This window comes from Pseudomonas sp. IT-P74, from assembly GCF_949768175.1.
Classification (GTDB): Bacteria; Pseudomonadota; Gammaproteobacteria; order Pseudomonadales; family Pseudomonadaceae; genus Aquipseudomonas.
In genome coordinates, this window is the sequence record NZ_CATKQD010000088.1 from 55,153 (window position 1) to 112,219 (window position 57,067).

General features: G+C 59.2%; 55 protein-coding genes (2 of these 55 running past the window's edge). 29 read left to right on the forward strand and 26 right to left on the reverse strand.

What is annotated here, in order from left to right:
* Positions 1-580 carry the 5' portion of a carbonic anhydrase gene (locus ACM6J5_RS26270; protein ID WP_008045785.1) on the reverse strand. It extends 152 nt beyond the left edge of the window, so the window shows 580 of its 732 coding nt (coding positions 1-580); the start codon lies at positions 578-580; the stop codon falls past the left edge of the window.
* A gap of 243 nt (positions 581-823) precedes the next feature.
* Positions 824-1,882 carry a PA0069 family radical SAM protein gene (locus ACM6J5_RS26275; RefSeq protein WP_414929624.1) on the reverse strand — a complete coding sequence of 353 codons (1,059 nt, stop codon included), beginning with the start codon at positions 1,880-1,882 and terminating at the stop codon, positions 824-826.
* A gap of 222 nt (positions 1,883-2,104) precedes the next feature.
* On the opposite strand from ACM6J5_RS26275, the gene ACM6J5_RS26280 reads away from it, so the two are divergent.
* From ACM6J5_RS26280 to ACM6J5_RS26290, 3 genes are all read left to right on the forward strand, one after another.
* Positions 2,105-2,407, forward strand: a complete 303-nt coding sequence (locus ACM6J5_RS26280) for a hypothetical protein (protein ID WP_095942994.1) — start codon at positions 2,105-2,107, stop codon at positions 2,405-2,407.
* Positions 2,408-2,494: 87 nt separating this feature from the next.
* Entirely contained in the window at positions 2,495-3,043 is a 549-nt protein-coding gene (locus tag ACM6J5_RS26285; protein ID WP_414929625.1) for a hypothetical protein, read from the forward strand.
* Between the two features lie 109 nt (positions 3,044-3,152).
* On the forward strand, positions 3,153-3,797 hold the full coding sequence (locus ACM6J5_RS26290) for a dual specificity protein phosphatase family protein (RefSeq protein WP_414929626.1): 645 nt from the start codon (positions 3,153-3,155) through the stop codon (positions 3,795-3,797).
* A gap of 41 nt (positions 3,798-3,838) precedes the next feature.
* Here ACM6J5_RS26290 and ACM6J5_RS26295 read toward each other — a convergent pair whose 3' ends face one another.
* Complete coding sequence (locus ACM6J5_RS26295; RefSeq protein ID WP_414929627.1) at positions 3,839-4,126, reverse strand: YheV family putative zinc ribbon protein; 288 nt, start codon at positions 4,124-4,126, stop codon at positions 3,839-3,841.
* Positions 4,123-6,174: an oligopeptidase A gene (prlC, locus tag ACM6J5_RS26300; protein WP_414929628.1), complete on the reverse strand. Its 2,052-nt coding sequence runs from the start codon at positions 6,172-6,174 to the stop codon at positions 4,123-4,125. Before prlC ends, ACM6J5_RS26295 begins: the two co-directional genes overlap by 4 nt.
* 88 nt (positions 6,175-6,262) lie before the next feature.
* Here prlC and ACM6J5_RS26305 point away from each other — a divergent pair, with 88 nt between their 5' ends.
* Together ACM6J5_RS26305 and ACM6J5_RS26310 are read left to right on the forward strand one after the other, a co-directional pair.
* Positions 6,263-6,808, forward strand: coding sequence for a gamma carbonic anhydrase family protein (locus ACM6J5_RS26305; RefSeq protein WP_095942998.1), 546 nt, complete (start codon positions 6,263-6,265; stop codon positions 6,806-6,808).
* A 26-nt stretch (positions 6,809-6,834) separates the two neighbouring features.
* Positions 6,835-7,485, forward strand: a complete 651-nt coding sequence (locus ACM6J5_RS26310; RefSeq protein ID WP_095942999.1) for an HAD family hydrolase — start codon at positions 6,835-6,837, stop codon at positions 7,483-7,485.
* A 121-nt stretch (positions 7,486-7,606) separates the two neighbouring features.
* Here the strand turns inward: ACM6J5_RS26310 and ACM6J5_RS26315 are convergent, their stop codons facing one another.
* From ACM6J5_RS26315 to ACM6J5_RS26355, 9 genes are all read right to left on the reverse strand, one after another.
* Positions 7,607-8,230 (reverse strand): ABC-type transport auxiliary lipoprotein family protein, encoded by a 624-nt coding sequence (locus tag ACM6J5_RS26315; RefSeq protein ID WP_414929629.1) that lies wholly within the window; start codon positions 8,228-8,230, stop codon positions 7,607-7,609.
* Positions 8,227-9,165, reverse strand: coding sequence for an MlaD family protein (locus tag ACM6J5_RS26320; RefSeq protein WP_095943001.1), 939 nt, complete (start codon positions 9,163-9,165; stop codon positions 8,227-8,229). The genes ACM6J5_RS26315 and ACM6J5_RS26320 overlap by 4 nt, the downstream gene beginning before the upstream one ends.
* 1 nt (position 9,166) lies before the next feature.
* Positions 9,167-9,970 (reverse strand): ABC transporter ATP-binding protein, encoded by an 804-nt coding sequence (locus ACM6J5_RS26325; protein WP_095943002.1) that lies wholly within the window; start codon positions 9,968-9,970, stop codon positions 9,167-9,169.
* Positions 9,967-11,115 carry an MlaE family ABC transporter permease gene (locus tag ACM6J5_RS26330; RefSeq protein ID WP_150671883.1) on the reverse strand — a complete coding sequence of 383 codons (1,149 nt, stop codon included), beginning with the start codon at positions 11,113-11,115 and terminating at the stop codon, positions 9,967-9,969. The genes ACM6J5_RS26325 and ACM6J5_RS26330 overlap by 4 nt, the downstream gene beginning before the upstream one ends.
* 53 nt (positions 11,116-11,168) lie before the next feature.
* Entirely contained in the window at positions 11,169-12,197 is a 1,029-nt protein-coding gene (locus tag ACM6J5_RS26335; RefSeq protein WP_150671884.1) for a DUF5924 family protein, read from the reverse strand.
* 136 nt (positions 12,198-12,333) lie between these two features.
* The gene (locus ACM6J5_RS26340) at positions 12,334-13,710 is read right to left on the reverse strand and encodes a M16 family metallopeptidase (protein WP_414929630.1); all 1,377 of its coding nucleotides are present in this window, start codon (positions 13,708-13,710) and stop codon (positions 12,334-12,336) included.
* Between the two features lie 55 nt (positions 13,711-13,765).
* Entirely contained in the window at positions 13,766-15,424 is a 1,659-nt protein-coding gene (locus ACM6J5_RS26345) for a Na/Pi cotransporter family protein (protein ID WP_095943006.1), read from the reverse strand.
* Between the two features lie 299 nt (positions 15,425-15,723).
* A complete protein-coding gene (locus ACM6J5_RS26350) occupies positions 15,724-16,491 on the reverse strand; it encodes a TerC family protein (RefSeq protein ID WP_095943007.1) in 768 nt (255 codons plus the stop codon).
* Positions 16,492-16,576: 85 nt separating this feature from the next.
* On the reverse strand, positions 16,577-17,884 hold the full coding sequence (locus ACM6J5_RS26355) for a CitMHS family transporter (RefSeq protein ID WP_095943008.1): 1,308 nt from the start codon (positions 17,882-17,884) through the stop codon (positions 16,577-16,579).
* Between the two features lie 320 nt (positions 17,885-18,204).
* Between ACM6J5_RS26355 and ACM6J5_RS26360 the strand changes: the two genes are divergently transcribed.
* The gene (locus ACM6J5_RS26360; protein WP_095943009.1) at positions 18,205-18,606 is read left to right on the forward strand and encodes a GFA family protein; all 402 of its coding nucleotides are present in this window, start codon (positions 18,205-18,207) and stop codon (positions 18,604-18,606) included.
* On the opposite strand, the gene ACM6J5_RS26365 is transcribed toward ACM6J5_RS26360, so the two are convergent.
* Positions 18,607-18,933, reverse strand: coding sequence for a DOPA 4,5-dioxygenase family protein (locus tag ACM6J5_RS26365; RefSeq protein WP_095943010.1), 327 nt, complete (start codon positions 18,931-18,933; stop codon positions 18,607-18,609).
* An 86-nt stretch (positions 18,934-19,019) separates the two neighbouring features.
* Here ACM6J5_RS26365 and ACM6J5_RS26370 point away from each other — a divergent pair, with 86 nt between their 5' ends.
* Positions 19,020-19,682 (forward strand): NAD(P)-dependent oxidoreductase, encoded by a 663-nt coding sequence (locus ACM6J5_RS26370; protein WP_095943011.1) that lies wholly within the window; start codon positions 19,020-19,022, stop codon positions 19,680-19,682.
* Here ACM6J5_RS26370 and ACM6J5_RS26375 read toward each other — a convergent pair.
* On the reverse strand, positions 19,679-20,629 hold the full coding sequence (locus ACM6J5_RS26375; protein ID WP_095943012.1) for a choline sulfate utilization transcriptional regulator: 951 nt from the start codon (positions 20,627-20,629) through the stop codon (positions 19,679-19,681). The two genes, ACM6J5_RS26370 and ACM6J5_RS26375, sit on opposite strands and share 4 nt — an antisense overlap.
* 114 nt (positions 20,630-20,743) lie before the next feature.
* Here ACM6J5_RS26375 and betC point away from each other — a divergent pair, with 114 nt between their 5' ends.
* From betC to ACM6J5_RS26390, 3 genes are all read left to right on the forward strand, one after another.
* Positions 20,744-22,258 carry a choline-sulfatase gene (betC, locus tag ACM6J5_RS26380; RefSeq protein ID WP_414929631.1) on the forward strand — a complete coding sequence of 505 codons (1,515 nt, stop codon included), beginning with the start codon at positions 20,744-20,746 and terminating at the stop codon, positions 22,256-22,258.
* A gap of 16 nt (positions 22,259-22,274) precedes the next feature.
* The gene (gene choX / locus ACM6J5_RS26385) at positions 22,275-23,195 is read left to right on the forward strand and encodes a choline ABC transporter substrate-binding protein (protein ID WP_414929632.1); all 921 of its coding nucleotides are present in this window, start codon (positions 22,275-22,277) and stop codon (positions 23,193-23,195) included.
* Between the two features lie 151 nt (positions 23,196-23,346).
* The gene (locus ACM6J5_RS26390; protein WP_095943015.1) at positions 23,347-24,915 is read left to right on the forward strand and encodes a SulP family inorganic anion transporter; all 1,569 of its coding nucleotides are present in this window, start codon (positions 23,347-23,349) and stop codon (positions 24,913-24,915) included.
* A gap of 114 nt (positions 24,916-25,029) precedes the next feature.
* Here ACM6J5_RS26390 and aroE read toward each other — a convergent pair whose 3' ends face one another.
* Together aroE and hemF are read right to left on the reverse strand one after the other, a co-directional pair.
* Positions 25,030-25,851 (reverse strand): shikimate dehydrogenase, encoded by an 822-nt coding sequence (gene aroE, locus ACM6J5_RS26395; protein WP_414929633.1) that lies wholly within the window; start codon positions 25,849-25,851, stop codon positions 25,030-25,032.
* A 13-nt stretch (positions 25,852-25,864) separates the two neighbouring features.
* A complete protein-coding gene (gene hemF / locus ACM6J5_RS26400) occupies positions 25,865-26,779 on the reverse strand; it encodes an oxygen-dependent coproporphyrinogen oxidase (RefSeq protein ID WP_057716534.1) in 915 nt (304 codons plus the stop codon).
* A gap of 163 nt (positions 26,780-26,942) precedes the next feature.
* Between hemF and ACM6J5_RS26405 the strand changes: the two genes are divergently transcribed.
* Complete coding sequence (locus ACM6J5_RS26405) at positions 26,943-27,920, forward strand: NADPH:quinone reductase (protein ID WP_150671890.1); 978 nt, start codon at positions 26,943-26,945, stop codon at positions 27,918-27,920.
* Positions 27,921-28,028: 108 nt separating this feature from the next.
* On the opposite strand, the gene ACM6J5_RS26410 is transcribed toward ACM6J5_RS26405, so the two are convergent.
* The 3 genes from ACM6J5_RS26410 to ACM6J5_RS26420 all read right to left on the reverse strand — a co-directional run bounded on the left by ACM6J5_RS26410 (position 28,029) and on the right by ACM6J5_RS26420 (position 30,654).
* The gene (locus ACM6J5_RS26410) at positions 28,029-28,586 is read right to left on the reverse strand and encodes an L-threonylcarbamoyladenylate synthase (RefSeq protein WP_414929634.1); all 558 of its coding nucleotides are present in this window, start codon (positions 28,584-28,586) and stop codon (positions 28,029-28,031) included.
* A 55-nt stretch (positions 28,587-28,641) separates the two neighbouring features.
* Positions 28,642-29,748 carry a DNA-processing protein DprA gene (dprA, locus tag ACM6J5_RS26415; protein WP_150671891.1) on the reverse strand — a complete coding sequence of 369 codons (1,107 nt, stop codon included), beginning with the start codon at positions 29,746-29,748 and terminating at the stop codon, positions 28,642-28,644.
* Positions 29,749-29,829: 81 nt separating this feature from the next.
* Positions 29,830-30,654 (reverse strand): peptidoglycan-binding protein, encoded by an 825-nt coding sequence (locus tag ACM6J5_RS26420; protein ID WP_095943020.1) that lies wholly within the window; start codon positions 30,652-30,654, stop codon positions 29,830-29,832.
* A gap of 184 nt (positions 30,655-30,838) precedes the next feature.
* Here ACM6J5_RS26420 and def point away from each other — a divergent pair, with 184 nt between their 5' ends.
* From def to ACM6J5_RS26445, 5 genes are all read left to right on the forward strand, one after another.
* Positions 30,839-31,345 (forward strand): peptide deformylase, encoded by a 507-nt coding sequence (gene def / locus ACM6J5_RS26425; protein WP_095943021.1) that lies wholly within the window; start codon positions 30,839-30,841, stop codon positions 31,343-31,345.
* Positions 31,346-31,402: 57 nt separating this feature from the next.
* Positions 31,403-32,362: a methionyl-tRNA formyltransferase gene (gene fmt, locus ACM6J5_RS26430; RefSeq protein ID WP_095943022.1), complete on the forward strand. Its 960-nt coding sequence runs from the start codon at positions 31,403-31,405 to the stop codon at positions 32,360-32,362.
* Positions 32,359-33,669, forward strand: a complete 1,311-nt coding sequence (rsmB, locus tag ACM6J5_RS26435) for a 16S rRNA (cytosine(967)-C(5))-methyltransferase RsmB (protein WP_095943023.1) — start codon at positions 32,359-32,361, stop codon at positions 33,667-33,669. The genes fmt and rsmB overlap by 4 nt, the downstream gene beginning before the upstream one ends.
* 22 nt (positions 33,670-33,691) lie before the next feature.
* A complete protein-coding gene (trkA, locus tag ACM6J5_RS26440; protein WP_046042728.1) occupies positions 33,692-35,068 on the forward strand; it encodes a Trk system potassium transporter TrkA in 1,377 nt (458 codons plus the stop codon).
* Between the two features lie 166 nt (positions 35,069-35,234).
* On the forward strand, positions 35,235-35,549 hold the full coding sequence (locus ACM6J5_RS26445; protein ID WP_095943024.1) for a tetratricopeptide repeat protein: 315 nt from the start codon (positions 35,235-35,237) through the stop codon (positions 35,547-35,549).
* A gap of 67 nt (positions 35,550-35,616) precedes the next feature.
* On the opposite strand, the gene ACM6J5_RS26450 is transcribed toward ACM6J5_RS26445, so the two are convergent.
* The gene (locus ACM6J5_RS26450; protein ID WP_095943025.1) at positions 35,617-36,504 is read right to left on the reverse strand and encodes a lysophospholipid acyltransferase; all 888 of its coding nucleotides are present in this window, start codon (positions 36,502-36,504) and stop codon (positions 35,617-35,619) included.
* Positions 36,505-36,544: 40 nt separating this feature from the next.
* Complete coding sequence (locus ACM6J5_RS26455) at positions 36,545-37,102, reverse strand: DNA-3-methyladenine glycosylase I (protein ID WP_095943026.1); 558 nt, start codon at positions 37,100-37,102, stop codon at positions 36,545-36,547.
* 81 nt (positions 37,103-37,183) lie between these two features.
* On the opposite strand from ACM6J5_RS26455, the gene glyQ reads away from it, so the two are divergent.
* The 4 genes from glyQ to ACM6J5_RS26475 all read left to right on the forward strand — a co-directional run bounded on the left by glyQ (position 37,184) and on the right by ACM6J5_RS26475 (position 41,595).
* Positions 37,184-38,137, forward strand: a complete 954-nt coding sequence (gene glyQ / locus ACM6J5_RS26460; RefSeq protein ID WP_003187265.1) for a glycine--tRNA ligase subunit alpha — start codon at positions 37,184-37,186, stop codon at positions 38,135-38,137.
* Positions 38,134-40,188, forward strand: a complete 2,055-nt coding sequence (gene glyS / locus ACM6J5_RS26465) for a glycine--tRNA ligase subunit beta (RefSeq protein WP_095943027.1) — start codon at positions 38,134-38,136, stop codon at positions 40,186-40,188. The genes glyQ and glyS overlap by 4 nt, the downstream gene beginning before the upstream one ends.
* Before the next feature lie 4 nt (positions 40,189-40,192).
* Positions 40,193-40,732, forward strand: coding sequence for a D-glycero-beta-D-manno-heptose 1,7-bisphosphate 7-phosphatase (gmhB, locus tag ACM6J5_RS26470; RefSeq protein ID WP_165798734.1), 540 nt, complete (start codon positions 40,193-40,195; stop codon positions 40,730-40,732).
* An 83-nt stretch (positions 40,733-40,815) separates the two neighbouring features.
* Complete coding sequence (locus ACM6J5_RS26475; RefSeq protein ID WP_032829311.1) at positions 40,816-41,595, forward strand: lysophospholipid acyltransferase family protein; 780 nt, start codon at positions 40,816-40,818, stop codon at positions 41,593-41,595.
* 330 nt (positions 41,596-41,925) lie between these two features.
* On the opposite strand, the gene gyrB is transcribed toward ACM6J5_RS26475, so the two are convergent.
* From gyrB to dnaA, 4 genes are read right to left on the reverse strand one after another with little or no spacing between them, the layout of a single operon-like run.
* Positions 41,926-44,343: a DNA topoisomerase (ATP-hydrolyzing) subunit B gene (gyrB, locus tag ACM6J5_RS26480; RefSeq protein WP_095943029.1), complete on the reverse strand. Its 2,418-nt coding sequence runs from the start codon at positions 44,341-44,343 to the stop codon at positions 41,926-41,928.
* Between the two features lie 5 nt (positions 44,344-44,348).
* Positions 44,349-45,452: a DNA replication/repair protein RecF gene (recF, locus tag ACM6J5_RS26485; protein WP_150671896.1), complete on the reverse strand. Its 1,104-nt coding sequence runs from the start codon at positions 45,450-45,452 to the stop codon at positions 44,349-44,351.
* A 7-nt stretch (positions 45,453-45,459) separates the two neighbouring features.
* Positions 45,460-46,563, reverse strand: coding sequence for a DNA polymerase III subunit beta (gene dnaN / locus ACM6J5_RS26490; RefSeq protein ID WP_007969885.1), 1,104 nt, complete (start codon positions 46,561-46,563; stop codon positions 45,460-45,462).
* Between the two features lie 39 nt (positions 46,564-46,602).
* A complete protein-coding gene (gene dnaA, locus ACM6J5_RS26495) occupies positions 46,603-48,123 on the reverse strand; it encodes a chromosomal replication initiator protein DnaA (protein WP_095943031.1) in 1,521 nt (506 codons plus the stop codon).
* 566 nt (positions 48,124-48,689) lie between these two features.
* On the opposite strand from dnaA, the gene rpmH reads away from it, so the two are divergent.
* The 9 genes from rpmH to ACM6J5_RS26540 all read left to right on the forward strand — a co-directional run.
* Positions 48,690-48,824 carry a 50S ribosomal protein L34 gene (gene rpmH / locus ACM6J5_RS26500; RefSeq protein WP_003213577.1) on the forward strand — a complete coding sequence of 45 codons (135 nt, stop codon included), beginning with the start codon at positions 48,690-48,692 and terminating at the stop codon, positions 48,822-48,824.
* Positions 48,825-48,840: 16 nt separating this feature from the next.
* On the forward strand, positions 48,841-49,242 hold the full coding sequence (rnpA, locus tag ACM6J5_RS26505; RefSeq protein ID WP_218194549.1) for a ribonuclease P protein component: 402 nt from the start codon (positions 48,841-48,843) through the stop codon (positions 49,240-49,242).
* A complete protein-coding gene (yidD, locus tag ACM6J5_RS26510; protein WP_095943033.1) occupies positions 49,235-49,480 on the forward strand; it encodes a membrane protein insertion efficiency factor YidD in 246 nt (81 codons plus the stop codon). Before rnpA ends, yidD begins: the two co-directional genes overlap by 8 nt.
* Before the next feature lie 2 nt (positions 49,481-49,482).
* Complete coding sequence (yidC, locus tag ACM6J5_RS26515; RefSeq protein ID WP_095943034.1) at positions 49,483-51,162, forward strand: membrane protein insertase YidC; 1,680 nt, start codon at positions 49,483-49,485, stop codon at positions 51,160-51,162.
* 79 nt (positions 51,163-51,241) lie between these two features.
* On the forward strand, positions 51,242-52,612 hold the full coding sequence (gene mnmE, locus ACM6J5_RS26520) for a tRNA uridine-5-carboxymethylaminomethyl(34) synthesis GTPase MnmE (protein WP_095943035.1): 1,371 nt from the start codon (positions 51,242-51,244) through the stop codon (positions 52,610-52,612).
* A gap of 550 nt (positions 52,613-53,162) precedes the next feature.
* On the forward strand, positions 53,163-55,061 hold the full coding sequence (gene mnmG, locus ACM6J5_RS26525) for a tRNA uridine-5-carboxymethylaminomethyl(34) synthesis enzyme MnmG (protein ID WP_095943036.1): 1,899 nt from the start codon (positions 53,163-53,165) through the stop codon (positions 55,059-55,061).
* Positions 55,058-55,702, forward strand: coding sequence for a 16S rRNA (guanine(527)-N(7))-methyltransferase RsmG (rsmG, locus tag ACM6J5_RS26530; protein WP_007969895.1), 645 nt, complete (start codon positions 55,058-55,060; stop codon positions 55,700-55,702). Before mnmG ends, rsmG begins: the two co-directional genes overlap by 4 nt.
* 18 nt (positions 55,703-55,720) lie before the next feature.
* A complete protein-coding gene (locus tag ACM6J5_RS26535) occupies positions 55,721-56,518 on the forward strand; it encodes a ParA family protein (RefSeq protein WP_095943037.1) in 798 nt (265 codons plus the stop codon).
* Positions 56,519-56,527: 9 nt separating this feature from the next.
* Positions 56,528-57,067, forward strand: partial view of a ParB/RepB/Spo0J family partition protein gene (locus ACM6J5_RS26540; protein WP_414929635.1) — the 5' portion only. It continues 333 nt past the right edge of the window; only the first 540 of its 873 coding nucleotides appear in the window; it begins with the start codon at positions 56,528-56,530; its stop codon lies off the right edge, out of view.

A 57,067-nucleotide genomic window follows, 5' to 3' on the forward strand; every position in this document is an offset into this window, starting at 1 on the left:
AGGCCACCGACGGATGGGTGCGCAGATGTTGCAATTGAGCGATCACATTCTCTTCGGTGAGGATGTGCATGCTTTCGCTTTCGCTAGAGCAGTTGCAGTTCTCCTGCACCATGGTTTTGGCCACTTCAGCATGACGCAACCAGGCCTTGACCGTGGGCATTTTTTCCAGACTGTCCGGGTTAAGCACAGCGCGCATGGCGCCGCAGTCGGAATGCCCGCAAATGATGATGTGGTGTACCCCCAGAGCCAGTACGGCGTACTCGATGGCCGTGGAAACACCCCCGTTCATTTGCCCGTAAGGCGGCACGACGTTGCCAACGTTACGGGTCACGAACAGGTCGCCGGGGGAGCTCTGGGTAATCAACTCGGGAACGATGCGCGAATCGGCGCAGGCGATGAACATCGCTCGTGGCCGCTGGGCCGTGGCGAGTTTCTTGAAGAGCTCTTCCTGCTGAGGAAAGATCTCATGATGAAAATGCAAAAAGCCGTCAACGATGTGCTGCAACGCTGCATCGGCGGTTTCGGCCTCGGGTTGGGCTGAAGCCGACGCAGCCAACGGCTGTTTATCCTTGTCACTCATCAATTCATCCTCATTGGCGGGCTCAGGGAGTCATCCCGTGTGGTCCGGTGTGAAGCCAGTGGCTGGTGAAAAAACATCCAGGCCAAACATCTCGACCCATCAGTCACTCGATGAACAAGGTAGCGGCCGAATCTTAATTGAAACTGAATAAACCGCTCTAGAATGCGTGTTCCAGGTCACAAAAAACGTGACCAGCCTAAGGCTCGAGCGTGATCTTCAGTACCAACCATAGGCCAATTGTCCTCAAATCAACGACATTTGGCGACCCGGCGGACAAAAGGCATTGCAGTCCAGGTCAAAGCCTTCCCGGTGATTGAGCCCCAGGCGCTTGATGGTTTTGGCAAAGCGCTGTGCCAGCAGGTCGGCGAAGGGGCCTTCACCGCGCATACGAGCACCAAAGCGGCTGTCGTAGAGTTCACCGCCACGACTCTGGCGAATCAGGCTGAGCACATGCGCCGCCCGTTGTGGATAGTGGGCGCCCAGCCATTCTTCGAACAGCGGCGCCACCTCCAACGGCAGGCGCAACATCATGTAAGCAGCACTTTGCGCCCCTGCCGCCCGGGCTTCGGTGAGCAGGCTTTCGAGCTCGCTGTCGTTGATCATCGGAATCATCGGTGAACAAAGCACGCCCACCGGAATGCCCGCCTCGCGCATGACCCTGATCGCCCGCAACCGGGCCTTGGGCGCTGCGGCCCGGGGTTCAAGGATACGCTTGAGCTCGTCGTCCAGTGTGGTCAGGCTGATCATTACCGCCACCAGTCTTTGGCTGGCAAGCTCGGTCAACAGGTCCAGGTCGCGAAGGATCAGCGAGCCCTTGGTGACGATGGTCACGGGGTGTCGGTAACGCAGGAGTACTTCAAGGGTTTGCCGGGTGACCTTGTATTCGCGCTCGATCGGCTGATAGGGATCGGTGTTGGAGCCGAGGTTGATCGGCGCACATTGATACCCACGTTTTGAGAGTTGTTCCTCCAGCACCTGCGCGGCGTTGGTCTTGGCGATGAGTCTGGTTTCGAAATCCAGCCCAGGCGACATGTCCCAATAGGCATGGCTTGGTCTCGCGTAGCAGTAGATGCAGCCATGCTCGCAGCCGCGATAGGGATTGATCGATCGGTCGAAGGGCAAGTCCGGCGACGTGTTGCGGGTAATGATGGTTTTCGCCGTTTCAATGCTCACCTCGGTGCCCTGGGTAAGCGGTACTTCCTGATACCAACCGTCGTCCTCAACCACCGAATGGCGGGGGGCAAAGCGGTTGTGCGGGTTGGTTGCGGTGCCGCGGCCGCGGGGAGGCAGAGAGCTAACCATCGGCGGACTCCTTGATCTGTATATTCATACAGTATACGACCAGCGGCGAATCGACCAGTACCGCTCAGCCATTCATCTGGTGACAAGGCGTCATGAGTTACTTGTTCATCAAAGATGGGAAAACTGAGGAAACATATAGTCAGTGGTTAGATCCAATCCCCCCCCGTATATTCAGCCAGACAAGCAACACCCTCAACAGTCATCAAATAAAAGGATTTATTAATGTCTTTCTTTAATCAGCGCGGCATCTTTCTGCAACTCATGCAACCGAGTCCTTCGGAGCCCAACACACTGGTTTCGCTGCAACTGGCGCGAAAAGAGTTAAGTTGGGATGCGGCAAATAATGTTCAAATTGAAAGCCTGGTCGATTCGGAGTTTTACACTGCTGTTTCCACGGACCGTGGTAACTCGTTCAGCATCAGGGCCGTTGGCAAGGATGTCGATCTCGACGGAAAGATCGGTGCCGAGGACAAAGCCAAGTTACAGGCGCTGGCAAAGGCTTATGCCAGTATCGTCAATCCCTGAGCCCTGACTTTCCAATCACTGGAAAAGCATGATTGCCGAATGCATGCGGGCTCCCGCGTGCATTCCAGACAGCCACGAGAATCAAAAATGTCCAAGCCCATAAAAACCGGTGCTTATCTACAAAAAATAAAAACGCCAGAAAATGTGCAGATAGTTATCAAGCCAATAAGGGCAGACGAGCATCCAAATAAAACAATGGAGCAGTTCGCTGATGTTCTCGCAAGCGCTCCCTCCGTGACACTCCATATAAAAAACGATAGCAAGACTTCAAAGCTCGATTTTGATCCATGGTCCGATGTCAATGTTATTCCAGGCAATAGCATCGACAAAAAGGACATTGCCGCACTTACACAACTTGCACTCGATTTTTATCATCAACAAATAATTGCTCCAGAGGGCATAGCGTACCTTTATTGTCTTCCCGCTAAACCACCCGAGCTTCGAGTAGATGTTGAGATTTTTGACATTGATGAAGATGATCATCAACTGTATAGCCGCGTAGTGTTCGAGACCAAGTCAGCGGATGCCGGCTTGTCTTTTGAAGGTTGGGAGCGCAACCCTCTCACTGGACAAGTGTTTGACTATGGGGTCGAACTGAACGAGATGCTCAAATCATTCATCAAACTGAAACTATAACCTGAGCGTGGACTTCACGATTCTTTGACAGTCAGCTCACAGGCCTTTGACCGTGCATGGCTGATCCTTGCCACCCTCTTCCCGTCCCTTTCTGAACGGTCGCTCAAGCATGCCTTTTCCACGTTTTTTATCTGCAATATGCCTGTCGCTGGTTGCACTCGTTAACCTGACACCGGCACTTGCTGACGACGGTGTGATGCAGCGTCCGGCAGACTGGGCTCAACCGGTCCAGAAGCAATACAACCTCTTCCAGATGTCGCCGACGCTCTATCGCAGTGCCTTGCCGGACAAGGGCGCGGTGCCGCTGCTGGAGAAACTCAAGGTGGGCACAGTGATCAACTTCCTGCCCGAAGCAGACTCCAGTTGGTTGTCCACGCCAGGCATCACGCAAGTACAACTGCCTTATCGCACCAACCATGTCGATGACGCCGATGTGCTCAAGGCCTTGCACGCCATTCAGTCTGCTGAAGCCAAAGGCCCGGTGCTGATGCACTGCAAACACGGTTCCGACCGTACCGGCCTGATGGCAGCCATGTACCGGGTTGTCATCCAGGGCTGGACCAAGGAGGAGGCCCTGAACGAAATGACCCAGGGCGGCTTTGGTGACAGCACCCACTTCAAGGACGGCATTCGCTACATGATGCAGGCCGACGTGGAAAAACTGCGCACCGCCTTGGCCAATGGCGATTGCAGCACCAGCCCGTTCGCCGCGTGTTCAATGAAGAGCTGGTTCAAGTCCGCTCATATCGAATAAAGAAAGCCCCCGTTGCATTGCGCAACGGGGGTTTTTTTCACTCAGTGTTGTTCGTCAGGCTTTTTCTTCAGTTTCGGATTCGGGAAAAACTGGACCGCCTGGACCTTGGTGTCGGCGGGTTTGATTGCGCTGGTATTAACCCGCGTACCCAACTCCTTGGGCACCGACAGCCCTTGCTCATTGAGTGTGTCGGAGTAACCGCAGGCCACGCACTCTCGGTGCGGGACCTGATCTTCGCTCCACATCATCAACTTGTCCGGCTCGCTGCATGCAGGGCAGACCGCCCCGGCGATAAAGCGTTTTTTCGTAATCACAGGCCCCTCACTCATGCTGCCGCGTCCTCACTCAGGCCGCTGTGGCGCAAGAGTGCGTCAATTGATGGCTCACGACCACGGAAGTCGACGAACAGCACCATCGGCTCCTGGGAGCCGCCACGGGCCAGGATTGCTTCGCGGAACGCACGACCGGTGTCGGCGTTGAGCACGCCTTCTTCTTCGAACTTCGAGAACGCATCGGCGGACAACACTTCAGCCCATTTGTAGCTGTAGTAACCCGCGGCGTAACCGCCAGCGAAGATGTGCGCAAAGCTGTTGGGGAAACGGTTGTAGGCGGGTGGACGCATCACCGAAACCTCGTCGCGCACGCCTTCGAGCACTTGCAGCACGCTGCGGCCGTCGCCGTGGGTGGCGTGCAGTTCGAAGTCGAACAGCGAGAACTCCAGTTGGCGAACCATCATCAGGCCGGACTGGAAGTTTTTCGCCGCAAGCATTTTCCCAAGCAGGTCCTGCGGCAGCGGTTCTCCGGATTCATAGTGACCGGAAATCAGCGCCAGGCCTTCAGGCTCCCAGCACCAGTTCTCCATGAACTGGCTCGGCAGCTCGACCGCATCCCAGGCCACGCCGTTGATGCCGGACACGCCAGCATGCTCGACGCGGGTCAGCAGGTGATGCAGGCCGTGACCGAACTCGTGGAACAGGGTGGTGACTTCGTCGTGGGTCAGCAGCGCAGGCTTGCCGCTGTCGGCCGGGGTGAAATTGCACACCAGGTTGGCCACCGGGCTTTGCAATACACCACCAGCGGTGCGACGACGGTCGCGTGCGCCGTCCATCCATGCACCGCCACGCTTGTTGGCGCGGGCGTAGAGGTCGAAGAAGAAGCGGCCGACGTGCTGGCCGTTTTCCTTGATCTCGAACAGGCGGACATCCGGGTGCCAAGTGTCGAAACCTTTCTGCTCGGCAATCTCGATGCCGTACAGACGCTGGACGATGGCGAACAGGCCGCTGAGCACCTTGTCGATCGGGAAGTAGGCGCGCAGGGCTTCCTGGGCCACGCTGTAGCGCTGTTCACGGAGTTTTTCGCCGTAGAAACCGCTGTCCCAGCTTTGCAGATCCGGGCAACCCTGTTCGGCGGCATAAGCCTTGAGCTGTTCCAGATCCTGGACGGCGAACGGCTTGCTGCGCTTGGCCAGGTCGCGCAGGAAGCTCAGCACCTGATCGCTGGACTCGGCCATTTTGGTCGCCAGGCTCAGCTCGGAAAAACTGCTGAAACCCAGCAACTTGGCCAGTTCCTGACGCAGGTCGAGGATTTCTTCCATGACCGGGCCATTGTCGTTCTGGCCGGCATTCGGCCCCTGGTCCGACGCGCGGGTGCAGTAGGCGGCGTAGACTTCTTCACGCAGTGCACGGTCCTGGGCGTAGGTCATCACCGCGTAATAGCTCGGAAATTCCAGGGTGATCAGCCAGCCGTCCAGATCCTTGGCCTGGGCCGCGGCGGCCATTTGCGCCTTGGCCGAGTCGGTCAGGCCGGCGAGGGCGGCTTCATCGGTGATGTGCTTGGTCCACGCCTGAGTGGCATCGAGCAGCTGGTTGGAGAAACGGCTGCCCAGTTCGGACAGCTTGCTCTGCACTTCGGCGTAACGCTTCTGTTCGGCTTCCGGCAGGTCGATACCCGACAGACGGAAGTCACGCAGGGAGTGTTCCAGGATAGTTTTCTGCGCCACGTCGAAACCAGCGGCTTCCGGGCTGCAGGCCAGGGCTTCGAAAGCCTGGAACAGTTCGCGGTTCTGGCCCAATTCGGTGGAGTAGGCGCTCAAGGCTGGCAGGCAAGACTCGTAGGCTTCACGCAGTTCAACGCTGTTGCACACGGCATTGAGGTGGCTGACCGGGCTCCAGGCAGCGCCCAGGCGGTCGTTGAGCTCGTCCATCGCCAGCACCAGGCCAGCCCACGTTGGCTGTTTGACCTGGGTCTTGAGGATCTCGGCGATAGCGGCACGGTTGTCAGCCAGGATCTGTTCAATGGCCGGTTGTACGTGTTCGGCGCGGATGGCGGAGAACGGCGGCAGGTCATAGGACTGCAAAAGAGGGTTGTTCACGCTCACGGTTGATACCTTGGCTGGAGAAACATGCAGCCATCTTAATTACAATCGACGTTCACCGCAGCTATCAGCAACAGAGAGAAACCCTATCGTGAACCTTCGCAAGTATCAGAACCACACGCCGCTGCTGGGTAAGGGCGCTTTTGTCGACGGCTCGGCAGTGGTGATCGGCGACGTTGAAATTGGCGAAGACAGCTCGGTCTGGCCGCTGACAGTGATCCGCGGCGACATGCACCGCATCCGCATTGGCGCGCGCACCAGCGTGCAGGATGGCTGCGTGTTGCACATCACCCACGCCGGGCCGTTCAACCCGGACGGCTATCCGTTGCTGATCGGCGATGATGTGACCATCGCCCACAAGGTCATGCTGCATGGTTGTTCGGTAGGCAACCGGGTATTGATCGGCATGGGCAGCATCGTCATGGACGGCGCGGTGGTCGACGATGATGTGATCATCGGTGCCGGCAGCCTGGTGCCGCCGGGCAAGCATCTGCAAAGCGGCTTCCTGTATGTGGGCAGCCCGGTGAAGCAGATCCGCCCGCTGACTGACAAAGAGCGCGCCTTTTTCACCTACAGCGCGGCGAACTACGTGAAGCTCAAGGACCTGCATCTGGCCGAAGGCTACGACCAGCTTTGACCCGGCCCCCTTATTCAGGATTCGACATGCATTACCAAACCGTTTTGTTCGACCTCGATGGCACCCTGACCGACCCGCGCGAGGGCATCACCCGTTCGATCCAGTTCGCCTTGGGCAAACTGGGTATCGATGAACCGGACCTGACCAAGCTCGAACACTTCATCGGCCCACCGCTGCTGCAGGCGTTCATGCAGTTCTATGGCTTCGATGAAGCCAGGGCCTGGGAGGCGGTGAACTTCTACCGCGAGCGCTTCAAGGTCACCGGCCTCTACGAAAACCGTGTGTTCGATGGCGTCACGCCGCTGCTGGAAACACTGAGCGAACAAGGTCGGCAGCTGTACATCGCCACTTCGAAACCGTGGGTGTTCGCCCGGGAAATCGCCCGGCATTTCGACTTTGCCAAACACTTCAAAGTGATTTACGGCAGCGAACTGGATGGAACCCGAACCAATAAGGTCGAGCTGATCGCTCACCTGATTGCGGAAGAAAACCTGGACCCGGCCAACATCTTGATGATCGGCGACCGCAAGCACGACCTGATCGGCGCGCGTAGCAATGGCCTGGACGCGGCGGCAGTGGGTTACGGGTTCGGCAGCCATGAAGAGTTGAGTGCCGAAGCGCCGGCGTATCATTTTGAAACGCTGGCTGAGCTGCATCAGGCGTTTTTGCAGAGCTGATACAGCTTTACCCCTGTGGGAGCGAGCCTGCTCGCGAAGGCGGCTGCACATTCAAAATCAATGTGTCTGACATACCGCTATCGCGAGCAGGCTCGCTCCCACAGGTGGACTGCGTAAGTATTCAAGGTCTGGGTGGCGGCGCCAATTTCTGCCCTTGCTCAACCGCCCAGTTCACCACCTGCGTGGTCAACTGATCGTTCGCCTGACCGAACCCGACCACCACCGCCGGAACCTGCACATCGCTCAAAGGCTGGCGCACTTCAAAACGGCGGCTGGCAAGGATGCGCTGGTCATAACTGCGCACCAGCAATGCATCCAGACGCACGACCGCGCTGGCGTTCTTACCCTGATATTCAGTCTGGAACGCCAGCAGGCTGCCACCCAATTCAAGATCGGTCTGGAAAATGCTGTCATCGGTGCTCAGCAACGGCACCCGTCCGTCATGCTGGAAACCTTCCAGCAGGCGATTGCGCATTAGCACCGGCGCCGGGTCGCTCCAGCGTGAACCCTTGTAGTGGCTGATCACATCGCCCTGGGGAATCACTGCGATGTTCGGACTGTTCAACGCTTCGCTGGACTGGAATGTGCTCAGGCGCAGCGACCAGCGCTGTGGCGTGCCATGGTTGGCCGATACGCTCTGGGCCGACGGCAATCGATAGACCTCGAAGGGCTCGGGCTTGGGCAGGATCGAGCACGAACTGATCAGCGTGAAGCCAGCGAGGAGGGCAATCCGAATCAGCTTCATGGCGTGAATTCCTTGGTCTTGTCACTGCCCAGCAGGTAACCGCTGGGGTTGGCTTCCAGGCGTGTGGTAATGGTACGCAACGAACTCAAGGTTTCGCGCATCTCGTGCACGGCCGGGCCCAGGCCATTGAGGCCTTGCATGCCGCTGTTGAGCGAGTCCTGATTGGCGGTGATCAGTTTGTTGAGGGTGGCACTGCTCTCCTGCAGCGACTTCATCGCCTGCTCGGCGCTGCCCAGCGCTTCCTTGCCATGCTCGTTGAGCAGCCCGTTGGCATTGCTCATCAGCGCCGTGGTCTGCTCCAGCATGGTGTTGGCCTGCTTGCCCACCGAGGCCAGTTGCTGCATGGCCTGGCGGATATCGCCGCGCTGCTCGGCAATGGTCCCGGTGGTTTGTTCCAGATGCTCCAGGGTATTGCTGATGCGCTCGATGTTTTCCGTGGAGAACATCAGGTTGGCGTTATGCATCAGCGTGGTCACCCCGGCCATCAGGTCTTCGCTGTCATTGAGCAGTCGGGCAATGGGCGAGGGCGAGGCGACTATGGTCGGCAGGTTGCCGTCCTTGCCCTTGAGCGTCGGGCTCTGTGGTGTGCCGCCACTGAGCTGGATGATCGAAGTCCCGGTGACCCCGGTCAGGGCCAACTTGGCATTGGTGTCTTCCTTGACCGGCGTATCGCCGGCCAGGCGAATTCGCGCCAGCACCCGGCGCGGGTCTTTCGGGTCCAGGCGCAGCGAGATCACGTCGCCGACCTTGATCCCGCTGTACTGCACCGAACTGCCCTTGGACAATCCGCTGACCGCCTCGTTGAACACGACCTCGTAGTCCTTGAACTCGGTGTCGACACTGGACTTGGCCAGCCACAGGCCGAACAGCAGCGCGGCCGTCACCACAATCACGGTGAACAGGCCGATCAATACATGATGGGCTCGGGTTTCCATGTCAGACCTCTTTGAGCTGTTGGGCGGCTGTCAATGCCGCGCGGCCGCGAGGGCCATGGAAGTATTCGTGAATCCACGCATCGTTGGTTTCCGATACCTTGTCGATGGCGTCCGCCACCAGCACCTTTTTCTGCGCCAGCACCGCCACCCGGTCGGTGATGGTGTAGAGCGTGTCGAGGTCGTGGGTCACCAGAAAGACACTCAGGCCCAGGGCATCGCGCAGGGTCAGGATCAATTGGTCGAACGCGGCGGCACCAATCGGGTCGAGACCCGCGGTGGGCTCGTCGAGAAACAGGATGTCCGGGTCCAGCGCCAACGCCCTGGCCAGCGCGGCGCGCTTGATCATGCCGCCGGACAGCGACGCGGGGTACTTCTGCGCAGCCGACAGCGGCAACCCGGCCAGGGCCATTTTCACCGCTGCCAGGTGCTCGGCGTCGTTGCGGCTCAAGCCGGCGTGTTCGATCAGCGGCAGGGCAACGTTCTCGGTCACGGTCAGTGAAGAGAACAACGCGCCTTTCTGGAACAGCACGCCGAATCGCCGCTCCACCAGCGAACGCTCATGTTCGGACAAGGTCGGCAGGTTTTTCCCGAAGACTTTCACTACGCCTTCGCTGGGCTGGCGCAACCCGACAATGCTGCGCAGCAGCACCGATTTGCCGCTGCCGGAGCCGCCGACCACGGCGAGGATCTCGCCCTTGTACAAGTCCAGATCAAGGTTTTCGTGCACGCTCTGGCTTCCAAAACGGTTGCACAGCCCACGGACTTCAATCACCGCCTCGCAGGGCGCTCGAGGGATACGACTCACCACCCCATCTCCATGAAAAACATCGCGGCGATCGCATCCATCACGATCACCACGAAAATTGACTGCACCACACTCGACGTGGTGTGCGCGCCCACAGACTCAGCGCTGCCACTGACCTTGAAGCCTTCCAGGCAACCGATGGCGGCGATGAGGAAGGCGAACACCGGCGCTTTGACGATACCCACCAGAAAGTGCTGAACGCCGATGTCCGATTGCAACAGCGACAGGAACATCGCCGGAGAGATATCCAGCGCCACCGCGCAGACCACGGCACCACCGATAATCCCCGACAGCATCGCCAGGAAGGTCAGCATCGGCAGGGAGATCAGCAACGCCAGGACCCGCGGCACCACCAGCAACTCCACAGGGTCGAGGCCCAGGGTGCGGATGGCGTCGATCTCCTCGTTGGCCTTCATCGAACCGATTTGCGCCGTGAACGCACTGGCGGTGCGTCCGGCCATCAGGATCGCGGTCAGCAACACACCGAACTCGCGCAGGAAGGCAAACCCCACCAGGTCCACGGTGAAGACGGTGGCGCCAAACGTGGCCAACACCGTCGACCCGAGAAACGCCACCACGGCGCCCACCAGAAAAGTCAGTAACGCAACGATGGGGGCGGCGTCGAGACCGGTCTGTTCGATATGGGCGATCATCGGCGTGACGCGCCAGCACTTGGGACGGAACAGGCCGCGGACGATGGTTTCGATGATCAGGCCGACGAAACCCAGCAGTTGCAGGGTGTCCTGCCAGACGGTGTCCACCGCGCGGCCTATACGGGTCAGCAACTGAATGGAAACGCTGACTTCCGGTTCCTTGATCGGTACGCAGAAGTCGGTCAACGAGCAGTAGACGGTTTGCAGCAACGCCCGATCGGCAGCGCAGAGTGTGCAATCAGGATGTTCGGCGGAACGACCGAGGCGCTCGGAGCCGAGCAGTTCGACCAACAGCGAAGCGCCGGCGGTGTCGAGGGCGCCGAGGCCATTGAGGTCGAGGGGGGTGTTGGCGTCGTACTGGCCGTGGAGTTTTTCGCTCAACAGCTTGAGGTCCGCGTAATGGGCAAGCGTCCAGTCGCCCGTCACCCGCAACAGCGCAGGGGTAATCGACGTGTCCAATCGGGCGTTGCCGGCCATCGTGCTGCTGATCATAAGCTCCGTGCTTGTTCAGTGATTACGCAGCCTACGTAATAGCACGAACCGGACTACTTTTCTTTGATCGCTGTGCTGTCCGTGACTTTGAAACGCAGCACGCCGATGACCTGGCCATCTTCGGTCAACACCCGAACCTGCCATTTGCCGGCCGGGTTGCCCGGGAAGTTCTGCTTGTGGGTCCAGGCCCGGTAACCTTCCTTGCGTCCGCCACGAATATCCAGGGGGATGCGGTCGACCTCTTTACCGTTGAACTGCCAGACATGATAAATCCGTTCGCCCAGGCCACGTGGAGCGTTGATCGCGGTGTAGGCGTAGAGCCCGCCATTGCGAATCTGCTCGGCACTGACTTCGTCGAGGCTGGCGCCAGGCGTGCGGTCCTGCATTTGCGTGCTGATGGCCACGTCGGTCATCCACAGCGTCGCCGGTGGCACCCACGAACGCAGCGTCCAACCAACGGCGCCGATGCCCAGGGTGATACTCAATATCGCCAGCGCATTGCGCAGGGTACGAATCGGGAAGATCGACGCCAGGCTCGGGAACGACAACAGCACCGAGATACCCAGTGCCCATTTGAAGCTTTGCGCGGTGGTCAGGTGCATGATCACTGGCAACGCGGTGAGCAGCGCGGCGAACAGGGTCAGGGTGTGCAGGGCCAGAAACGCCCAACGCCGTGGAGCCAGCCACTTGTAGTAGAGCGGGTCGATGATCGAAATCAGCGCCGCAACGCCCAGCAGCCCGGTGAAAAACAACTGGCCGCTGTTCCACGTCGTGGTGATGAAGAAGAACGGCAGGACAAAGAACAGGCTTTCCTGATGGATCATCTGCGTTGCGTAACGCAGCAAGGGTTCTGGTATTTCGCGCTTGAATATGCGCGCGAACAGCTTGGTCAGGCTGTTTTCCAGCATCAGCCAGATCCAGCTGATCAGCATGATGGTGGTGATCCAGCTCGCCAGGCCTTGCTGGCGATCGACCAGAATGAAACTGCCCACCCCGGAGATGAAACCACAGAGCGCAATGACCCCAGGGTAGCGCTTCATCAATTCGAGGATGCGCTGTACGAAAAGGGTCAGGTTTTGCATTCGGCGGTTTCACAGTCGTCGTAGGAAAAAACCTCGACAGGGTACCGCTGGTGCGGCGCTGTGGCGAGGGTTCACGGTCAGTTACGCTCCCACAGGTAACCGGCAAGGCCTCTCAGGCCGTTGTCACATGGAATGGTTACTTCCTGCGATGCAAACGCCAGCCCACCAGCATCAACACGATCAAGCCCGCCCCACCGACCACCAACCACATCAACTGGTCATAACTGAACAACGCCCTCTCGATCCGCAAATACCCTGGTTGCAGGAGCAATTCACGCACGGCCTTGTTCGCTTCTTCCAGGGTCACCCCCTGCAGCTCACGGGCCGGGTTGGTAAAGCGGCCGTCCTCGTAGTTGCCGATGGCGCTCCAGTAGTAGTCGGCCAACGCGCTGTTGCCTTGTACGGCCCAGGCCTGGCGGGCAATCGCTGCCTGCTTGAGGCGGTTGAAGGTGTCGGCATTGAGGCCGTCCTTGAGCAATCCGGCCTTCAGGTCCTCGAGTACTTGTTCGGCATCGGCCACGTCGTCGCGTTCAAGGTCGGCATTGAGGCTCATGAAACCCACGCCGCCGAACACTTCACGTTCCGCCCACGGGCCGTAGGACAAACCGTGAGCCAGGCGCAGCTGGCGATAGAGCGCCCAATCCAGGTAGTCCTTGAGCAAATCGAAGGTTTGGTCGTGCCCATCCTCCAGTACCGGCTCCGGCACCAGCCAGTGCAACTTGGCGCCGTTGTCGACCAGCCCGTGGGTCAAGGTGCGCTCATGGGCGGCGCTGGCCTGGATTTGCGGCAGCGGCGGGTGCTCGCCAGGCGTAATCGCTTCCAGCGCACCATACGCCCGCTCCAGATAGGCCGGAAGCAACTTGTCGAGGTCGCCGACCACGATCAGGGTCATGTTGTTCGGCGCATACCAGTCCTTGCGCACCTGCTCCAGTTGTTCACGGGTCAGGTCATCGACTTGCGCACGCTCCGGGCATTTGAGGCCCAATTCCACGGCCAGTTGTTTGCTGGCCGTGTGGCCCAGGTCCTGACGATCGAGCCAGCGTTGCAGGTGCGAGTAGTGGCCGCCGTCTTCACGTTCGACCACTTGCTTGGCCGCGTTGATAGCGTTGTCGTCGAAGCGGGTCTGGGTCAGCAACGCCAGCAGCAGGTCAAGCACCTTGCGCTGGTTTTTCGCCGGGGCTTCGATGACGAAGGTCGTATCGGCATTGCTGGTGAACGCGTTCCACTCGCCGCCAAGAGCCTGCATGCTTTCTTCCAGTCCGCCTTCGCCGCTGGCGTCGATACCGCTGAACAACAGGTGTTCCAGCAGATGCGGCAGCTCCTTTTCCTGGCACTTGAAATCGTCCAGGCCAACGCCGACCACCAGCCGGATCGCCACATGCCCGCGGTCAGTGCCGGGTTTGAGCAGCAACTGCAAACCGTTGCGCAGGGTATAGCCCTCGACCTGGAAACGATCCAGGGCGAATGACGGGAATGAACCAAGCAAAAGGCAGGCGAACAACAAACAACGCATAACAAGCTTCCGTACGGCTAGCTAAGTTCAACAGACTTCAGGTAACCGTGGACGTTCAGGGTGAATGTGTGATGTCGCTCAAATCGTCGACCACCAGCGCACCGGTGTCCGATGTTTCCAGCACCACGTAGGCACTGCTGCAAAACAGCGAATTGAGACGCTTCATGTCGGCGATCAGCTCCAGGTGTAACGAACTGGTTTCGATACTTTGCACGATTTTACGTTGCAGGCGGCTGACATGAGCGTGAGCCAGACGCCGTTCCTGTGCGCGGAAACGACGTTTTTCACGCACCAGCTGGCGGGCACTCTCCGGGTCGCCACTGAGAAACACCGACATCCCGAGCCGCAGGTTGGAAATCAACTGAGTTTGCAGCCCGGTCAACTCGTCCAGCCCGACTTCGGAAAAAGACCGGCGCTGCGAAGTTTTCTGCTGCTGGACCTTGCGCAGCATGCGTTCGATCAAGTCGCTGGCCAGTTTCAGGTTGATCGCCAGCTCGATGATTTCCGCCCAGCGCCGGCTGTCCTGATCGCTGAGATCTTCCCGGGGCATTTGCGCCAGATACAACTTGATCGCGCTGTAGAGCGCTTCGACATCGTCGGTCAGGCGACGGATTTCCTGAGTGACGGCAGTCTGCTTGCCGCGCAATACGTCGACCATCGCTTCGAGCATGTTGTCGATCAGGTCGCCCATGCGCAGGGTTTCCCGGGCCGCGTTGGCCAGCGCCAGACCGGGGGTGACCAATGCCGTGGGGTCAAGGTGCCGGGGTTTGGCCGTACCGTTGGCCAGCGGACGCTCCGGCAGCACCCAGGCACAAAACCTGGCCATCGGCCCGACGCTGGGCAGCAGGATCAGGCAACGCGCGGTGTTGTAGAGCAGGTGAAAGCCAATGACCATTTCCTGAGGGCTGAAATCCAGGCTATCGAGCCAGCGCACCAGCGGATCGAGCACCGGAATGATCAACAAAAGACCAATCAGTTTGTACAGCAGACTCCCCAGCGCCACTTGGCGCCCGGCGGCGTTCTGCATGCTGGTGCTAAGGAAGGCGAGAATGCCGCTGCCGATATTGGCGCCGATCACCAGCCCGATGGCCACCGGCAGGCTGATCACATTGGCGCCCGCCAGGGTCGCGGTGAGCAACACAGCGGCCAGGCTGGAATAGGACACCATCGCGAACAGCGCGCCGACCAGGGCGTCGAGCAGGAGGTCGCCGGTGAGCGAGGCGAAAATCACCTTCACCCCTTTGGCATGGGTAATCGGGTGCGCGGCTTCGACAATCAGTTGCAGCGCCAGAATGATCAACCCCAAACCAATGGCGACACGGCCCATCTGTCCGAGTCGGGTCTGCTTGCGCGACAGAAAGAAAATCACCCCGGCAAAAATCAGCAGGGGCGACAACCACGACAGATCGAACGTCAGCACTCGTGCCATCAGGGCCGTACCGACATCGGCACCGAGCATGGTGACCAACGCCGGCGTTAGCGCCATCAGGCCCTGGCCGACAAAGGAAGTGACCAGCATGGCGGTGGCGTTGCTGCTCTGGACCATCGCCGTCACGGCGATCCCGGAGAGGAAAGCCAGCCAGCGGTTGGTCATGTTGTGGCTGATGACATGGCGCAAGTTGGTGCCGTAGACCCGCAGGATGCCGGTTCTGACGATGTGCGTGCCCCAGATCAGCAGGGCCACGGCAGAAAGCAAATTGAGCAGGGTGAGCATAATGACCCCCTGTGGTGTAGCGCCCCAATGGAGCAAGTTGACGGTACCGCGCGACGTTCTACGTTCTGTACTTAAGCTGTAGTTGGCTAACGGTCTACGCGCCAGCATCGCATAGCCAAAGAAGGGATTGAAACAGAACTGTCATGAAACCTGGTTCACGTAGGTATGAAAAAAGGGGCCCGAAGCCCCGATTTTATGTAGGAGCGAGCTTGCTCGCGATGGTCGTTAACGAAAACGCGTGTTTACGAGATTAGCGCGGAGCGCTCGAGTCCATCGCGAGCAAGCTCGCTCCTACAGGGTTACTGGCCTGGAATGTCCTTGCGCAGCTTTACCGGATCCTGCTGTTTCTTCTTTTTCGCGATGGCAGTGCGCATCCTGATGTTGATCGCTTCCACCGCCAGCGAGAACGCCATGGCGAAGTAGACGTAGCCTTTTGGCACGTGCACGTCCAGGGATTCGGCAATCAGCACCGTACCGACGATCAGCAGGAACGACAGCGCCAGCATCTTCAGCGATGGGTGCTTGTCGATGAACTCACTGATGGTGCCGGATGCCCACATCATCACCAGTACCGCCACGATGATTGCCGCGACCATGACCGGTACGTGGGAAACCATGCCGACAGCGGTGATCACCGAGTCCAGGGAGAACACGATGTCGATGATCGCGATCTGGACGATGGTGTAGAGGAAGTTGCCGCCCTTGCCCGAAGGTTCGTCGTTGCTTTCGTCTTCACCTTCCAGTGCGTGGTACATCTCTTGCGAGCTTTTCCACAGCAGGAACAGACCACCGAAGAACAGGATCAGGTCGCGTCCGGAAATGCCCTGGCCGAATACTACGAACAGGTCCGCCGTCAGGCGCATGACCCAGGTGATCGACAGCAGAAGCAGGATTCGCGTGATCATGGCCAGCGCCAGACCGAAAATCCGGGTGCGCGCCTGCATGTGTTTGGGCATGCGGCTGACCAGGATCGAAATCATGATGATGTTATCGATACCCAGGACGATTTCCAGGGCGGTCAGGGTGAAGAAGGCAACCCAGATTTCAGGGTTGGTCAGCCATTCCATGTGTATTCCTTTGAGCGATTGTTAAACCACAACGGGCCCGGGCTTCAAACAGCGAAGCCTGGACCCGAAGTGGTGAGTCTTGGGCTTATAGAGTACTGAACACCGGGAAAGTCCCCAACAGCAGTGCAGCAATCAGTATGCAGATACAAACCAGCACTGCCCACTTCAGGGTGAAGCGCTGGTGGTCACCGAAATCGATGCCGGCCAGGGCCACCAACAGGTAGGTCGATGGAACCAGCGGGCTCAACAGGTGGACGGGCTGACCGACGATCGAGGCACGTGCCATTTCCACCGCGGTTATACCGTAATGGCTGGCGGCTTCGGCAAGAACCGGTAACACGCCGTAATAAAATGCATCGTTCGACATGAAGAAAGTGAACGGCATGCTTACCAGCGCCGTGATCACCGCCAGGTACGGGCCGAGGAAGTCCGGAATCACTGCCAACAGGCTTTTCGACATGGCGTCGACCATCCCGGTGCCGGTCAGGATACCGGTGAAGATACCGGCCGCAAAGATCAACCCGACCACCGCCAGCACGCTACCGGCGTGGGCCGCGACGCGATCCTTCTGCTGTTGCAGGCAAGGATAGTTGACGATCATGGCAATACTGAACGCCACCATGAACAGCACCGGCAACGGCAGCAGGCCGGTGATCAAAGTGCCCATCAGGGCCAGCGTCAGGGCGCCGTTGAACCAGATCAGGTTCGGACGACGGGCATCCGGGAACTGCGAAACGCTGATTTCACTGTGGTCGATTTCATCGCCCACCAAGTGCAGTTCACCCAGGCGTGCACGTTCACGCTTGCCGTAGAAGTAGGCAATGACCAGGATCGCCACCACACCGGCCAGCATCGCAGGAATCATCGGTACGAAGATGTCGGACGGGTCCACGTGCAGCGCACTGGCCGCGCGAGCGGTCGGGCCGCCCCATGGGGTCATGTTCATCACGCCACCGGCGAGGATGATCAGGCCGGCCATGATCCGCGGGCTCATGCCGATACGGCTGTAGAGCGGCAGCATGGCGGCCACGCAGATCATGTAAGTGGTCGCGCCGTCACCATCGAGGGAGACCACGAGCGCCAGAACGGCGGTGCCGACCGAAACTTTCAGCGGGTCGCCCTTGACCAGTTTGAGGATCTTGCGCACGGCCGGGTCGAACAGGCCGGAGTCGATCATCAGGGCAAAGTACAGGATAGCGAACATCAGCATCACGCCAGTCGGCGCAAGCTTGGTGATGCCCTCAAGCATCATCGGGCCGATCTTCGGCGAAAAACCGCCGAACAGGGCAAAGATGATCGGGATGATGATCAGGGCGATCAGCGCGGAAAGGCGCTTGGTCATGATCAGGAACATGAACGTGATGACCATGGCGAAGCCAAGGAAAGTCAGCATGGGAATACTCCAGGCGTAGCGCGACTAGGGAATGAGCGGATCGGGCGGGATCAGCGCAGAACGGAAAGCACGAGACGTACGGGCGGAGTTACAGCGAACTGGCGGGTAGAAGAGGACATCAGAATCACCATTGTTGTTGTTAAATGGGCTGTGCGAGCGATAAAACGCTGGCATTGGCCAACCGGTCTGTTGCCGGTAGTGGGGGCGATCCTAATCGGGGAAGCTTTCAGCCAGCTTTCGGCGATGAAAGCAAGGACCGGATGTGCAACCGATCGTCGGATCGGGTTTCAAGTCCCTGAACACAGGGCGGGAGGTTGAACATGGGTGAGCTTCACACCGGCGGCTGCCATTGCGGGCAACTGCGCTATCAATTCAGCGGGCCGCTGCACGATATTGCCCACTGCCATTGCTCGATTTGCCGACGGGTCAGCGGCGGCATCGTGACCACCTGGATCACCGTGCCGGCATCTGACTTTCAATGGCTGGCCGGGACACCGTCGCGGTATGACTCTTCATCCACCTGCGCGCGATATTTCTGCGGCCGCTGTGGGGCGCAACTTGCGCTGGTGACGCAACTGAGCCCGGAAAGTATCGACCTGACCATCGCCACCCTCGACCATCCCGAGCAAGCACGGGCCGAGCGGCACATCTGGACCGACAGCCGTTTGCCATGGCTGCATCTGGACGAACACTTGCCCGGGGAGGCTCAGGAAACACTCTGATCAAAAAACAGTCAGGTCCAGCGGACGAATGGCGCCCATCCAGATCGCGTGCTCGGTGTGATCAAGCAAATCGTCACCGGTGTCCGGGTGCAGAAACACCACCAGGCCCTTGCGGTTGAGCGCCAGCCACGGCAGCACGTCGCCCAGCACCTGCGGCTCGAACGCCAGCTGGCAGCTCCAGTCCGGGTGCGGACCGACCGGGCGCTCGTGCACACGGCCCATGTTCAGTGGAAACAATTGCGCTGCCTGCTCACACAAGGCCCGCGCTTGCCCGATCGTGCTGGCATCGAAATAGACGTGGGCGTGGTAACCCGTGATCTGCTGCATCTGAATCCCTCTGCAAGCTGTTCGAACCCTCGCTGGTTCCTTCGGGTCAAACATCATATAGGCGCTGGAAAACAGGAAGCCCAGCCATGAAAAATGCTGAAACCCCCGTCGTGAAAGTGGTGCTTTATGGTGCCATGAGTAGCCTGGGCAGTGCGCTGATGGCTGAAATGCTGCGGCGCCAGCATGAAGTGATCGCGATTCTCGATGATCTCAATGCTCTGGCACCCCGTCCAGGGATGCGCACCAAGACTGGCGACCTGTTCGACGCGCAACGGGTCAGGCAGAGTGTGGCCGGCAGCTCCGTGGTCATCTGCTTACTGGACGCTCCAGGCTTACCGTTCAACAGCGAACACGTGGAAAAAACCGTCGTACCGGGCCCGGTCGAGCAGGTGCTGGCGGTGGATGCGCTAATCGATGGCATGCAGGCAGCGAACATCGCCCGATTGTTTCTGGTGGGTGATTTCGACGTGCTGGACGATCCGGAATCCGAAGACAGCTTGCAACGTCACGCCGCCGAGGAAATCCGCGAGGCACTGCAAAACAGTTCTTTGAAGTGGACGTTGGTGAACGAACCGCGTGGGGTACCGGGGCTGACCATCGAACATTTTGCCCAAATCGGTGGCAACCTCGAGCCGGGACTGACCGAACCACTCGCAAGGCTGGCCCGCACCGCCGTGGGCATTGCCGATGAATTGCACTTGAACCTGCACATCGGCGAGCACGTCAACTTCATCGCCACTGACAGCTAAACCGCAATGGACGGCAGCGTCAGGCCGTTGAGCGATTGCGCACTGCCGGCCTGCTCGGCCATCAACCAATCCACAAACTGCTGGATCAACGCTCCGCGTCGTTTGCGCTGGGGCAGAACCACGTAGTAACCCAGTCTCGACATCACCGTTTCGCCGATCGGTCGACACAACAACCCTTGCGCCAGCAAGTTATCCACAAGGTGGCGCCAGCCGATGGCCACCCCCTGGCCGCCAATCGCCGCCTGAATCAATAAAGTGTAATTGTCGAAGCGCAACTGCCCGGGCGCCGGGGGTGAGGTGATGCCCAGTTCGCGGAACACACCACTCCAGTCGAACCAGTTACTGCTGTGTTCCCCACGCAGGTGCAACAACGGAAACTCCAGCAATGCCTGGGCCGGCAAGGGCATGGAACGTTCGCTCAACAACTGCGGGCTACACACCGGAAACACTTCTTCGCTGAACAGCCAATGACTTTCACCCTGCTTGAAGCGGCCATCGCCGAACAGCACCGCCACATCGATATCGGTACGTAGCATGTTATGGCTGCGTTCACTGGTGACCAGGCTGACATCCACCTGCGGATTGGCCGCGTGAAAGCGGTGCAGGCGCGGCATCAACCAATACGCGGCGAAGGCAAAATCCGTGGCCACCTGCAGCACTTCGTGCTGTTGCTGTGCGCTGATTGTGTTCAATCCTGCATCGATGTTCTGCAAACCGAGCTGAACCTGCTCGAAAAGAATCTGCCCAGCCTCAGTCAGTTCGATGCCACGATAAATGCGGTCGAACAGGCGGGTCGCCAGTTGTACTTCCAGGCGCTTGATCTGCTGGCTGATGGCCGGTTGCGTGGTGCCCAGCTCAACCGCCGCCGCAGTAAAACTGTGCTGACGGGCCGCCGCTTCGAAGGTGCGAAGCAAATCCAGTGACAGGTCACCAAGGGCGTCATACATAAGCTGTGCTTATCCTAGTCATTGCCGTGCATGGGCTTTACCGCAAGGTGCTGGGGTTTCATTCTCGAAGCCAGCACTCTCGCATAAACATCCACTATGGAATGCCGCGATCACATGAAGCGCAAGAACATTCTTTTCATCATGGCCGATCAAATGGCCGCGCCAATGTTGCCGTTCTACGGCCCATCGCCCATCAAACTGCCTCATCTCAGCCGCCTCGCCGCACAAGGCGTGGTGTTCGACTCCGCTTATTGCAACAGCCCATTGTGCGCGCCATCGCGTTTCACCCTGGTCAGCGGCCAGTTGCCGAGCAAGATCGGCGCCTATGACAACGCCGCCGATTTCCCCGCCGACGTACCGACCTACGCCCACTACCTGCGCCGCCTCGGCTATCGCACTGCCCTTTCGGGAAAAATGCATTTCTGCGGGCCAGACCAGTTGCATGGCTACGAAGAACGCCTGACCAGTGACATTTACCCGGCTGACTACGGCTGGGCGGTGAACTGGGATGAACCGGACGTGCGCCCGACCTGGTATCACAACATGTCGTCGGTGCTGCAGGCCGGCCCGTGCGTGCGTACCAATCAGCTGGATTTCGACGAAGAGGTGGTGTTCAAGGCCCAGCAGTACCTGTTCGACCATATCCGCGAGGATGGCGACCAGCCGTTCTGCCTGACCGTTTCCATGACTCACCCACACGATCCGTACACGATTCCCAAGGCCTTCTGGGATTTGTACGACGATGACGATATCCCGCTGCCTGCAACCCCCGACCCGCACGATCTCGATCCGCACTCGCAACGCCTGCTCAAGGTCTACGACCTGTGGGACAAGCCGCTGCCTGTGGACAAGATCCGCGATGCCCGCCGTGCCTATTTCGGCGCGTGCAGCTATATCGACAGCAACGTCGGCAAACTCCTGCAAACCCTCGAGGATACCGGGCTGATCGATGACACCATCATTGTGTTTTCCGGTGACCACGGCGACATGCTCGGCGAGCGCGGCCTCTGGTACAAAATGCACTGGTATGAAATGGCCGCACGGGTGCCGTTGCTGATCAGCGCACCGGGGCAATTCGGCGCCGGTCGGGTCAGCGCCAGTGTTTCCACAGCAGACCTGTTGCCGACCTTCGTTGAACTGGCCGGCGGCTCGCTGGAACCGGGCTTGCCGCTGGACGGCCGCTCGCTGGTCCCGCACCTGCAAGGGCAAGGCGGCCACGATGAAGTGTTCGGCGAATACATGGCCGAAGGCACCATCAGCCCGTTGATGATGATTCGCCGGGGCGCCTACAAATTCATCTACAGCGAAGACGACCCTTGCCTACTCTTCGATGTACAGAATGACCCTCGCGAACTGGAAGAACTCAGCCATTCGCCGCAGCATCGCCAGCTGTTCGACGATTTTCTTGTCGAAGCGCGGGCCAAATGGAACATTCCGGCGATTCACCAGCAGGTGCTCGCCAGCCAGCGGCGCCGACGCTTCGTGACCGAGGCGCTGACCCTCGGCAAGCTGAAGAGCTGGGATCACCAGCCGCTGGTGGACGCCAGTCAGCAATACATGCGCAACCACATCGACCTCGACGATCTGGAGCGTAAAGCACGTTATCCACAACCCTGCCAAAACCAATAATGTTAAGGGGAAGTCCATGCAAAGGTTATCCACAGTACTGACGGTCGGGCTCCTGACTCTGGGCAGTGCATCGGTGTTTGCCGAGCAGAGTTGCGAGACCGTGAAAATGGCCGACCCGGGCTGGAGCGACATCGCCGCGACCAATGCCATCACCGGGTTTCTGCTGGACGGCATGGGCTACAAGGCCAAGGTCGACACTCTCGCGGTGCCGATCACCTTTGGCGGGCTCAAGGATGGCCAGGTCGATGTGTTCCTGGGAAACTGGATGCCGGCGCAGCAGGGCTTCTATGACAAGTTCGTCGCCAACGGCGATGTCACGCAACTGGCGAAGAACCTCGACGGTACCGAATTCACCCTCGCCGTTCCGGACTATGTGTGGGACGCGGGTGTGCATAACTTTGCCGACCTGAACAAATACGCCGACAAGTTCGACCGCAAGATCTACGGTATCGGCTCCGGCGCCCCGGCGAACATCTCACTGCAAGAAATCATCAAGAAAAACGATTTCGACATGGGCCAGTGGAAATTGATCGAGTCCAGCGAGCAGGCAATGCTGGCGGAGGTGTCCCGCGCGGTGAAAAAACAGAAATTCGTGACCTTCCTCGGCTGGACCCCGCACCCGATGAACGTGCAACTGAAAATGCATTACCTCAAGGGCGGCGAGAAATACTTCGGTGATACCGGCAGCGTGCATACGCTGACTCGCAAAGGTTATGCACAGGCCTGCCCGAACGTCGGCAAACTGCTGACCAACCTGAGTTTCACCCAGGACATGGAGAACAGCATCATGGCCGAGGTGGTGAACAAGAAAGTCAGCAATGCCGACGCGGCCAAGGCGTGGATCAAGGCCAACCCGGCAGTGCTGGACAAGTGGCTCGATGGGGTGAAAACCGTGGATGGCAAAGATGCGTTGCCGGCGGTCAAAGCCAAGCTTTAAGGTTCAAGGACGCCTTCGCGAGCAGGCTCGCTCCCACAGGTCCGCTCAGTCTCTGTGGGAGCGAGCCTGCTCGCGAATCGATTTATGCTCTTGCGTCATGACATCTGACACACCACCCTGACGCATTTACAGTCATTCACCGAGAGGCCCCATGGCCCTGCCAAGCCGCCATTCACTCTTCCCTTTCCTCACCTGGCTACCCCGGCAAACCCGCGCCAGTGTCGGTCGCGACCTGATCGTTGGCCTCAGCGGCGCGATTCTCGCACTGCCGCAATCCATTGCCTACGCACTGATTGCCGGCCTGCCGCCGGAATACGGCCTGTACGCAGCAATCATCCCGGTGTTGATCGCCTGTCTCTGGGGCTCGTCCTGGCATCTGATCTGCGGTCCTACGGCGGCCATCTCCATTGTCCTGTACGCCAGCGTCAGTCCTCTGGCCGTGCCAGCGTCGCAGGACTACGTCATGTTGATCCTGTTGCTGACGTTTCTTGCCGGCCTCTTTCAGTGGCTGCTGGGTTTGCTGCGGTTTGGCGCGCTGGTGAATTTCGTCTCGCACTCGGTGGTACTCGGCTTCACCCTGGGTGCCGCCGTGGTGATTGCCATCGGTCAATTACCTAACCTGCTGGGGCTGGACCTGCCCATCCAGGCCACCGCGCTGGACAGTTTCATCACGTTGTTGCGTCATTTCGGCGAAGTGGACAAACCTTCGCTGGCACTGGGGCTGGCGACAGTGGTGGTGGGCGTGATCCTCAAGCTGCTGCTGCCACGCTGGCCGACGCTCTTGATCACTCTGATCCTCGGCGGCTTGCTGGTTTGGCTCTGGCCATCAATGTTCGGCCATGTGCAACTGGTCAGCGCCTTTACCGGCAAACTGCCGCCTTTCAGTCCGTTGCCGCTGGATCTCGATCTGATCCTGCGCCTGCTGCCCAGCGCGGTGGCGGTCGGTATGCTCGGGCTGGTCACCAGCCTGTCGATTGCTCGCTCGATCTCCGCACGTTCGCAGCAATTACTCGACGCGAATCAGGAAGTTCGTGCCCAAGGCCTGTCGAATATCGTCGGTGCGTTTTTTTCCGGATCGCTGTCAGCCGGCTCTTTCACTCGCTCAGGCCTGAGCTATGAAGCGGGGGCCTGTTCGCCACTGGCCGGAATTTTTTCGGCATTGTGGGTGGCGCTGTTTGCGATCTTCGGCGCGAGCCTGATCGCACACATCCCGATTCCCGCGATGGCCGGGAGCATTCTGTTGATCGCCTGGGGACTGGTGGACCATCGCGGCATTCGCGCGTTGTTGCGGGTCAGCCGTGCTGAATTCGTGGTCATGGCGCTGACCTGCGTCGCCACGTTGTTGCTGGAATTGCAGACTGCGATCTACGCCGGTGTGTTGGCCTCGCTTTTTTTCTACCTCAAGCGCACATCGCAACCACGGGTGCAGCATGTGCGAGATGGCGAGGAAGACATTTTGCGGGTGGGGGGCTCAATCTTTTTCGGCGCCAGCCATTACCTGCAAGTGCGCCTGCAACGCATGCACGGCGCGCGCGTGGTGATCGAGGCACAGCAGATCAACTTCATCGACTATTCAGGGGTGGAAATGCTGCATCAGGAAGCGCGACGCCTGCTTCGCCAGGATCGCAGCCTGACCTTGCGCCGGGCCCGGCCACAGGTGGTGGAGGAGTTGAGGAAGCTGGAAGGGGCGCAGAAGTGCCCGATTCGGTTTGAGGATTAATCCGACGTTTCGCAAATCCCTGTAGGAGCGAGCCTGCTCGCGATGACGGAATCACATTCAACATCTCTGCTGACTGTCCCACCGCAATCGCGAGCAGGCTTGCTCCTACAGGGGTTACAACGCCAACTGCCGGCGAAGTTCGGCCAACACCGGCGCCGTCTCCGGACGCACACCGCGCCACAGGAAGAACGCCTCCGCCGCTTGCTCGGCCAGCATGCCCAAGCCATCCATCGCCACCGCAGCTCCGTGTTCGCTGGCCCAGCGGCAGAACGAGGTCGGCTCCTTGCCGTACATCATGTCGTAGCACACCGTTTTGCCAGGCTCGATCAGGCTGGATGCAATCGGCGGCACATCGCCGGTCAGGCTCGCCGACGTCGCGTTGACGATCAGGTCCACCGACTCCCGCAACCAGTCATAGCCGCTGGCCGAGACCGGCCCCAGATCGCAGAACAGTTCCACCAACAACTCAGCCTTCTCTACCGTGCGGTTGGCTATGATCACCGATGCCGGTTGCTCGGCCAGCAACGGCTCCAAAACACCACGCACCGCGCCACCAGCGCCGAGCAGCAGGATGCGTTTGCCCTTGAGACTGAACCCGGCATTGACCGTCAGGTCGCGCACCAGCCCGGCCCCATCGGTGTTGTCGCCCAGCAGACTGCCATCGGCCAGTTTGCTCAGGGTGTTCACCGCTCCGGCCCGTTGCGCCCGCGCCGTCAGGCTGTTCGCCAGCCGATAGGCTTCTTCCTTGAAAGGCACCGTCACATTGGCGCCGCGTCCCTCGAGGAAAAACGTCCGGGCACAGGTGGAAAAATCGTCGAGTGGCGCCAGCAGTGTGTTGTAGTCCAGTTGTTGCGCGGTCTGCTCGGCGAACAGGCGATGGATCAACGGCGACTTGCTGTGGCCTATCGGGTTACCGAATACGACATAACGGTCCATCAGGTTTCCTCGTTCAGGCTTCGGCCAACCAATCGCGGTCTTGCAGGAAATACTCGGTCAGGCGGGCTTCTTCGCTGCCAGGCTCGGCCTTCCAGTCGTAGCCCCAGCGTACTTGCGGCGGTAGCGACATCAAGATCGACTCGGTACGCCCACCCGATTGCAGGCCGAACAGCGTGCCGCGGTCGTAGACCAGGTTGAATTCAACGTAGCGGCCTCGGCGGAACTCCTGGAACTCGCGCTGCTTGGCGGTGAACGCATCGTTCTTGCGGCGCTGCACGATCGGCAGATAGGCGTCGATGTACGCGTCGCCGATGGCGCGCATGAAGGCGAAGCTGGTGTCGAAGTCCCACTCGTTCAGGTCGTCGAAAAACAGGCCGCCGATGCCACGCGGCTCGTGACGATGCTTGATGTGGAAGTAGCTGTCGCACCAGGCCTTGTAACGCGGGTAGACGTCCGGACCGAACGGCGCACAGGCCTGCTCGGCGACTCGGTGCCAGTGGATGCAGTCTTCTTCGTTGCCGTAATACGGCGTCAGGTCGAAGCCGCCACCGAACCACCAGACCGGTTCTTCACCTTCTTTTTCAGCGATGAAAAAGCGCACGTTGGCGTGGGAAGTCGGCACGTGGGGGTTGTGCGGGTGAATCACCAGCGACACGCCCAGGGCTTCAAAGCCACGACCGGCCAGTTCCGGTCGATGGGCGCTGGCAGACGGAGGAAGACCGCTGCCGAAGACATGGGAAAAGTTGACGCCGCCCTTTTCAATCACCGCGCCGTTTTCGATCACGCGGGTGCGACCGCCACCGCCCGCCGGCCTGGTCCAGGCGTCTTCGACGAATTGCGTGCCGCCGTCTTCGGCTTCCAGGGCAGCGCAAATACGGTCTTGCAGGTCGAGCAGGTAGGCTTTTACGGCCTCGGTGCGGGTCGTCATGTCATCACCTTGAATCGGGCAAAACAACGCGGCGCTCCATTGGAGCTCAGCCTGCGCAAATGGGCCCGTAGCATACCATCGCAAGTCACCCCGTCGCAGTTGACGAAGATCAAGCTTAGGAGTCCGATAGGGAGCCTGGTAAAACGACCTATGGAGAGTTCTGATGGCAAAGCGTATCCAGTTCCGCGCCCATGGCGGCCCCGAAGTGCTCGAATACGTGGATTATCAACCCGCCGAGCCAGGTCCGAAGGAAGTGCGCGTGACCAACAAGGCCATCGGCCTGAACTTCATCGACACTTATTACCGCAGCGGTTTGTATCCACCGCCATCTCTGCCGTCCGGTGTCGGTTCAGAGGGTGCGGGCGTGGTCGAGGCGGTGGGCAGCGACGTGACCCGTTTCAAGATCGGCGATCGCGTGGCCTATGGCAGCGGGCCACTGGGCGCCTACAGCGATGTTCACGTCTTGCCCGAGGCCAATCTGGTGAAACTGCCGGACGCCATCAGCTTCGAACAGGCGGCCGGCGTGATGCTCAAGGGCCTGACCGTGCAGTACCTGCTGCGTCAGACGTATGAACTCAAGGGTGGCGAAACCATCCTGTTCCATGCCGCGGCCGGCGGAGTCGGTTCCCTGGCCTGCCAGTGGGCCAGGGCCTTGGGCGTGAAGTTGATCGGCACTGTCAGCTCAGCGGAGAAAGCCGCGCTGGCCAAGGCCAACGGCGCCTGGGCGACCATCGACTACAGCCATGAAAATGTCGCGCAACGCGTGCTGGAATTGACCGACGGCAAAAAAGTCCCGGTGGTGTACGACGGCGTTGGCAAGGACACCTGGCTGACTTCACTCGACAGCGTAGCGCCGCGTGGGCTGGTGGTGAGTTTCGGCAATGCGTCCGGCGCGGTCGACGGCGTGAACCTGGGGATCCTGGCGGGGAAAGGCTCGCTGTACGTGACCCGGCCGACCCTGGGCACTTATGCGAACAACGCCGAGAGCCTGCAACGCATGGCCGACGAGTTGTTCGAGATGATCATCGGCGGCAAGCTGACCGTGGACATCAGCCAGCGTTATCCACTGGCTGAAGCGGCGAAGGCGCAGACCGAGTTGTCGGCGCGGCGCACGACGGGCTCGGTGGTGTTGTTGCCCTGACTGACGCCATCGGCGGAACGCCGCCCGGAACAAGCTCCCACAGGGGATTTGTGTTCGACACAGAACCCATGTGGGAACGAGCCTGTTCGCGATGGGCGCACCTGGGTATCAGTCCGGGCGCACAACCCTGCCGGTCGCCAGATCGCGAATCACGCTCGGGTTCTTGCGCCCGCCCAGATTGCCACCCAGCACCAGATCCACCTGGCCACGGAAATACTGTTCGACGCGAATTCGCGTACGCGCCGCCGGGCGCCCCTGCGGGTTGGCCGACGTCGACACCAGCGGCCCGACCAGCGCGCACAAGTCCCGCACCATCGGGTGATCGCTGACCCGCAGCGCCACGGTTTCATGCACGCCAGTAATCCACTCCGGCAACAGGTTCTGGTGCGGCACCAACCAGGTGTTCGGACCCGGCCAGGTGCTGGCCATGCGGTCCATCCACAACTCAGGGAAGTCCTCGATAAGGAAATCGAACTGACGGATGTTGTCGGCGACCAGAATCAGCCCCTTATCCATAGAACGGCCCTTGATCAGCAGCAGACGTTCCACCGCTTCCTCGTCCCACGGGTCGCAACCCAGGCCCCAGACTGCTTCGGTTGGGTAGGCAATCACCGCCCCGGCGCGAATTGCTTGCGCGGCTTGTTGCACACGCCAACTGTTGACCATGAAAAAACACTCCAGACTAAGGCTCTGCGCAGTTTACCGATCTTGTTTATAAAACCTAGCTCACCCGCGCAAACCAGCGCCCGCTTTCGCACACGGCGCGGCCATCCATTTCCAGTTCCGTCAACGCCGCCAGCACTTTCGGCAAGGCCCAGCCGCTTGCATCGGCCAGCGCTTCACTGGTGAGAGGCGCGGAAAGCAGCAGTTTCAACAGCGGGTGAGTCGTTGCAGGGGTGCAGATTTCTGTGGATAACGGCAGTCGTTGCCAGCCGCGCAAGGCTTCGAGGATATGTTCGATGGTTTCCACCAGCACCGCACCGTCCCGGATCAACTGATGACAGCCGCGGGCGCCGGGGTGATGGATCGACCCGGGCATCGCAAACACCTCGCGCCCCTGTTCCGCCGCCAGCCTCGCGGTGATCAGTGAACCGCTGGCGACACTGGCTTCGACCACCAGCACCCCGAGAGACAAACCACTGATGATCCGGTTGCGCCGGGGGAAGTTGCCGGCGCTGGGCCCAGCGTCCAGCGGAAACTCCGAAAGCACTGCGCTGCCCATAGCGATCATGGCGTCCGCCAGGCGTTTGTTTCGCTGTGGATAAAACTTCTCGAGCCCCGTACCGAGCACACCGACCGTTTGCCCGCCGACGTCGAGCGCGGCCTGGTGCGCGGCGGCATCAATGCCCAGGGCCAAGCCGCTGGTAATGACAAAACCGGCACCTGCCAGGCTGCGGGAAAATGCGGCAGCGGTGTCCATTCCTGGCCGGGATGCGCGACGGCTGCCGACCATCGCCAGTTGTGGTTTTTCCAGAATGCCCGGATCGCCCGCGACAAATAACAGCGGCGGTGCATCGCTGATTTGTGCCAGCAGGGCCGGGTAGTCCGGCTGGTCCCACATCAGTAAATGCTGGGCCGGGCGCTCCAGCCAGGCCAATGCATGACTGGCACCGTCACGGATTTCAGTGCTACGCCTGGCCTCGGAACAGGCCAGTGGCAAACCCAGCGCGCGCCAGGCACTGGCCGGTGCGCTGATCGCTTTGGACGCCGAGCCAAAGGCTTCAAGCAGCTTCTTGAACCGTGCCGGACCGAGTTCCGGCAAACGGTGCAGACGTAATCGAGCTTCCAGTTCCGCGGGGGAAACCGGTGTAACAGCAGGCAGCGACATGGATCATCCTTGATCGTAATAAGCCCCCGTACAAACGGGAATAAGCTGTGGATAACTCTGTTGGTAACTTGTGAAGCACGCTTACGGATTTCGCACCTTGTCCATCACCGACAGCGAGCGCGAAGCGCTGAGCACCAGCCCATAACTGAGTTTGTCGTAGGTACGGAAAACCATCAGCAGACCGGCGCGCTCATCGGGAATTTTCAACGGCTGACCGGTAATCTGGTCGCGCACGGTTTCGCCGGTCTTCATTACCGCCAGCAGATTGCCTTCGGCCAGGCCGTCGCGCTGCCCCCTGTTCAGCGTAACCACGTCCAACTCGCCGATCTGCGTGACCCCACGCGGTACATCGATGATCAAACCGTTGATTTCGTGACTCGGTGCGCTGGGCGTGAAGGTCGAGTTGATCGCGTGCTCTTCACCGCTAAACAAACGATCGCCGAGGCGGACCTCCTGGGTCGTGCGTTGCAACTCCAGGGTAGCGACGTCGCCTTCGGTCGCCACGACCTCACCGCTGCCGATGTCGTCGGCGTTGATCCCAAGAATCTCCTTGCTCTGCGGATCGGTGTAGACCTTGCCTTGGCGGAAGATGCCATACGCCGGTTGCGCCGGATCGAAATGGCCACGGGCAAAGATGCGGTCACCCGCGCCGCTGAGTACGCGTTCGGAATCGCCAGCGACGATGTAAGGCGCCTTGTCGAAATCCTCGGCCTTGTCGACGATGCGGTTGCTCAGCAGAAAGCTGTTGATGGATTTCAGCGCAATGCCGGGGATAGCCTCGGTTGCCGGGCTGCTACGCACCTGAGGCGACAGCTTTATGGTGGGAATATCTTCCCGAAGTTGCACTTGCCCGTACGCCCAACCGGCCGAGGCCAGCAGCAGCAGGGCGAGTAGTGATTTCCTCATGCGGTGAATCCCTTTATTATGTGCATTCGCGTGAAACGCCAGAGCCGTCAGAGGCTCGCTCCCTGCTTGCTTATCAAGACTTGCTTGTCAACAAAAGGGAGCTACGTTTTACAACGGTAGCCTGCATCTTCGGACCGCCAGGCCATCGACCCGACCTTACTTCACACGTGCACTAATCAAGCTTATGGCCATTTTAGACATCCTCGAATTCCCTGATCCGCGTCTGCGCACTATCGCCAAGCCAGTGGCCGTAGTGGACGACGAAGTGCGTCAGTTGGTCGACGACATGTTTGAAACAATGTATGAAGCGCCTGGCATCGGCCTCGCCGCTACCCAGGTCAACGTGCACAAACGTATCGTCGTGATGGACCTCTCCGAAGACCGCAGCGAACCACGAGTGTTCATCAACCCCGAGTTCGAACCGCTGACCGACGAGATGGGCCAGTATCAGGAAGGCTGCCTGTCGGTGCCGGGCTTCTACGAAAACGTAGATCGCCCACAACGGGTCAAGGTCAAGGCACTGGACCGCGACGGCCAGCCTTACGAACTGATCGCCGAAGATTTGCTCGCCGTGTGCATCCAGCACGAATGCGACCACCTCAACGGCAAATTGTTCGTCGATTACCTGTCGACGCTCAAACGCGACCGCATCAAGAAGAAACTGGAAAAGCTTCATCGCCAGAACGCCTGATGCCCATCTTCAAAGGCTTGCTGCGGCAAGCCTTTTTCTTTTCAAGAGACGTCACCCATGCCTGAGCCACTGCGCATTGTCTTTGCCGGCACCCCGGAATTCGCCGCCGAACACCTCAAGGCCCTGCTGAGCAGCCCTTACGAGATCGTCGCGGTCTACACTCAACCGGATCGTCCGGCCGGTCGCGGGCAAAAACTGATGCCGAGCCCGGTCAAGCAGCTTGCTCTGGAGAACAATATCCCGGTGCTGCAACCGCCGACCTTGCGCAATGAAGATGCTCAGGCTGAATTGGCTGCACTGAAGCCGGACCTGATGGTGGTCGTCGCCTACGGCCTGATCCTGCCGCAAGTGGTGCTGGATATTCCGCGCCTGGGTTGCATCAACAGTCACGCCTCGCTGCTGCCACGCTGGCGTGGTGCGGCGCCGATCCAGCGCGCCGTGGAAGCGGGGGACGCCGAAAGCGGTGTGACCGTGATGCGCATGGAAGCCGGGCTCGACACCGGGCCGATGCTGCTCAAGGTCGCTACGCCGATCAGCGCCGAAGACACCGGCGGCAGCCTGCATGATCGCCTGGCCGAAATGGGCCCGCCGGCCGTGGTCCAGGCGATTGCCGGCCTCGCCGCCGCAACCCTGGAGGGCGAAGTGCAGGACGACAGCCTGGCCACCTACGCGCACAAATTGAACAAGGACGAAGCACGCATCGACTGGAGTCGCCCGGCCGTTGAGCTGGAGCGTCTGGTGCGGGCCTTCAACCCATGGCCGATCACCCACAGCACCTTGAACGGCGAAGCCCTGAAAGTGCTGGCCGCAAATCTGGCCGAAGGCAAAGGCGCCCCGGGTGAAATCCTCGGCGCCAGCAAGGACGGTCTGATCGTCGCGTGCGGCGAGCAGGCCTTGTGCCTGACCCGCCTGCAATTGCCCGGCGGCAAGGCGCTGAACTTCAGTGACCTGTTCAACAGCCGCCGTGAGAAATTCGCAGCCGGCACTGTCCTCGGTCAAGCGGCGGACGCTCAATGAACCCGCGTCTGGCCGCCGCCAAGGCACTTGCCGCTGTCCTGAGCGGAAAAGCCTCGCTCAACAGTTCGCTGCCTACGCAGATGGACAAGGTCGAGGACCGTGATCGCGGCTTCACCCAGGACCTGGCCTTTGGCACCGCGCGCTGGCAGCCGCGCCTGTCGGCACTGGCGGCCAAGCTGCTGCAGAAACCATTCAAAGCCGCCGACGCCGATGTCGAGGCACTGTTGCTGGTCGGTCTCTATCAGCTGCTCTATACCCGCGTCCCGGCCCATGCCGCCATCGGTGAAACCGTCGGTTGCGCCGACAAGTTGAAAAAGCCCTGGGCCAAGGCGTTGCTCAACGCAGTGCTGCGTAATGCTCAACGCGAGAGCGAAACAATTTTCGCCGAGCTGGAACGCGATCCGGTGGTGCGCACCGCTCACCCGCGCTGGTTGCAGAAATCTTTGAAGGCGTTCTGGCCAGAGCAATGGGAAGCCATTTGCGCGGCGAACAATGCGCATCCGCCGATGATCCTGCGGGTCAACCGTCGCCATCACAGCCGCGATGCCTACCTCGGTTTGCTGACTGACGCGGGTATCGCCGCCACAGCATGTGTGTACAGCCGCGACGGCATCGTGCTCGACGCTGCCGCCGATGTGCGCAGCCTGCCGGGTTTCGCCGAGGGCTGGATCAGCGTGCAGGACGAAGCCGCGCAACTGGCTGCCGATCTGCTCGACCTAGCGCCGGGCCAACGGGTGCTGGACGCCTGCTGTGCGCCAGGTGGCAAGACCTGCCACATCCTCGAAGCCGAGCCAAAACTGGCCGGTGTCGTGGCGGTAGACCTGGAGGCCAAGCGGCTGGTGCGGGTGCGGGAAAACCTCGAACGCCTGAAACTGAGCGCCGAACTGATTGCCGCCGACGGTCGCGACACTCAGGCGTGGTGGGACGGCAAGCCGTTCCAGCGCATCCTGCTGGACGCGCCATGCTCGGCCACGGGTGTGATTCGTCGTCACCCGGACATCAAGCTGACCCGCCAACCCGACGACATCGCCGCGCTGGCGCTGCTACAGGGCGAGTTGCTCGACGCCATGTGGACCACATTGGAGGTGGGTGGCATCCTGCTGTACGCCACCTGCTCCACGCTGCCAACCGAGAACACCGAAGTCATCGAAGCCTTCCTCGCCCGCACGCCGGGTGCTCGTGAACTGGACCTCGCCACGGCGGCCGGCATCAAGCAGCCCCATGGTCGCCAGTTACTGGCCCAGGAAGGTGGCCACGACGGGTTCTACTACGCCAAGCTGATCAAGATCGCCGCCGCGCGCGGTTAAATGGATTCAATGGAGTGACTGGATGAAAATCATCATCCTTGGTGCAGGGCAGGTCGGCGGTTCGCTGGCGGAACACCTGGCCAGCGAAGCCAACGATATTACTGTGGTCGACACCGATGGCGAACGCCTGCGCGACCTTGGCGACCGCCTGGACATTCGCACGGTGCAGGGTCGCGGTTCATTCCCGACGGTGCTGCGTCAGGCCGGTGCCGATGACGCCGACATGCTGGTCGCCGTAACCAACAGCGACGAAACCAACATGGTCGCCTGCCAGGTCGCCCACACCCTGTTCCACACCCCGACCAAGATCGCCCGGGTTCGCGAAGCCGCGTACCTGACCCGCGAAGAGCAGTTGTTCCAGAACGAAGCGATTCCGGTGGACGTGCTGATCAGTCCGGAACAAGTGGTCACCAACTACATCAAGCGTCTGATCCAGCACCCTGGTGCCTTGCAGGTGATCGACTTCGCCGAAGGCAAGGCGCAACTGGTGGCGGTGCGGGCGTACTACGGCGGGCCGCTGGTGGGCCAGCAGCTGCGGCAATTGCGTGAACACATGCCGAACGTGGAAACCCGCGTCGCGGCGATTTTCCGTCGTGACCGGCCGATCCTGCCCCAGGGCGACACAGTGATCGAGGCCGACGACGAAGTATTTTTCATCGCCGCCAAGGCGAACATTCGTGCGGTGATGAGCGAAATGCGCCGTCTCGACGAAACTTATAAACGCATTGTCATCGCCGGTGGCGGGCAGATCGGCGAACGTCTGGCCGAAGCCATCGAAAGCCGTTATCAGGTAAAGATCATCGAGATGAATCCGGCACGTTGCCGTCATCTCTCGGACCACCTCGACAGCACGGTGGTGTTGCAAGGCAGTGCTTCGGACCGCGACCTGCTGATGGAGGAGAACATTGCCGACGCCGACCTTTTCCTGGCCCTGACCAACGACGACGAAGCCAACATCATGTCATCGTTGCTGGCCAAGCGCCTGGGCGCGAAGAAGGTGATGACCATCATCAACAACCCGGCTTATGTCGATCTGATCCAGGGCGGCGACATCGACATCGCCATCAGCCCGCAACTGGCGACCATCGGCACCTTGCTGGCCCACGTGCGCCGGGGCGACATCGTCAGCGTGCACTCACTGCGCCGGGGCGCGGCAGAAGCCATCGAGGCGATTGCCCATGGCGATGCGAAATCGAGCAAGGTGATCGGCAAGGCCATCGAAAACATCGGCCTGCCGCCGGGCACCACCATCGGTGCGATTATCCGCGACGAAGAAGTGATCATCGCCCACGACGACACCGTGATCGAAGCGGGCGACCATGTGATTCTGTTCCTTGTGGATAAAAAGCATATTCGCGATGTGGAGAAGCTGTTCCATGTGGGGTTGAGTTTCTTCTGATCCGGATTTAGCGCTGTCCTGACTTTGTAGGAGCGAGCCCTGCTCGCGATGGTCGTCAACGATAATGCTGGAAACCAGACACCCCGCGTCGCTCTCGGGTTCATCGCGAGCAAGCTCGCTCCTACAATAAATCAACCCCTGACATGCCTCACGCAAGGAATCCACCATGATCGAATCCCTGGAAAAAATGCTCGCCAAGGGTGTGGATAACTCATTGCTGCGCTTCGGTCTGGGCAAGGGCTATCTGGATCTGGGGGAAAACGCCAAGGCTGCGGAGCATTTTCAACGCTGCGTCGAATTCGATCCGAAGTATTCGGCGGCGTGGAAATTACTGGGCAAGGCCCATCTGGCGCTGGCGGACTTTGCGGCCGCGCGGCAGGCCTGGGAGCAAGGCCTGGAAGCCGCTCGCGCCCATGGCGACAAGCAGGCCGAGAAGGAAATGACGGTGTTCCTGAAGAAGCTCGAGCGTCAGGCGCACTGATCAGACGAATGAACGGTTGTGGATAACCCCCCGATGCCAAGGTTATCCACAGATCATTCCAATCGACTCAATACCAACGCTCTTCACCCGGTGGGCGCTTCTTGAAGCGCTTCATGCTCCACATATACTGGCTCGGATAAGCCCGCACATAGCGCTCGACCACCTGGCTCATGGCCGCACAGGATTCCGCTGTATCGGTGCTGTACATGGCTTCCGGCGCGGCTTCAAGGATCACTTTGTAGCCGGAACCGTCCGGCAGGCGCAGGGCGTGCAGGAACACGCCGACCGCTTTGCCGCCCGCGAGCATGTTCGGCACAAACTTGCTGGTCAGCGCCTGAGTGGCGAAGAACGGCACGAAGATCCCGGCGGATTCGGATGGTTCCGGGTCAGCGGGAATGCCCACTGCCCCCCCTTTGCGCACTTCCTTGATGACACTGAGGATGCCTTCCTTTGTGGAAGCGGCAACCTTGTTACCCAACTGCACCCGCTGCTTTTGCAACAATTCATCCACCGCCTTCAACTTCGGCGGACGGTAGAAAATGATCGGTTTGCACTGGCTGCAATAGAAGTGGTTGAGCACTTCCCAGTTGCCCAGGTGGCTGGTGATGCCGACCACGCCTTTGCCGGAGGCGAGGGCGTCCTTCAATATGTCGAGGCCTTCGACCTCGCGCACCAGGTCGATGGAGCGCTCGGCCGGCCAGATCCAGGCGCAGGCGCTTTCGGTCAGGGACTTGCCGATGTCCTTCAGGCTCTGGCCCACCAGGCGTTCACGCTCGGCGGGGTCCATGTCCGGAAAGCACTTGGACAGATTGATCCGCACCACGTCGCGGGAACGGTTCGGGGTTTTCCACATGACCCAGCCAATCGCCGAGCCCACGGCCTGCACGGCCCGCCACGGAAGCAGGGCAAACAGCCGCAGAGCGCCTACCAGCAAGGCGCCTTTCAACTTATCCACAGGTCACTCCTGATTTTGTGCTGTGCGCGAGGCGGCCATTCTAACCGCCGTTCACCAACTGCGCGTAGCGGTCGCAGTCCCGGGTGTGATCCATGACCATGCCCGAAGCCTGCATAAGCGCATAGCAAATGGTTGGGCCGACGAACGTGAAACCGGCTTTTTTCAGGCCTTTGCTCATTTCCACGGCGGTCGGCGTCACGGCCGGAACTTCGCTGCGATCCTTGAAATGATTGATTACAGGCACACCACCGACGAACGACCAGAGAAACGCCACCGGGTCCTCCAGCGCCAGCCAGGCCTGGGCATTGCGCCGGGCCGCGTTGAGCTTGAGCCGGTTGCGGATGATGCCGGGATCGAGCATCAACTCGTCGATTTCGGCATCGCTCATCTGCGCCACGCGCTGGACATCAAACCCGAACATCACCTGGCGATAATGCTCGCGTTTGCGCAGTACGGTGATCCAGGAAAGGCCGGCCTGGAACCCTTCGAGCAAAAGCAACTCGAACAAACCCTGCGCATCCCGTAACGGCGTGCCCCACTCCTGATCGTGATAAGCCATGTACAGCGGATCTTCGGAACACCAAAAGCAGCGTGGCATAAGGCTCCAGGGGGCGTGCGCAGCAATGAATCGGGTATACTCCCGCTCTTTAAATCGCAGCCCAAGAAACAGGTGAATTTCGTGAGCCAGCCTACGCCAGCCGTGCGTACCTTCCAAGACTTGATCCTCGCCCTCCAGCAATACTGGGCCGAGCAAGGTTGTGTGGTACTTCAGCCCTACGATATGGAAGTAGGCGCCGGCACTTTCCACACCGCAACGTTCCTGCGCGCCATCGGCCCGGAAACCTGGAACGCCGCCTACGTGCAGCCAAGCCGCCGTCCGACTGACGGCCGCTACGGCGAAAACCCGAACCGTCTGCAGCACTACTATCAGTTCCAGGTGGTCCTCAAGCCGAACCCGGACAACTTCCAGGAACTGTACCTGGGCTCCCTCAAGCACGTCGGCCTGGACCCGCTGGTCCACGACATCCGCTTCGTCGAAGACAACTGGGAATCGCCGACCCTCGGCGCCTGGGGTCTGGGCTGGGAAGTCTGGCTCAACGGCATGGAAGTGACCCAATTCACTTACTTCCAGCAAGCGGGCGGCATCGAGTGCTACCCGGTGACCGGCGAGATCACCTACGGTCTCGAGCGTCTGGCCATGTACCTGCAAGGTGTGGACTCGGTCTACGACCTGGTCTGGGCTGACGGTCCGTTTGGCAAAGTGACCTACGGCGACGTGTTCCACCAGAACGAAGTGGAGCAGTCCACTTACAACTTCGAACACGCCAATGTCGACAAGCTGTTCGAACTGTTCGATTTCTACGAAAGCGAAGCCAAGCGCCTGATCGAACTCGACCAGCCGCTGCCGTTGCCGAGCTACGAAATGGTGTTGAAGGCTTCCCATACCTTCAACCTGCTGGATGCGCGCCGGGCAATTTCCGTGACCGCGCGTCAGCAATACATCCTGCGTGTACGCACCCTGGCGCGTTCCGTTGCGCAAGCCTACCTGCTGGCTCGCGCCAAGCTGGGCTTCCCGATGGCGACCCCGGACCTGCGTGATGAAGTACTGGCCAAGCTGGAGGCTGCACAATGAGTGCTCTGGATTTCCTGGTTGAACTGGGCACTGAAGAACTGCCACCCAAAGCCCTGAACACCCTGGCCGAGGCGTTCCTCGCCGGTATCGACAAGGGCCTGCAAGCAGCCGGCCTGAACTACGAGAGCAAAACCGTTTATGCCGCCCCGCGCCGCCTGGCCGTGCTGATCACCGCACTGGCCACCCAGCAGCCGGATCGCAGCATCAACCTCGACGGCCCGCCACGTCAGGCCGCGTTCGACGCCGAAGGCAACCCGACCCAGGCGGCACTGGGCTTTGCCAAGAAGTGCGGCGTCGACCTGAGCGAAATCGATCAGAGCGGCCCGAAACTGCGCTACAGCCAGAGCATCGCCGGCAAGGCGACCGCGAGCCTGCTGCCGACCATCGTCGAAGATTCCCTGAACGACCTGCCGATCCCTAAACGCATGCGTTGGGGCGCACGCAAGGAAGAATTCGTTCGTCCGACCCAGTGGCTGGTGATGCTGCTCGGTGACCAGGTCATTGATTGCACCATCCTCGCCCAGAAGGCCGGCCGTGACTCCCGTGGCCACCGCTTCCATCACCCGGAAAACGTGCGCATCGGTTCGCCGTCCAGCTACCTGGCCGACCTGCGTGCCGCCTACGTGCTGGCCGACGCCAACGAGCGTCGCGAGATCATCAGCAAGCGCACCGAAGAGCTGGCCACCCGTCAGGAAGGCACGGCAATCGTTCCGCCAGCCCTGCTCGATGAAGTGACCGCGCTGGTCGAGTGGCCAGTGCCGCTGGTGTGCTCGTTCGAAGAGCGCTTCCTCGACGTGCCGCAGGAAGCCCTGATCACCACCATGCAGGACAACCAGAAGTACTTCTGCCTGTTGGACGCCGACGGCAAGTTGCTGCCACGTTTCATTACCGTGGCCAACATCGAAAGCAAAGACCCACAGCAGATCATCGCCGGTAACGAGAAAGTGGTTCGCCCACGCCTGACCGACGCCGAGTTCTTCTTCAAGCAAGACAAGAAGCAGAAGCTCGAAGACTTCAACCAACGCCTGCAAAACGTGGTGTTCCAGGAAAAACTCGGCAGCGTCTACGACAAGGCCGAGCGCGTTTCCAGACTCGCCGCCTACATCGCGGCGCGCATTGGCGGCAACGCTTCGTGGGCTGCTCGTGCGGGCCTGCTGTCCAAATGCGACCTGTCGACCGAGATGGTCGGCGAGTTCCCGGAGATGCAAGGTGTCGCCGGTTACTACTACGCCCTCAACGACGGCGAGCCGGAAGATGTCGCACTGGCGCTGAACGAGCAGTACATGCCGCGCGGTGCCGGCGCTGAACTGCCGAGCACCCTGACCGGTGCGGCCGTGGCCATCGCCGACAAGCTCGACACCCTCGTGGGTATCTTCGGTATCGGCATGCTGCCGACCGGCAGCAAAGACCCGTACGCACTGCGCCGTGCAGCGCTGGGTGTGTTGCGTATCCTGATCGAGAAGCAACTGGATCTGGACCTGAACGACGCCGTGGCTTTCGCCGTGAATGCGTTCGGGACCAAGGTCAAGGCTGCCGGCCTCAACGACTCGGTGCTGGAATTCATCTTCGACCGCCTGCGTGCCCGTTACGAAGACGAAGGCGTGGATGTTGCGACCTACCTGTCGGTACGTGCCCTGAAGCCAGGCTCTGCCCTGGACTTCGACCAGCGCGTGCAAGCGGTACAGGCTTTCCGCAAACTGCCGGAAGCTGCCGCCCTCGCCGCCGTGAACAAGCGCGTGTCTAACCTGCTGAGCAAGGTCGAAGGCTCCGTTCCGACAGTCGTGGAAGCGAAGTACTTCGACAATGCCAACGAGTTCTCCCTGTACTCGGCGATCCAGCAGGCTGACCAGGCTGTACAGCCAATGGCCGCCTCGCGTCAGTACAGCGAGTCCCTGGCACGCCTGGCTGCACTGCGCGAGCCGGTGGATGCGTTCTTCGAAGCCGTGATGGTCAACGCGGAGGACGCAAAAGTGCGCGCCAACCGTTATGCGTTGCTGGCACGTCTGCGTGGTTTGTTCCTCGGCGTCGCCGATATTTCGCTGCTGGGTTGAGGGACTGCTGTTGAAACTGCTGATTCTCGATCGGGACGGAGTGATCAATTACGACTCCGACGCTTACATCAAGTCGGTGGAGGAGTGGATTCCACTCCCCGGTTCGATCGAGGCCATCGCGCAGTTGAGCAAGGCCGGCTGGACGGTAGCGGTCGCTACCAACCAGTCGGGCATCGCTCGCGGTTATTACGACCTCGCCACCCTGGATGCCATGCACGAGCGCTTGCGCGCGCTGGTGGCGGAGCAGGGCGGTGAAGTCGGCCTGATCGTCTACTGCCCCCACGGGCCGGACGAAGGCTGCGATTGCCGCAAGCCGAAACCCGGGATGTTGAAAACCATCGCCGCTCATTACAACGTGTCGCTGACCAATCTCTGGTTCGTCGGCGACAGCCTTGGTGACCTGGAGGCCGCCAAAGCCGTCGATTCACAGCCAGTTTTGGTAAAGACCGGGAAAGGCGAAAAGACTTTGGGTAAGACCCTTCCGGTTGGCACATTGATTTTTGACGATCTGGCGGCGATTGCCGCAGAACTTATCCACAATTAGAGTGCTTCTGAAATTCCTGATAAGGGACCCATCAGGAGTGCGCTTTATACAGGCGGGCAATTCCCGCAACGGTAAACGTCACCATGTCGATATTGCAGGCCATCAGAACCTTCCTCTTTTACCTGCTACTGGGCACCAGCTCTTTGCTGTGGTGCAGCTTGAGTTTTTTTATCGCGCCGTTTCTGCCCTTCAAGGCACGTTATCGCTTCATCAACGTGTACTGGTGCCGCTGCGCCCTGTGGCTGAGCAAAGTGTTCCTGGGCATTCGCTACGAAGTGAAGGGTGCCGAGAACGTACCTGAACGGCCTTGCGTCATTCAGTCAAACCACCAGAGCACCTGGGAGACGTTCTTTCTCTCGGCCTACTTCTCACCGCTGAGCCAGGTGCTCAAACGTGAATTGCTCTATGTGCCGTTCTTCGGTTGGGCCATGGCCATGCTGCGACCGATCGCCATCGATCGCGACAACCCGAAAGCCGCGCTCAAGCATGTGGCGCAAAAAGGCGATGAATTGCTCAAGGACAATGTCTGGGTGCTGATCTTCCCCGAAGGCACACGCGTTCCTTTCGGCACCGTCGGAAAGTTCTCGCGCGGTGGCAGCGCCTTGGCGGTCAACGCCGAGTTGCCGGTGCTGCCGATTGCGCACAACGCAGGCAAGTTCTGGCCGAAAACCGGTTGGGCGAAGAAGCAGGGCGTCATCACAGTGATCATTGGCGAGCCGATGTATGCCGCAGGCACTGGACCGCGAGCCATTGCTGAATTGAACGACCGGGTCCAGGCGTGGAACGAGCAGATGCAACGGGAAATGGGCTCGCTGCCACCAGCCCCGCAAGCGCCGGTTTCAAACGATCAGGTGGCTGTCTGAGATTCTGTGGATAACCTGTGTACCGTTTCATCGAAAAACGTTGTTTTTTGCATGTAAGCTTATGATTTTTTTACATATTTCTTAGAGTGATAAAAATCATAAAAACGTGCATAAGTTTTTTTTGGACGTAAAAAAACCGGCTGATATAGCCGGTTTTTTTATGCCCGGAGCAAACGCAGGCTTTCGCCATGACGAAGCAGCCTGGATCGCCCGTAGGTCGTGAGACAGGAGCCGCAATGAGACCGCGTATTGCTCCGGCGAGAGAGTAAAACGCGGCGAATAAAAAAGGCCAACGCAATGCGTTGGCCTTTTCGTTGGTGCCGACCGGGATCAGAAGTCCAGGTTGGACACCGCCAAAGCGTTGCTCTCGATGAAGTCACGGCGAGGTTCGACCGCATCACCCATCAGGGTGTTGAAGATCTGGTCCGCGCCAATGGCGTCTTCGATGGTCACTTTGAGCATCCGACGCTGGCTTGGGTCCATGGTGGTTTCCCATAGCTGATCCGGGTTCATTTCGCCCAGACCTTTGTATCGCTGGATGGTGTGACGCTTGGTGCTTTCAGCCATCAGCCATTCAAGGGCTTCCTTGAACTCGGTCACCGGCTTCTTGCGCTCGCCACGCTGGATGTACGCGCCGTCGTCCAGCAGGGTGCTCAGTTGAGCGCCTAGCGAAACGACAGTCTTGTAATCGTTGCTGCCGAAGAAGTCGCGGTTGAAGGTGACGTAGTTCGACAGGCCGTGGGAGATCAGTTCGACCTCCGGCAGCCAGACGTTACGTTCACGGTCTTCACGCAGGCTGGCTTTGTAAACCAGGCCGGACTTCTCGACGGTGCGCAAGCGAACTTCGTACTGAGCCAGCCAATCCTGCATCGCTGCGTGATCGGACAGTTGCTCCATGCTCACCGCTGGCAGGTAGATGAAGTGCTCGGTCAGCTCCTGTGGATACAGCCGCGACAGACGCTTGAGGGTCTTCATCACCAGACGGAAGTCAGTCACCAGACGCTCAAGTGCTTCACCGGAAATGCCAGGTGCTTCTTCGTTCAGGTGCAGGCTCGCATCTTCCAGGGCCGACTGCGTCATGTACTCTTCCATGGCGTCGTCGTCTTTGATGTATTGCTCTTGCTTGCCTTTCTTCACTTTGTACAGCGGCGGCTGAGCGATGTAGATGTAGCCACGCTCGATCAGCTCCGGCAACTGACGGAAGAAGAAGGTCAGCAGCAGGGTACGGATGTGCGAACCGTCGACGTCAGCATCGGTCATGATGATGATGTTGTGGTAACGCAGCTTGTCGATGTTGTACTCGTCGCGGCCGATACCGCAGCCCAGCGCAGTGATCAAGGTGCCCACTTCTTGCGAAGAGATCATCTTGTCAAAACGCGCCTTCTCAACGTTCAGGATTTTGCCCTTCAGCGGCAGGATGGCCTGGGTCCGACGGTTACGTCCCTGCTTGGCGGAGCCGCCAGCAGAGTCACCTTCCACGAGGTACAGTTCGGAAAGGGCAGGGTCTTTTTCCTGGCAGTCGGCCAGTTTGCCCGGCAGGCCGGCGATATCCAGCGCGCCTTTACGACGGGTCATTTCACGGGCTTTACGCGCCGCTTCACGGGCACGCGCCGCATCGATCATCTTGCCGACGACCAGCTTGGCTTCGTTCGGGTTTTCCAGCAGGAAGTCGGAGAAGTACTTGCCCATTTCCTGTTCGACCGCGGTCTTCACTTCGGAAGACACCAGCTTGTCTTTGGTCTGGGAGCTGAACTTCGGATCCGGTACTTTCACCGAAATAATCGCGGTCAGGCCTTCACGGGCATCGTCACCGGTGGTGGCGACCTTGTGCTTCTTCGCCAGGCCTTCCGCTTCGATGTAAGTGTTCAGGTTACGCGTCAGTGCGGAACGGAAACCCACCAGGTGAGTACCGCCATCGCGCTGTGGAATGTTGTTGGTGAAACACAACAGGTTCTCGTTGAAACTGTCGTTCCACTGCAGGGCGATTTCCACGCCGATGCCATCTTCACGCTGAATGTTGAAGTGGAACACCTGGTTGACCGCAGTCTTGTTGGTATTCAGGTATTCAACGAACGCACGCAGGCCGCCTTCGTACTTGAACAGCTCTTCCTTGCCGCTGCGCTCATCCTTGAGGACGATGCCGACACCGGAGTTGAGGAAGGACAGTTCACGAATCCGCTTGGCCAGGATGTCCCAGCTAAAGTGGATATTCTTGAAGGTTTCAGCCGATGGCTTGAAGTGAATCTGGGTACCGGTTGTCTCACTCTCGCCGACGATTTTCATCGGTTCTTGCGGAACACCATGGACGTAAGTCTGTTCCCAGATTTTTCCGCTGCGGCGCACCGTAAGAACAAGCTCTTTGGACAGTGCGTTCACCACCGACACACCTACACCGTGCAGACCGCCGGATACTTTATAGGAATTGTCGTCGAACTTACCGCCGGCGTGCAGCACGGTCATGATGACCTCGGCTGCCGAAACGCCTTCTTCTTTGTGCACGTCTACCGGGATGCCACGACCGTTGTCACGAACGGTGATGGACTCATCCGGGTGAATGATGATGCTAATGTCGTCGCAGTGGCCGGCGAGAGCTTCGTCGATCGAGTTATCGACCACTTCGAACACCATGTGGTGCAGACCGCTGCCATCGTCGGTGTCACCAATGTACATACCGGGACGTTTGCGTACGGCATCCAGGCCTTTCAGCACTTTAATGCTCGTTGAGTCGTACGTATTTTCTTCGCTCAATGCCTTCACTCCCGATGGTCGTGGGTCTGGGTGATACGGCCCTGTTCCACGTGGAACAGAGCGACTGGCGTTTCCGTCTGCCAGCCTTCCCTCAATAATTCGTGATCTACACAGGTGATAAATACCTGGCAGCGTAAGTCTTCCAACAAGCGGCAAAGCGCGCGACGGTGGTGCTCGTCCAGTTCGGACGGCAAGTCATCCACCAGATAAATACACTGACCGCGTCGAGCCTGGCTGACCAAGTGCCCTTGGGCAATCCGTAATGCGCAAACCACCAACTTCTGCTGGCCACGGGACAAGATGTCCGCGGCGTTGTGTGCGCCCAGTCTGAGACGCAAATCAGCACGTTGTGGTCCGGCCTGGGTATGCCCCATTTGCTGGTCTCGCTGAAGAGACCCGGCGAGCACAGCACTCAGTTCTCGGTCCTTGTCCCAGCCGCGGTAATAGCTGAGCGTCAAGCCTTCAAGCTCAACCAGTTCGCTCAAGGTTTGTTCAAAGACTGGTTTCAAGGCTTTGATATAAGCGCGGCGGTATTCATCAATTTCAACGCTGGCCTGGCACAGTTCCCTGTCCCAAACCGCTTGCGAAACGGCGTCAAGTGTACCATGCCGCAGCCAAGAGTTTCTCTGGCGCAGGGCCTTCTGCAAGCGCTGCCAGGTTGACATGAAGCGCGGTTCCACGTGGAACACACCCCAGTCCAGAAACTGTCGACGAATCTTCGGCGCCCCTTCCAGCAATCGAAAGCTGTCCGGATTGATCAGTTGCAGTGGCAGTATCTCGGCCAGTTGCGCGGCGCTGCGTGCGTTCTGCCCATCGATACGGATCTGGAATTCGCCTTGGCGATCCCGCGAAATGCCCAAGGCGCTTTGCCCACCCTCCGCCAGTTCAACCTGGCCAAAAACCGTGCATGCCAATTGTTCGTATTGAATGACCGGCAACAAACGAGTGCTGCGAAACGAACGGGCAAGCCCCAGCAGATGGATGGCTTCCAGAACACTGGTTTTGCCGCTGCCGTTGGCGCCGTAAAGAATATTGATGCGGGGGGAGGGGGAGAAGGTCACCGGGTGCAGATTGCGCACCGCGGTGACCGAGACGCGACTTAAGGACATCTAGCTATTACAGACGCATCGGCATGACAACGTAGGCCGAGTCGTCGTTATCCGATTCCTGCACCAGCGCACTGCTGTTGGAGTCGGACAGGATCAGACGAACCTGCTCAGTGGTCATCACGCCCAGTACGTCGAGCAGGTAGCTCACGTTGAAGCCGATTTCCAGAGAGCCGCCGTTGTATTCAACGCCCACTTCTTCTTCCGCCTCTTCCTGCTCCGGGTTGTTCGCCTGGATCTTCAGCTGACCGCTCGCCAGTTGCAGACGGATACCACGGTACTTCTCGTTGGACAGAATGGCGGTACGGCTGAACGCTTCGCGCAGAGCCTGGCGATCGCCAAGTACCAGCTTGTCGCCGCCCTTAGGCAGAACACGCTCATAGTCCGGGAATTTACCGTCGACCAGTTTCGAAGTGAAGGTGAACTCACCGGTGGTGGCGCGGATGTGATGCTGACCCAGCACGATGCTGACATTGCCGTCCGGCTCGGTGAGCAGGCGTGCCAGCTCGAGGATACCCTTACGCGGCACGATGACCTGGTGACGATCCGGCTGACCGATATCGGCCTGCATTGAGCACATGGCCAGACGGTGACCGTCGGTGGCCACGGCGCGGATCACACCGGCGGAAACTTCCAGCAGCATGCCGTTGAGGTAATAACGCACGTCCTGCTGGGCCATGGCGAAGCTGGTGCGTTCGATCAGACGACGCAGCTTGCTTTGCTCCAGGCTGCAGGTCAGCGAACCCGGGCCTTCTTCCACGGTAGGGAAGTCGTTGGCCGGCAGTGTCGACAGAGTGAAGCGGCTACGGCCAGCCTTGACCACAAGCTTCTGCTCGTCGACCTTGATGTCGATCAGCGCATCGTTCGGCAGGCTTTTGCAGATGTCCATCAGCTTGCGCGCAGGCACGGTGATGGAACCCGGATCCGCCGGCTCTTCGAGTTGAACACGACCAACCAGCTCGACTTCCAGGTCGGTACCGGTCAGCGACAATTGCTGGCCTTCGACAACCAGCAGCACGTTGGAAAGTACCGGCAAGGTCTGTCGGCGTTCGACGACGCCTGCGACCAGTTGCAGGGGTTTCAACAGGGCTTCGCGTTGAATGGTGAAATGCATGGTCTAGTCCCTTGCCTTAATAAGCTGCGCTGGTGTTCATCAAGTGGTCAGCGTACGCAGCAGGTTCTTGTAGTCCTCGCGGATGTCCGCGTCGGATTCCTTAAGTTCGTTGATCTTGCGGCACGCGTGCAAGACCGTTGTATGGTCGCGACCGCCAAACACATCACCGATTTCCGGCAGGCTGTGGTTGGTCAGTTCCTTGGACAATGCCATGGCGACCTGACGCGGACGAGCGACCGAACGCGAACGGCGTTTGGACAGCAAGTCAGAGATCTTGATCTTGTAGTACTCGGCGACAGTGCGCTGAATGTTATCCACAGAGACCAGTTTATCCTGCAACGCCAACAAGTCCTTCAGGGATTCGCGAATCAGCTCAATGGTGATATCGCGGCCCATGAAGTGCGAGTGGGCAATCACGCGCTTGAGCGCGCCTTCCAGCTCACGGACGTTGGAGCGAATGCGCTGGGCAATGAAGAACGCGGCATCGTGAGGCAGCTCGACTTTGGCCTGATCGGCCTTCTTCATCAGGATAGCCACGCGGGTTTCCAGCTCCGGCGGCTCGACCGCTACGGTCAGGCCCCAGCCAAAGCGGGATTTCAGGCGTTCTTCAAGGCCTTCGATTTCTTTCGGGTAGCGGTCACTGGTGAGAATAACCTGCTGGCCACCTTCGAGCAGGGCGTTGAAGGTGTGGAAAAACTCTTCCTGGGAACGCTCCTTGCGGGCGAAGAACTGAATGTCATCGATCAGCAACGCGTCCACCGAACGGTAGAAGCGTTTGAACTCGTTGATCGCATTCAGCTGCAGGGCCTTGACCATGTCTGCCACGAAACGCTCGGAATGCAGGTACACCACCTTGGCATTCGGGTTCTTCTTTAATAGATGGTTACCCACAGCGTGCATCAAGTGGGTTTTACCCAAGCCAACGCCACCATAAAGGAAGAGCGGGTTGTAACCGTGCTTGGGGTTATCTGCCACCTGCCAGGCGGCGGCGCGCGCCAGCTGGTTGGATTTACCTTCAACGAAATTCTCGAAGGTAAAGGTGCGGTTCAGGTAACTGGTGTGCTTGAGCGCACCTTCGACCTGCACGGTACGTTGTTCGGCGCGAACCGGAGCCTGTTGCGAACTGGCGCCGGCCATCGGGTCGAAGCTGTCACGGGAAGGTTCTTCCTCAATGACCTCAGACACTTTTTGCGTCGCACGCTTGGTCGACGCGGCGGCAGGTGCCGTCGGCGGACTGGCTGGCGCTTGAGCAGCCTGGGCCTGGGAAGCCGCGGCAGCCAGGGGAGCATTGGGCGCGGCACGAGGTGCCGAACTGCGTTTGCTGCCTATTAACAGGGAAAGCGCAGGTGCCATGCCATTGCCGTGTTCATCGAGCAATTCGAGAACACGCCCCAGGTATTTTTCGTTGACCCAGTCCAGAACAAAACGATTGGGCGCATAGACACGCAACTCGTCGCCTTCGGCTTCGACCTGTAGTGGACGGATCCAAGTGTTGAATTGTTGGGCAGGCAGCTCATCGCGCAGAAGCTCCACGCACTGCTGCCAAAGTTCCACTGACACGGATATCCCCTAAGTTGAAAGCCGGTGAGGCAAAAACAAGCGGCCATTGTAGCGACCAGACGCCGACTTATCCACACGAAGGTGGTTCATCGCCCAAGAAGAATCTCCGTTTTATACGCAAAAAAGGCGACCAGTGGTCTGTGCATAAGCTCTGTGGATAACCGGGGTTAAGGTCATTGTACAAGTGGGGGCGAAACTCGGTGGATAACCGGCCTGTGGATAAAGCCACCTTTCACACACAGGTTATCCGACAGCGCAGCACAGGCTGAACACTGTTTTCCACCGTAGTTGTCATTCTCTGTACAGCTGGTAAAACAAGGCCTGAATCGACTTATCCACAGATGAATGCGCACCTAGCTTTTATAAGCTTTACAGAAAAGCTTTAAATACTTTCCTTTCTTATTTTTATATCTACGCAAGGTGCGAACACAGAAAAACCTCCGGAGATCTATTTATAAGGAAACGTTGGTTGGAAATTGACCTGAAGGCTTGCTTTCTCTAGAATCCCCGGTCTCTTAAAACGGGGGCCATTCCGGCCCGTTGTGGACGAACCAGGTAACACGACAATGAAACGTACTTTCCAACCAAGCACTATCAAACGCGCTCGTACCCACGGTTTCCGTGCTCGCATGGCTACCAAGAACGGTCGTGCCGTCCTGTCGCGTCGTCGCGCCAAAGGTCGTGCGCGTCTGGCAGTTTGATAATCCGGCACTGGAGGTGAGTCAGGACTTCAGTCGGGAAAAGCGTCTGCTTACCCCCCGGCATTTCAAGGCAGTCTTTGACTCCCCTACCGGCAAGGTTCCGGGGAAAAATCTCCTGCTCCTTGCGCGCAACAACGATCTTGATCACCCCCGTCTCGGGTTGGTTATCGGGAAAAAGAGCGTAAAGCTCTCCGTCGAGCGCAATCGCCTCAAACGTCTGATGCGCGAATCGTTTCGCCTGAACCAGGATTCTCTGGTCGGTTGGGACATTGTTATCGTCGCGCGAAAAGGTTTGGGTGACGTAGAAAACCCCGAATTGATTCAGCATCTCGGCAAACTCTGGAAACGACTGGCTCGCAGTTCGCCGGTACCAGCAGTTAAAACCGAACCTGTAGGGGTAGACAGTCCGGATGCGTAAACTGGCACTCGTTCCGATCCAGTTTTATCGCTATGCCATTAGTCCCCTGATGGCCGATCACTGTCGTTTCTACCCCAGCTGTTCTTGCTACGCGTTAGAAGCCATCGAAAATCATGGCCTTCTTCGCGGTGGCTGGCTGACCTTTCGTCGTTTAGGTCGCTGTCATCCGTGGAATTCCGGTGGTTATGACCCGGTTCCACCTATCCCTACCTCCCGTTCTTCTTCGATGGCCGAGTAATCATGGATATCAAACGCACGATCCTGATCGTCGCCCTGGCAATCGTGTCCTACGTTATGGTTCTTAAATGGAACCAGGACTATGGCCAGGCTGCCCTGCCGACTCAGAATGTTGCCACCAATACGACTGCATCGGGCCTGCCGGATACGGCATCTGGCTCCAACGCTTCCGCCAGTGACGACATTCCACGTGCTGCAAGCGACACCAGCGCACCTGCCGAAACGCCGGTGGCTGTGAGCAAGGACCTCATCCAGATCAAAACGGATGTACTGGACCTGGCTGTCGACCCACAAGGTGGCGATGTTGCCCAGCTGACCCTGCCACTGTATCCGCGTCGTCAGGATCACCCGGAAATTCCGTTCCAGCTGTTCGATAACGGCGGCGAACGTACTTATCTGGCGCAAAGCGGTCTGATCGGCACCAACGGTCCGGATGCAAATCCGGCCGGTCGTCCGGTTTATTCCTCGGAGAAGAAGGTTTATCAGCTGGCCGACGGTCAGGACCAATTGGTCGTTGACCTGAAGTTCAGCAAGGACGGCGTCAACTACATCAAGCGTTTCACCCTGAAACGCGGCCTGTATGACGTAACCGTTTCCTACCTGATCGACAACCAGAGCGCCCAGCCCTGGACCGGTGCGATGTTCGCCCAGTTGAAGCGCGACGCCAGCGCCGATCCTTCGTCGACCACGGCTACTGGTACCGCGACTTACCTGGGGGCCGCCCTGTGGACAAGTTCCGAGCCGTACAAGAAAGTGTCCATGAAGGACATGGACAAGGCGCCGCTGAAAGAAACCGTCACTGGCGGTTGGGTTGCCTGGTTGCAGCACTACTTCGTGACCGCATGGATTCCGGCCAAGGGCGAAAACAACGTCGTCCAGACCCGTAAAGACAGCAAAGGCAACTACATCATCGGCTACACCGGTCCATCGATGAGTGTTGCACCGGGTGCCAAGGCTGAAACCAGCGCCGTTCTGTACGCTGGTCCGAAAAGCCAGGCCGTGCTGAAAGAGTTGTCCCCAGGTCTGGAACTGACGGTCGACTACGGCATTCTGTGGTTCATCGCCCAACCGATCTTCTGGTTGCTGCAACATATCCACGCCATTGTGGGTAACTGGGGCTGGTCGATCATCTTCCTGACCATGCTGATCAAAGGGATCTTCTTCCCGCTGTCGGCTGCCAGCTACAAATCCATGGCGCGCATGCGTGCAGTGGCACCGAAACTGGCCGCGCTGAAAGAGCAACATGGCGATGACCGGCAGAAAATGTCGCAAGCCATGATGGAGCTGTACAAGAAAGAGAAGATCAATCCGCTGGGTGGTTGCTTGCCAATCCTCGTGCAGATGCCGGTTTTCCTCTCGCTGTACTGGGTTCTGCTGGAAAGCGTCGAGATGCGTCAGGCGCCGTTCATGCTGTGGATTACTGACCTGTCGATCAAGGATCCGTTCTTCATTCTGCCGATCATCATGGGTGCAACCATGTTCATCCAGCAGCAGCTGAACCCGACTCCTCCGGATCCGATGCAGGCCAAGGTGATGAAGCTGATGCCAATCATCTTCACCTTCTTCTTCCTGTGGTTCCCGGCTGGTCTGGTGCTGTACTGGGTAGTGAACAACTGCCTGTCGATCGCCCAACAGTGGTACATCACACGTAAGATCGAAGCAGCCGCTAAAGCAGCTGCCTGATTTACACTGTGGATAACCACTCAAAACGCCCCCTAGTGGGGCGTTTTGCTATCTGTCACTTTTGTCTGGATACCGGTTTATGAGCGTTCCTCGTGAAACCATCGCAGCCGTCGCCACCGCTCAAGGTCGCGGCGGTGTAGGCATCGTGCGTATTTCCGGGCCGTTGGCCAGCGTTGCGGCCAAGGCCTTCAGTGGTCGCGAGCTCAAGCCGCGATTTGCTCACTACGGTCCGTTTTTCAGTGAAAACGACGAGGTGCTGGACCAGGGCATTGCCTTGTATTTCCCCGGCCCGAACTCGTTCACTGGCGAAGATGTCCTGGAGCTGCAAGGCCATGGCGGCCCGATTGTTCTGGATATGCTGCTCAAACGCTGTCTGGAACTGGGTTGCCGTCTCGCCCGGCCGGGGGAATTCAGTGAGCGCGCCTTCCTCAACGACAAACTGGACCTCGCCCAGGCCGAAGCCATTGCCGACCTGATTGAAGCCAGTTCCGCCCAGGCTGCGCGAAATGCGTTGCGCTCCCTGCAGGGTGCCTTCTCGTCGCGTGTGCATAACCTCACCGAGCAATTGATCGGCCTGCGCATCTATGTCGAAGCGGCCATCGATTTTCCGGAAGAGGAAATCGACTTCCTCGCCGATGGTCACGTCCTGAGCATGCTCGACAAGGTGCGCGACGAGTTATCCACTGTAATCCGCGAAGCCGGGCAGGGTGCCTTGCTGCGTGACGGCATGACCGTGGTCATTGCCGGTCGTCCGAATGCCGGCAAATCCAGCCTGCTCAATGCCCTGGCCGGGCGTGAAGCAGCGATCGTAACGGAAATTGCCGGTACCACCCGTGACGTGCTTCGCGAACATATCCATATCGATGGCATGCCGCTGCACGTCGTGGATACCGCCGGTCTGCGCGATACCGATGATCATGTGGAAAAAATCGGCGTCGAGCGTGCCTTGAAGGCCATCGGCGAAGCGGATCGGGTATTGCTGGTGGTCGATGCCACAGCGCCCGAAGCCCTCGATCCGTTCGCGCTGTGGCCGGAGTTTCTCGAAATCCGTCCCGATCCCGCGAAAGTCACCCTGATCCGCAACAAGGCTGACCTTACAGGCGAAGCCATTGCCCTGGAGGTCAGCCAGGACGGTCATGTCACCATCAGCCTGAGCGCCAAATCGGGTGGTATCGGACTGGAGTTGCTGCGTGATCACCTCAAGGCCTGCATGGGCTATGAACAAACGTCTGAAAGCAGCTTCAGCGCTCGCCGGCGACACCTTGAGGCGCTACGTCATGCCAGTGCTGCCCTCGAGCATGGCCGCGCGCAATTGACCCTGGCCGGTGCTGGCGAGTTATTGGCCGAGGATTTGCGCCAGGCTCAGCAGTCGTTGGGTGAAATCACTGGTGCCTTCAGCTCTGACGATCTGCTGGGGCGAATTTTCTCCAGCTTCTGTATCGGTAAGTAGCCCTCCTGTTATTCACAGACAGGCCATTCGTGCCTGTCTGCTTTCTCCTTTTCTGAAAATAACCTCCAGTGCCGAGCGGGCTTCGTCTGCTTGAGCGTAATTCCTGTACCTGAAATTCGAGCAAACGGAGCTTTTCTGTGGATTAAGCCCTGTGAATAACCGACGCTAAGGTCAGTTGATAACAGGGCTCGAAAACTGAACATAACCGCCTCTGTGGATAACCACCCCTTTCATCCACAGGCTTACACCGGTTATCCAAGGGCCTCATTGGTACATGAACACAGGGTTTTGAATCTCTGTACATATTGAAAACAAAGGCCTGCATCAATCTATCCACAGAAATGTGGGTGCATAGAAATAAACATAAAAACAAAGATTTAATAAATTTCTTTCTTTTTAATTTCTATAACTCCGACTTTTCCACAGCTGGTTAAATTTTGTGCAAAGGGTTCTTTAGGAAGGGCGAAGTCCCTATACTTGTCGACCAGGTCCAAAAACCTGAGCTCAAACTATTCCTGAATTACCTACTTAAGCAGGCACGAGGTGCGTGGTGGATTTCCCTTCCCGTTTTGAAGTGATCGTCATCGGCGGCGGTCATGCCGGTACCGAGGCAGCACTGGCCTCAGCACGTATGGGGGTTAAAACCCTGTTGCTGACGCATAACGTGGAAACCCTCGGTGCCATGAGTTGCAATCCGGCCATTGGCGGGATCGGCAAAAGCCACCTGGTCAAGGAAATCGACGCCCTCGGCGGCGCGATGGCCATGGCCACCGATAAAGGCGGCATCCAGTTTCGCGTGTTGAACAGCCGCAAAGGCCCGGCCGTGCGCGCAACCCGCGCACAGGCAGACCGGGTTCTGTACAAGGCAGCTGTCCGCGAAATCCTGGAAAACCAGCCGAACCTGTGGATATTTCAACAGGCCGCTGACGACCTGATCGTTGAGCAGGAACAAGTTCGTGGTGTTGTCACGCAAATGGGTCTGCGTTTCCTCGCCGATTCCGTGGTGCTGACCACCGGCACGTTCCTCGGTGGACTTATCCACATCGGTTTGCAGAATTTTTCCGGCGGTCGCGCCGGTGATCCGCCATCGATCGCGCTGGCTCACCGTCTGCGTGAACTGCCATTGCGTGTGGGTCGTTTGAAAACCGGTACTCCACCGCGTATCGACGGCCGGTCCGTGGATTTCTCGGTGATGTCCGAACAACCGGGTGATACGCCGATCCCTGTGATGTCGTTCATGGGCAACAAGGAACAGCATCCACGACAGGTCAGTTGCTGGATTACCCACACAAATGCCCGTACCCACGAAATCATTGCCGCGAACCTCGACCGTTCGCCGATGTATTCCGCTGCCGGCGAGATCGAAGGCATCGGCCCGCGTTATTGCCCGTCGATCGAAGACAAGATCCATCGCTTCGCCGACAAGGAAAGCCATCAGGTGTTCATCGAACCGGAAGGTTTGACCACCCATGAGCTGTATCCGAACGGGATATCCACAAGCTTGCCGTTCGACGTGCAATTGCAGATCGTGCAATCGATCCGCGGCATGGAAAACGCGCACATCGTGCGTCCTGGTTACGCGATCGAGTACGACTACTTCGATCCACGGGATTTGAAATACAGCCTGGAAACCAAAGTCATCGGCGGTCTGTTCTTCGCCGGGCAAATCAACGGTACAACCGGTTACGAAGAAGCCGGTGCCCAGGGTTTGCTCGCCGGAACCAACGCTGCACTGCGTGCACAAGGCAAAGAGGCCTGGTGCCCGCGTCGCGACGAGGCCTATATCGGTGTGTTGGTCGACGACCTGATCACCCTTGGTACCCAAGAGCCGTACCGGATGTTCACGTCCCGCGCCGAATATCGTCTGATCCTGCGCGAAGACAACGCCGACCTGCGCTTGACCGAAAAAGGTCGCGAACTGGGCCTGGTGGATGACGTGCGCTGGGCGGCTTTCTGCAAAAAACGCGAAAGCATCGAACTGGAAGAGCAGCGCCTGAAAAGCACCTGGGTACGCCCGGGCACCGAACAGGGCGATGCCATTGCCGAAAAATTCGGCACGCCACTGACTCACGAATACAACCTGCTCAATCTCTTGAGCCGTCCGGAAATCGACTACGCTGGTCTGATTGCCGTGACCGGTGGGGGCGCAGAAGATCCACAGGTTGCCGAGCAGGTCGAAATCAAGACCAAGTACGCCGGCTACATCGATCGTCAACAGGATGAAATCGCCCGCTTGCGTGCCAGCGAAGACACCAGACTGCCTGTGGATATCGATTACACGAACATTTCCGGTCTCTCCAAGGAGATCCAGAGCAAGCTCGGCGCGACCCGTCCAGAAACCCTGGGTCAGGCCTCGCGTATCCCGGGCGTTACGCCGGCAGCCATTTCGCTGTTGATGATTCATTTGAAAAAACGCGGCGCGGGCCGTCAGTTGGAGCAAAGCGCTTGAGTTCGTTGGTCACTTCGCAACACGCAGAAGAGTTATCCACAGGTGCTCGCCAACTCGGTGTCACGCTGACAGAAACCCAGCACGCACAGTTGCTGGGTTACCTGGCCCTGTTGATCAAATGGAACAAGGCTTACAACCTCACCGCCGTGCGTGATCCGGACGAAATGGTTTCCCGTCACTTGCTCGATAGCCTGAGCGTGATGTCGTTCATCGAAAACGGTCGCTGGCTCGACGTCGGCAGCGGCGGCGGCATGCCTGGCATTCCGCTGGCGATCCTGTTTCCCGAGTCCCAGGTGACCTGCCTGGACAGCAACGGCAAGAAAACCCGCTTCCTGACCCAGGTCAAACTCGAACTCAAACTGGATAACCTGCAAGTTATCCACAGTCGCGTCGAAGCATTCCAGCCTGCACAGCCATTCAACGGGATCATTTCCCGGGCGTTCAGCAGCATGGAAAACTTCAGTAACTGGACTCGCCACCTTGGCGATAGCGAAACACGCTGGCTGGCAATGAAGGGCGTTCATCCGGCCGATGAGCTGGTAGCATTGCCGGCAGACTTCCACCTCGATAGCGAACACGCCCTGGCCGTACCTGGTTGCCAAGGCCAACGCCATCTGCTGATACTGCGCCGCACGGCATGATTGGGAACACAAGCAAGAATGGCTAAGGTATTCGCGATTGCGAACCAAAAGGGTGGCGTGGGCAAAACCACCACCTGCATCAACCTCGCAGCATCCCTGGTCGCGACCAAGCGCCGGGTGCTGTTGATCGATCTCGATCCACAGGGCAACGCCACCATGGGTAGCGGTGTGGATAAACATGGCCTGGAAAACTCGGTCTACGACCTGCTGATCGGTGAATGTGACCTGGCCCAGGCCATGCACTACTCCGAACACGGTGGTTACCAGCTGTTGCCGGCCAACCGCGACCTCACCGCGGCCGAAGTGGTTCTGCTGGAAATGCAGATGAAGGAAAGCCGTCTGCGCAGCGCGCTGGCGCCGATCCGGGAAAACTACGATTACATCCTGATCGACTGCCCGCCGTCGCTGTCGATGCTGACCCTGAACGCACTGGTTGCCGCCGACGGGGTCATTATCCCCATGCAGTGCGAGTACTTCGCACTCGAAGGCTTGAGCGACCTTGTGGATAACATCAAGCGTATCTCTGAACTGTTGAACCCGAACCTGAAGGTCGAAGGCCTGCTGCGCACGATGTACGACCCGCGCCTGAGCCTGATGAACGATGTCTCGGCGCAGCTCAAGGAACACTTCGGCGAGCAGCTCTACGACACCGTCATTCCGCGCAACATCCGTCTGGCCGAAGCACCAAGCTACGGCATGCCGGCGCTGGCGTACGACAAAGCGTCGCGAGGCGCTGTTGCCTACCTCGCATTGGCGGGCGAGATGGTTCGTCGTCAACGCAAAAACTCACGCATCGCCGCTGCTCAGGCAACTTAAGGAATCCCCATGGCCGTCAAGAAACGAGGTCTCGGACGTGGACTGGATGCTCTGTTGAGTGGTCCGACTGTCAGCTCGCTGGAAGAACAAGCGGCGCAAGCCGATCAGCGTGAGCTGCAGCACCTTCCCCTGGATCTGCTCCAGCGCGGCAAGTACCAGCCGCGTCGTGACATGGATCCGCAGGCGCTCGAAGAGTTGGCGCAGTCGATCAGGGCCCAGGGTGTCATGCAGCCCATCGTGGTTCGCCCGATCGGCAGCGGCCGCTTCGAGATCATTGCCGGCGAACGCCGCTGGCGCGCCAGCCAGCAAGCCGGGCAGGAAACGATCCCGGCGATGGTTCGCGATGTACCCGATGAAACCGCGATCGCTATCGCCCTGATCGAGAACATCCAGCGCGAAGACCTGAACCCGATTGAAGAAGCCGTGGCCCTGCAGCGTTTGCAGCAGGAGTTCCAGCTGACCCAGCAACAGGTAGCCGAGGCTGTGGGCAAGTCCCGGGTGACCGTGGCCAACCTGTTGCGCCTGATTTCCTTGCCGGAAGTCATCAAG

Coding starts and splice junctions, on each gene's coding strand:
- ACM6J5_RS26405 (WP_150671890.1), top strand. CDS start 26,943: ATGGCAAAGCGTATCCAGTTCCGCGCCCATGGCGGCCCCGAAGTGCTC.
- hemF (WP_057716534.1), bottom strand. CDS start 26,779: ATGACGACCCGCACCGAGGCCGTAAAAGCCTACCTGCTCGACCTGCAA.
- ACM6J5_RS26360 (WP_095943009.1), top strand. CDS start 18,205: ATGGGTGAGCTTCACACCGGCGGCTGCCATTGCGGGCAACTGCGCTAT.
- fmt (WP_095943022.1), top strand. CDS start 31,403: ATGCCTGAGCCACTGCGCATTGTCTTTGCCGGCACCCCGGAATTCGCC.
- ACM6J5_RS26375 (WP_095943012.1), bottom strand. CDS start 20,629: ATGTATGACGCCCTTGGTGACCTGTCACTGGATTTGCTTCGCACCTTC.
- ACM6J5_RS26330 (WP_150671883.1), bottom strand. CDS start 11,115: ATGATCAGCAGCACGATGGCCGGCAACGCCCGATTGGACACGTCGATT.
- ACM6J5_RS26445 (WP_095943024.1), top strand. CDS start 35,235: ATGATCGAATCCCTGGAAAAAATGCTCGCCAAGGGTGTGGATAACTCA.
- rpmH (WP_003213577.1), top strand. CDS start 48,690: ATGAAACGTACTTTCCAACCAAGCACTATCAAACGCGCTCGTACCCAC.
- yidC (WP_095943034.1), top strand. CDS start 49,483: ATGGATATCAAACGCACGATCCTGATCGTCGCCCTGGCAATCGTGTCC.
- betC (WP_414929631.1), top strand. CDS start 20,744: ATGAAGCGCAAGAACATTCTTTTCATCATGGCCGATCAAATGGCCGCG.
- dprA (WP_150671891.1), bottom strand. CDS start 29,748: ATGTCGCTGCCTGCTGTTACACCGGTTTCCCCCGCGGAACTGGAAGCT.
- ACM6J5_RS26355 (WP_095943008.1), bottom strand. CDS start 17,884: ATGCTGACTTTCCTTGGCTTCGCCATGGTCATCACGTTCATGTTCCTG.
- ACM6J5_RS26535 (WP_095943037.1), top strand. CDS start 55,721: ATGGCTAAGGTATTCGCGATTGCGAACCAAAAGGGTGGCGTGGGCAAA.
- rsmB (WP_095943023.1), top strand. CDS start 32,359: ATGAACCCGCGTCTGGCCGCCGCCAAGGCACTTGCCGCTGTCCTGAGC.
- ACM6J5_RS26370 (WP_095943011.1), top strand. CDS start 19,020: ATGAAAAATGCTGAAACCCCCGTCGTGAAAGTGGTGCTTTATGGTGCC.
- ACM6J5_RS26320 (WP_095943001.1), bottom strand. CDS start 9,165: ATGGAAACCCGAGCCCATCATGTATTGATCGGCCTGTTCACCGTGATT.
- ACM6J5_RS26285 (WP_414929625.1), top strand. CDS start 2,495: ATGTCCAAGCCCATAAAAACCGGTGCTTATCTACAAAAAATAAAAACG.
- ACM6J5_RS26310 (WP_095942999.1), top strand. CDS start 6,835: ATGCATTACCAAACCGTTTTGTTCGACCTCGATGGCACCCTGACCGAC.
- ACM6J5_RS26290 (WP_414929626.1), top strand. CDS start 3,153: ATGCCTTTTCCACGTTTTTTATCTGCAATATGCCTGTCGCTGGTTGCA.
- ACM6J5_RS26475 (WP_032829311.1), top strand. CDS start 40,816: ATGTCGATATTGCAGGCCATCAGAACCTTCCTCTTTTACCTGCTACTG.
- ACM6J5_RS26390 (WP_095943015.1), top strand. CDS start 23,347: ATGGCCCTGCCAAGCCGCCATTCACTCTTCCCTTTCCTCACCTGGCTA.
- ACM6J5_RS26295 (WP_414929627.1), bottom strand. CDS start 4,126: ATGAGTGAGGGGCCTGTGATTACGAAAAAACGCTTTATCGCCGGGGCG.
- ACM6J5_RS26315 (WP_414929629.1), bottom strand. CDS start 8,230: ATGAAGCTGATTCGGATTGCCCTCCTCGCTGGCTTCACGCTGATCAGT.
- ACM6J5_RS26455 (WP_095943026.1), bottom strand. CDS start 37,102: ATGCCACGCTGCTTTTGGTGTTCCGAAGATCCGCTGTACATGGCTTAT.
- ACM6J5_RS26335 (WP_150671884.1), bottom strand. CDS start 12,197: ATGCAAAACCTGACCCTTTTCGTACAGCGCATCCTCGAATTGATGAAG.
- yidD (WP_095943033.1), top strand. CDS start 49,235: ATGCGTAAACTGGCACTCGTTCCGATCCAGTTTTATCGCTATGCCATT.
- recF (WP_150671896.1), bottom strand. CDS start 45,452: ATGTCCTTAAGTCGCGTCTCGGTCACCGCGGTGCGCAATCTGCACCCG.
- mnmE (WP_095943035.1), top strand. CDS start 51,242: ATGAGCGTTCCTCGTGAAACCATCGCAGCCGTCGCCACCGCTCAAGGT.
- ACM6J5_RS26420 (WP_095943020.1), bottom strand. CDS start 30,654: ATGAGGAAATCACTACTCGCCCTGCTGCTGCTGGCCTCGGCCGGTTGG.
- ACM6J5_RS26340 (WP_414929630.1), bottom strand. CDS start 13,710: ATGCGTTGTTTGTTGTTCGCCTGCCTTTTGCTTGGTTCATTCCCGTCA.
- dnaN (WP_007969885.1), bottom strand. CDS start 46,563: ATGCATTTCACCATTCAACGCGAAGCCCTGTTGAAACCCCTGCAACTG.
- ACM6J5_RS26280 (WP_095942994.1), top strand. CDS start 2,105: ATGTCTTTCTTTAATCAGCGCGGCATCTTTCTGCAACTCATGCAACCG.
- ACM6J5_RS26365 (WP_095943010.1), bottom strand. CDS start 18,933: ATGCAGCAGATCACGGGTTACCACGCCCACGTCTATTTCGATGCCAGC.
- trkA (WP_046042728.1), top strand. CDS start 33,692: ATGAAAATCATCATCCTTGGTGCAGGGCAGGTCGGCGGTTCGCTGGCG.
- def (WP_095943021.1), top strand. CDS start 30,839: ATGGCCATTTTAGACATCCTCGAATTCCCTGATCCGCGTCTGCGCACT.
- choX (WP_414929632.1), top strand. CDS start 22,275: ATGCAAAGGTTATCCACAGTACTGACGGTCGGGCTCCTGACTCTGGGC.
- aroE (WP_414929633.1), bottom strand. CDS start 25,851: ATGGACCGTTATGTCGTATTCGGTAACCCGATAGGCCACAGCAAGTCG.
- ACM6J5_RS26275 (WP_414929624.1), bottom strand. CDS start 1,882: ATGGTTAGCTCTCTGCCTCCCCGCGGCCGCGGCACCGCAACCAACCCG.
- ACM6J5_RS26345 (WP_095943006.1), bottom strand. CDS start 15,424: ATGCTCACCCTGCTCAATTTGCTTTCTGCCGTGGCCCTGCTGATCTGG.
- ACM6J5_RS26350 (WP_095943007.1), bottom strand. CDS start 16,491: ATGGAATGGCTGACCAACCCTGAAATCTGGGTTGCCTTCTTCACCCTG.
- ACM6J5_RS26410 (WP_414929634.1), bottom strand. CDS start 28,586: ATGGTCAACAGTTGGCGTGTGCAACAAGCCGCGCAAGCAATTCGCGCC.
- glyS (WP_095943027.1), top strand. CDS start 38,134: ATGAGTGCTCTGGATTTCCTGGTTGAACTGGGCACTGAAGAACTGCCA.